Annotated in this window: 35 protein-coding genes and 2 tRNA genes (2 of these 37 only partly in view); 19 read left to right on the top strand and 18 right to left on the bottom strand. The window is 72.0% G+C overall.

The features are described from left to right. Positions 1-150, bottom strand: partial view of a ketoacyl-ACP synthase III family protein gene (locus GA0070564_RS22215; RefSeq protein ID WP_091612004.1) — the 5' portion only. Its footprint begins 870 nt before the window's first position; the window shows 150 of its 1,020 coding nt (coding positions 1-150); the start codon lies at positions 148-150; its stop codon lies beyond the left edge, outside the window. Positions 151-367: 217 nt separating this feature from the next. Further along, complete coding sequence (locus GA0070564_RS22210) at positions 368-1,387, bottom strand: ketoacyl-ACP synthase III family protein (RefSeq protein ID WP_091612001.1); 1,020 nt, start codon at positions 1,385-1,387, stop codon at positions 368-370. Positions 1,388-1,664: 277 nt separating this feature from the next. On the opposite strand from GA0070564_RS22210, the gene GA0070564_RS22205 reads away from it, so the two are divergent. Then, positions 1,665-2,723 carry a fatty acid desaturase family protein gene (locus tag GA0070564_RS22205; RefSeq protein ID WP_091611996.1) on the top strand — a complete coding sequence of 353 codons (1,059 nt, stop codon included), beginning with the start codon at positions 1,665-1,667 and terminating at the stop codon, positions 2,721-2,723. Between the two features lie 318 nt (positions 2,724-3,041). Here GA0070564_RS22205 and GA0070564_RS22200 read toward each other — a convergent pair whose 3' ends face one another. Together GA0070564_RS22200 and GA0070564_RS22195 are read right to left on the bottom strand one after the other, a co-directional pair. Further along, complete coding sequence (locus GA0070564_RS22200; RefSeq protein ID WP_218104982.1) at positions 3,042-4,607, bottom strand: acyl-CoA carboxylase subunit beta; 1,566 nt, start codon at positions 4,605-4,607, stop codon at positions 3,042-3,044. Between the two features lie 133 nt (positions 4,608-4,740). Then, complete coding sequence (locus tag GA0070564_RS22195) at positions 4,741-5,535, bottom strand: helix-turn-helix domain-containing protein (RefSeq protein WP_091611992.1); 795 nt, start codon at positions 5,533-5,535, stop codon at positions 4,741-4,743. 224 nt (positions 5,536-5,759) lie between these two features. On the opposite strand from GA0070564_RS22195, the gene GA0070564_RS22190 reads away from it, so the two are divergent. The 6 genes from GA0070564_RS22190 (at position 5,760) to GA0070564_RS22165 (ending at position 15,524) form a co-directional block, all read left to right on the top strand. After that, on the top strand, positions 5,760-6,206 hold the full coding sequence (locus GA0070564_RS22190) for an acyl carrier protein (RefSeq protein WP_245670152.1): 447 nt from the start codon (positions 5,760-5,762) through the stop codon (positions 6,204-6,206). Between the two features lie 32 nt (positions 6,207-6,238). Further along, entirely contained in the window at positions 6,239-11,608 is a 5,370-nt protein-coding gene (locus GA0070564_RS22185) for a type I polyketide synthase (RefSeq protein ID WP_091611989.1), read from the top strand. Between the two features lie 24 nt (positions 11,609-11,632). After that, a complete protein-coding gene (locus tag GA0070564_RS22180) occupies positions 11,633-13,198 on the top strand; it encodes a long-chain-fatty-acid--CoA ligase (protein WP_091611986.1) in 1,566 nt (521 codons plus the stop codon). Positions 13,199-13,249: 51 nt separating this feature from the next. Further along, positions 13,250-14,230 (top strand): LLM class flavin-dependent oxidoreductase, encoded by a 981-nt coding sequence (locus GA0070564_RS22175; protein WP_091611983.1) that lies wholly within the window; start codon positions 13,250-13,252, stop codon positions 14,228-14,230. Further along, entirely contained in the window at positions 14,227-15,018 is a 792-nt protein-coding gene (locus tag GA0070564_RS22170; RefSeq protein ID WP_091611980.1) for a thioesterase II family protein, read from the top strand. The genes GA0070564_RS22175 and GA0070564_RS22170 overlap by 4 nt, the downstream gene beginning before the upstream one ends. Before the next feature lie 89 nt (positions 15,019-15,107). Then, on the top strand, positions 15,108-15,524 hold the full coding sequence (locus GA0070564_RS22165; RefSeq protein ID WP_091611977.1) for a PaaI family thioesterase: 417 nt from the start codon (positions 15,108-15,110) through the stop codon (positions 15,522-15,524). Positions 15,525-16,161: 637 nt separating this feature from the next. Here the strand turns inward: GA0070564_RS22165 and GA0070564_RS22160 are convergent. The 11 genes from GA0070564_RS22160 to GA0070564_RS22110 all read right to left on the bottom strand — a co-directional run bounded on the left by GA0070564_RS22160 (position 16,162) and on the right by GA0070564_RS22110 (position 26,973). Further along, positions 16,162-17,661 (bottom strand): APC family permease, encoded by a 1,500-nt coding sequence (locus GA0070564_RS22160; protein ID WP_091611974.1) that lies wholly within the window; start codon positions 17,659-17,661, stop codon positions 16,162-16,164. Between the two features lie 42 nt (positions 17,662-17,703). After that, entirely contained in the window at positions 17,704-18,927 is a 1,224-nt protein-coding gene (locus tag GA0070564_RS22155; RefSeq protein WP_091611972.1) for a beta-ketoacyl-[acyl-carrier-protein] synthase family protein, read from the bottom strand. Beyond that, positions 18,927-19,157 carry an acyl carrier protein gene (locus GA0070564_RS22150; protein ID WP_088970572.1) on the bottom strand — a complete coding sequence of 77 codons (231 nt, stop codon included), beginning with the start codon at positions 19,155-19,157 and terminating at the stop codon, positions 18,927-18,929. Before GA0070564_RS22150 ends, GA0070564_RS22155 begins: the two co-directional genes overlap by 1 nt. Before the next feature lie 25 nt (positions 19,158-19,182). Next, the gene (locus GA0070564_RS22145) at positions 19,183-20,199 is read right to left on the bottom strand and encodes a beta-ketoacyl-ACP synthase III (RefSeq protein WP_091611969.1); all 1,017 of its coding nucleotides are present in this window, start codon (positions 20,197-20,199) and stop codon (positions 19,183-19,185) included. Next, positions 20,196-21,179 carry a ferritin family protein gene (locus GA0070564_RS22140; RefSeq protein ID WP_091611966.1) on the bottom strand — a complete coding sequence of 328 codons (984 nt, stop codon included), beginning with the start codon at positions 21,177-21,179 and terminating at the stop codon, positions 20,196-20,198. Before GA0070564_RS22140 ends, GA0070564_RS22145 begins: the two co-directional genes overlap by 4 nt. 14 nt (positions 21,180-21,193) lie before the next feature. Beyond that, positions 21,194-21,769 carry a flavin reductase family protein gene (locus GA0070564_RS22135; protein ID WP_091611962.1) on the bottom strand — a complete coding sequence of 192 codons (576 nt, stop codon included), beginning with the start codon at positions 21,767-21,769 and terminating at the stop codon, positions 21,194-21,196. An 84-nt stretch (positions 21,770-21,853) separates the two neighbouring features. Further along, entirely contained in the window at positions 21,854-22,348 is a 495-nt protein-coding gene (locus tag GA0070564_RS22130; RefSeq protein WP_091611959.1) for a hypothetical protein, read from the bottom strand. 31 nt (positions 22,349-22,379) lie between these two features. Continuing rightward, the gene (locus GA0070564_RS22125) at positions 22,380-22,868 is read right to left on the bottom strand and encodes a type II toxin-antitoxin system RatA family toxin (protein ID WP_091611955.1); all 489 of its coding nucleotides are present in this window, start codon (positions 22,866-22,868) and stop codon (positions 22,380-22,382) included. Positions 22,869-22,873: 5 nt separating this feature from the next. Continuing rightward, a complete protein-coding gene (locus tag GA0070564_RS22120) occupies positions 22,874-24,169 on the bottom strand; it encodes an aspartate aminotransferase family protein (protein ID WP_091611951.1) in 1,296 nt (431 codons plus the stop codon). 26 nt (positions 24,170-24,195) lie between these two features. Then, positions 24,196-25,332: an acyl-CoA dehydrogenase family protein gene (locus tag GA0070564_RS22115; RefSeq protein ID WP_091611948.1), complete on the bottom strand. Its 1,137-nt coding sequence runs from the start codon at positions 25,330-25,332 to the stop codon at positions 24,196-24,198. Positions 25,333-25,374: 42 nt separating this feature from the next. Next, positions 25,375-26,973 (bottom strand): aldehyde dehydrogenase family protein, encoded by a 1,599-nt coding sequence (locus GA0070564_RS22110; RefSeq protein ID WP_245670151.1) that lies wholly within the window; start codon positions 26,971-26,973, stop codon positions 25,375-25,377. Positions 26,974-27,449: 476 nt separating this feature from the next. Between GA0070564_RS22110 and GA0070564_RS22105 the strand changes: the two genes are divergently transcribed. The 11 genes from GA0070564_RS22105 (at position 27,450) to GA0070564_RS22055 (ending at position 52,978) form a co-directional block, all read left to right on the top strand. Continuing rightward, positions 27,450-28,091 carry an MmyB family transcriptional regulator gene (locus tag GA0070564_RS22105; RefSeq protein WP_141714837.1) on the top strand — a complete coding sequence of 214 codons (642 nt, stop codon included), beginning with the start codon at positions 27,450-27,452 and terminating at the stop codon, positions 28,089-28,091. Positions 28,092-28,141: 50 nt separating this feature from the next. Continuing rightward, positions 28,142-28,573: a hypothetical protein gene (locus GA0070564_RS22100; RefSeq protein WP_218104981.1), complete on the top strand. Its 432-nt coding sequence runs from the start codon at positions 28,142-28,144 to the stop codon at positions 28,571-28,573. Between the two features lie 175 nt (positions 28,574-28,748). After that, a tRNA-Gly gene (locus GA0070564_RS22095) sits at positions 28,749-28,821 on the top strand. Between the two features lie 13 nt (positions 28,822-28,834). Next, positions 28,835-28,906 (top strand) — tRNA-Val (locus tag GA0070564_RS22090). A 141-nt stretch (positions 28,907-29,047) separates the two neighbouring features. Then, the gene (locus GA0070564_RS22085; protein WP_141714836.1) at positions 29,048-30,043 is read left to right on the top strand and encodes a Rossmann-fold NAD(P)-binding domain-containing protein; all 996 of its coding nucleotides are present in this window, start codon (positions 29,048-29,050) and stop codon (positions 30,041-30,043) included. A gap of 221 nt (positions 30,044-30,264) precedes the next feature. After that, a complete protein-coding gene (locus tag GA0070564_RS22080) occupies positions 30,265-33,909 on the top strand; it encodes a LamG domain-containing protein (protein WP_091611930.1) in 3,645 nt (1,214 codons plus the stop codon). Positions 33,910-34,043: 134 nt separating this feature from the next. Further along, entirely contained in the window at positions 34,044-40,958 is a 6,915-nt protein-coding gene (locus GA0070564_RS22075; protein WP_141714835.1) for a polymorphic toxin-type HINT domain-containing protein, read from the top strand. A gap of 129 nt (positions 40,959-41,087) precedes the next feature. After that, the gene (locus GA0070564_RS22070) at positions 41,088-41,537 is read left to right on the top strand and encodes a hypothetical protein (protein ID WP_141714834.1); all 450 of its coding nucleotides are present in this window, start codon (positions 41,088-41,090) and stop codon (positions 41,535-41,537) included. 477 nt (positions 41,538-42,014) lie between these two features. Continuing rightward, a complete protein-coding gene (locus GA0070564_RS22065; RefSeq protein WP_141714833.1) occupies positions 42,015-45,638 on the top strand; it encodes a LamG domain-containing protein in 3,624 nt (1,207 codons plus the stop codon). A gap of 143 nt (positions 45,639-45,781) precedes the next feature. Continuing rightward, positions 45,782-52,672, top strand: a complete 6,891-nt coding sequence (locus GA0070564_RS22060) for a polymorphic toxin-type HINT domain-containing protein (protein ID WP_091611915.1) — start codon at positions 45,782-45,784, stop codon at positions 52,670-52,672. Positions 52,673-52,675: 3 nt separating this feature from the next. Further along, a complete protein-coding gene (locus GA0070564_RS22055) occupies positions 52,676-52,978 on the top strand; it encodes a MafI2 family immunity protein (RefSeq protein WP_245670150.1) in 303 nt (100 codons plus the stop codon). 105 nt (positions 52,979-53,083) lie between these two features. On the opposite strand, the gene GA0070564_RS22050 is transcribed toward GA0070564_RS22055, so the two are convergent. Continuing rightward, positions 53,084-54,058: an Acg family FMN-binding oxidoreductase gene (locus tag GA0070564_RS22050; RefSeq protein ID WP_091612768.1), complete on the bottom strand. Its 975-nt coding sequence runs from the start codon at positions 54,056-54,058 to the stop codon at positions 53,084-53,086. Between the two features lie 186 nt (positions 54,059-54,244). Between GA0070564_RS22050 and GA0070564_RS22045 the strand changes: the two genes are divergently transcribed. Next, positions 54,245-54,886: a response regulator gene (locus tag GA0070564_RS22045; RefSeq protein ID WP_091611911.1), complete on the top strand. Its 642-nt coding sequence runs from the start codon at positions 54,245-54,247 to the stop codon at positions 54,884-54,886. A gap of 39 nt (positions 54,887-54,925) precedes the next feature. Here GA0070564_RS22045 and GA0070564_RS22040 read toward each other — a convergent pair whose 3' ends face one another. After that, entirely contained in the window at positions 54,926-56,551 is a 1,626-nt protein-coding gene (locus GA0070564_RS22040) for a sensor histidine kinase (protein WP_245670171.1), read from the bottom strand. Positions 56,552-56,695: 144 nt separating this feature from the next. After that, positions 56,696-57,671, bottom strand: partial view of an Acg family FMN-binding oxidoreductase gene (locus GA0070564_RS22035; RefSeq protein WP_091611907.1) — the 3' portion only. Its footprint extends 35 nt past the window's final position; 976 of the gene's 1,011 nt are visible here — the last part of the coding sequence; its start codon lies off the right edge, out of view; it ends in the stop codon at positions 56,696-56,698.

Below are 57,671 nucleotides of genomic sequence, written 5' to 3'. Positions count from 1 at the left end.
CGCTGTCTCCTCGGCGACCGTCACCGTGTCGTACCCGAGGTCCCGGTGTGCCTCGTCCACCAGGCCGGCGTCGACGGCCGGCTGGACGGGGACGGCCGGCGGCAGGAAGACACCCGTGCCGGCGATGTGGATGGTCCGGTCGAATCGCACCTCGCACCTCTTCTCGTGTGCGCCCGTCGCGCCGCGACGGGTGGCGGGGGAGGCCGGTCCGGTGCCGCCGCGCGACGCCGCGCGGCGGGCCGGGACCGGCAGCTGCCACGGCAGCGTGGCACCCGGCCCTGACACCACGCTGACGGACCGTCCGCCCAGGTCAGCGGCGGGCCGGGGGCCGCCCGCGATGCGGACGACCCCCGGTGGAAGGGACGGCTCACCAGCGCGGCGGGTCGGTCACCTCGAGCAGGGTGGCGGTGAAGCTGAAGCCGACCCCGACGCCGACCATCAGCACCAGGTCGCCGGGGCCGACCAGCCGGCGCTCCAGCAGGTGGTTCAGGCCGGCGGCCTGGTCACCGGCGCCCAGGTGCCCGACCTCGCGGCCCAGCTCCCAGGTGCTCTTCTTCTCGCCGAAGCCGAGCAGGTCGTAGTTCTCGCCCTGGCCGCCGCCCCGGTGGATGAAGGGCTGTGCCACCCGGGCGACGTCCTCCACCCCGACGCCGGCGTCGGCGAGCACCTCGTCGCGCACCTGGAGGATCCGCGCCTCGATGCGTTCCCAGGAACCCTCCGCCTCCGGGGTGGCGGCGTGCTGCGCGGCGCGCAGCAGCACCGGCACCGGGGCGACCTGTCCCGGTGCGGTGCCGAACGGGGTGCTGCCCCGGCCCCACGGCTCCAGGCCGTTGTCGGCGGCGACCGCCGAGGCGAGGATCCGGGCGAAGCCGGTCCGGGTGGAGAGCGCGATCGCCGTTCCGGCGTCGCCGAACAGCGAGTAGAACTCCGAACCCCACCGGTCGAAGGCGGGCGCGGCGAACCGGTCGCCGGTGGTGACCAGGGCCGCGGTGGCCGCGCCGGTGGACAGGTAGGTGGCGGCCAGGTGCAGCGCGCCCATCCCGCCGTTGGAGCGCTGCTGCACGTCGAAGGCGAGGGCGCCGGTGCCAATCGACCGGTTGGCCACGTAGCTGGCCGAGGCCCACATGTCCAGGCCCTGGAACCAGAGGCTGGCGTGCAGGGCCAGGCCGTACTCGTCCTGCGGCAGGCCCGAGCGGCGGACGGCCACCCGGGCCGCCTCGACCGCCATGTCGACGGCGGAGGTGTCCTCCGCCACGGCGACCGACTCGTAGCCCAGATCGCGGTGGGCCTCGCCGATCAGGCCGGCCGCCACGGCCGGTCGCACAGGTACGACCGGCGGAAGGAAGGTTCCGGTCCCGGTCAGGTAGATGGTCCGCTCGAATCGCACGTCGCACCCTCTTTCGTCTGCGCGGGCCACGGTGGTGACCGGCGCCGGGGCAGTGTCGGAAGTCCCACCGTCCGCCTTCGCACGGTGGTGAAGTTGCGTCGGATGCATCGTGCGGTGCACGCAACATCTGCCCTGCCGGGAACCGGACAGCGGGCTGACCCGGCGCTGACACCGCGCTGACGGGCCCGCCGACCCGGCGGTCAGCCCGACGTCAGGACGGCATCAGGGGTGGTTGTCAGGGTTGACGCACAGGTGTGTCGTCGAAGGAGAGCGCAGCATGACAGCCCAGACACCGACGATCGTGATATCTCCGACCGGGACGTTCGAGGACCTCGCGGCCCGGGTGCGGCGGGCGGGTCTGATGGACGCCACCCACGGCTACTTCACATGGAAGATCGCCTCCAACCTGGCCCTGATGGCCGCGTGCTGGGTCGCGCTGTTCCTGCTCGGGGACTCCTGGTGGCAGCTGGTGGTCGCCGTCGGGCTGGGGCTGGCCTTCGTGCAGACCGGGTTCATCGCCCACGACACCGGCCACAAGCAGATCAGCAAGGCCAAGTCGCAGTCGGAGTTCCTCGGCATCCTGCACATGAACCTGCTGATGGGCACCGCCTACGGCTGGTGGGTCAACCACCACAACCGGCACCACAGCAACCCGAACAACCTCGACCGAGACCCGGACACCCTGCGCCGGCAGGTCATCTTCCACGTCACCGAGATGCCGGTGAAGGGGACGACGAGGTTCCGCCGGTTCGTCATCCGCTTCCAGTCGATCATGTTCTTCGTGCTGCTCGGCCAGGAGGCGTGGCGGCTGCACGCCTCCGGCTTCAAGGCTGCCCGGGCCGGGCAGCTCCGGTCGCCGCGACTGGAGCTCGGCCTGGTGCTGGTGCACGCGGTGCTCTTCACCGGGGCGGTCTTCCTGGCCATGTCGCCGCTGAAGGCGCTCGTGTTCATCCTGCTCAACCAGGCCATCTTCGGCTTCTACCTGGGCGCCGTCTTCGCCCCGAACCACAAGGGCATGGTGGTGCACCACAACGACGTCGAGCTGGACTGGCTGCACCGGCAGGTACTCACCTCACGCAACATCCGCTCCACCCGGTTCACCGACTTCATGTACGGCGGGCTGAACTACCAGATCGAGCACCACCTGTTCCCGAGCATGCCCCGGGGCAACCTGCGCAAGGTCCGGCCGATGGTGATCGAGTACTGCCGTGAGCACGACATCCCGTACTACGAGGTGCCGGTGTGGCGGTCGTACCTGGAGGTGGCCCGCTACCTGGGCAAGGTCAGCGATGACGCCCGCAGCGGCCCCACCGTGGTCGCCCCCGCCACGGCCTGACCCACCGTCCGCCGCCGCCGGCGCCGCCCACCACCGGGCGGCGCCGGCGGCGTCCGCGCGCCCGTCACCGTGCCGGCCAGGACGGCACCCGACCTCGGCCGTCCTTTCGAGCTGATGTCGCAGACGATTCACGGCAGCCCGCTTCCCGGGCTCCCCGCGGGAGCCGCCACCGGCCCCCGACGCCGAGTCGTTCACGACATCAGCTCGACAGGGGGCGCACCGACACCATCGGAGCCCGCCGGGGAGCGCGGAGCGGCCCGGACACGCCGCGGCGGCCGCCGACCCGGGGGAGGGCGCGGCGGCCGCCGGCGGCGACGGTCACTGTGGCAGGTTGTCGTGCCGGAACCCGAGGCGTACGGCGCCGGCCAGCGAGCGCAGCGAGGCGGCCACCGCGGACCGGGTCCGCTCCGGGGCGATGATCTCGTCGACGGAGAGCCGTTCGGCCGGGAGGTGCGGCGCCATCGCCTCGGCGCGGTAGCGCTCCACCAGCTCCGCCTGGCGGTGCGGGGCGTCCCGCAACTCCCGGCGGAAGATGACGTCCACCGCCGCGTCCGCGCCCATCACCGCCATCTCCGCGTCCGGCCAGCAGAAGACCGCGTCGGCGCCGAGCGAGCGGGAGTTCATCACGATGTACGCCCCGCCGAACGCCTTGCGCAGCACCACCGTCACCCGGGGCACGGTCGCCTCGGCGAAGGCGTACAGCAGCTTGGCGCCCTTGCGGATCACCCCGCCGGACTCCTGCTTGCTGCCGGGCAGGAAACCGGGGGTGTCGACCAGCACCACCAGCGGCAGCCCGAACGCGTCGCAGAGCCGGACGAACCGGGCGCCCTTCTCCGAGGAGGCGATGTCGAGCACCCCGGCCAGCGCCATCGGCTGGTTCGCCACCACGCCCACCGGCCGCCCCTCGATCCGGGCGAAGCCGGTGACCAGGTTGCGGGCGTAGCGGGGTTGCAGCTCCAGGAAGCTGCCGGCGTCGACGACACCGCGCACCACCCTGCGTACGTCGTAGCTGGCCCGCGGATTGTCCGGCAGGGCCGGCATCGCCTCGGCCGGCGCGGGCACCCCCATCGGCGCCGGCTCCCAGCACGAGCCCGGCAGGTACGACAGCACCTGGCTGGCCAGCTCCAGCGCCCCGGCGGCATCGTCGGCGACCAGGTGGGCCAGCCCCGAGTGCCGGGAGTGCACGTCGGCGCCGCCCAGGTCGGCGGCGGTCACGTCCTCCCGGGTGACGGCCTGCACCACCCGCGGCCCGGTGAGGAACATGTGCGCACCGGTACGCCGCATGATGACGATGTCGGTCAGCGCGGGGGAGTACGCGGCCCCGCCGGCGCACGGGCCGAGCACCACGCTGACCTGCGGCACCCGCCCGGAGAGCCGGACGTTGCCGTGGAAGATCCCGCCGTACCCGTCGAGGGCCGCCACCCCTTCCTGGATCCGCGCCCCACCGGAGTCGATGATTCCGACCACCGGGGTGCGGGCCCGCTCGGCCTGGCGCATCACCTGAAGGATCTTCGCGGCGTGCATCTCGCCGAGCGAGCCGCCCAGCGCGCCGGGATCCTGCGCGAAAAGTCCGATCGGCCGGCCGGCGATCCGGGCGTGGCCGGTGACCACCCCGTCGCCCGCCGGCCGCTTCCGCGCCATGTCGAAGGCCACCGTCCGGTGCCGGACCCGGCTGCCGAACTCCTCGAAGGACTCGGGATCGACAAGCGCCTCGATCCGGGACCGGGCGTCGGCGAGTGGCGGCGGGGCGGCCTCCGCCGCGGCCGGTGGGGCGCCGGCCATGGCGGCCGGGCCGGAAGGTCCGAGCCCGGCTTCCGTGGTGGGCCGGGCGACCAGTGGTCGCATCCGGTGCACCGGCAGGCCGGACGTGGTGTCAGCGATCATCGTGGCTCCCCTTAGGAACGAGAGGGGGCCGACCGGGGCGCGGGTGTCGCGAACGGATCGGTCACCCCGCCACGATCCTGTCGGCACCGGCTGACGCCGCTCTGACGGTCGCCTTACACGCCGACCGTGCTCCTCAGTGGACCGAACGCAGGAAGTCCACCGTCGCGGCGTCCGCCGGCAGGAACGACTCGATGGTCATCTCCGCCACGGTGACGTCCATCGGCGTGCCGAAGGTCGTCACCGTGCTGATGAAGGAGAGCTCCCGGTCGCCGTGGCGCAGCCGCAGCGGCACCGCGATCGCCCCGCCGCCGGCCGGCTCCGGCTCGGCGCGCTGCGGGCACGGGTAGTCGAGGACCTCCTCGTGCAGCGCGGTCAGCTCCTCGTCGCCGGTCATCGCCACCTGGCGGCGCAGCCGCTCCAGCAGGTGCTCGCGCCACTGGGCGAGGTTGACGATCCGGGGCGCCATGCCGTCCGGGTGCAGGCTGGCCCGCAGCACGTTCATCGGCGGGGCCAGCAGCCGGGGATCCACCCCCTCGGCCAGCACCGCGATGCTCGCGTTCGCGTCGACCACGTTCCAGCCCCGGTCCAGCACCACCGCCGGATAGGGCTCGTAGCCGACCAGCACCTGCCGGACCGCCTCCCGGACCACCGACAGGGCCGGCGACTCCAGCGAGTTCTCGGTGTAGACGGGGGCGTAGCCGGCCGCCATCAGCAACTGGTTGCGCTCCCGCAGCGGCACCGCCAACTGCTCGGCGAGCCGGATCACCATCTCCCGGCTCGGTGTGGAACGCCCGGTCTCCACGAAACTGAGATGCCGGGTGGAGATCTCGGCCTGCAACGCCAGCTCCAGCTGGCTGAGCCGACGCCGTTCCCGCCAGTGTCGCAGCAGCTGCCCCACCGGCCGCACCCGTTGGCTCGTTTGCGTCATCACTTCATCACCCCGCGCTGACGATACTGAGCTGTTCCAACGATGGGAACCCAGCTTCGTGACATCGGCGCGTCGTACCAGCCACAGCGGACGGCAGCGATCAGCGCCGTGTCAGCACAGCGTCAGGTCACCTCGCTTGAATCGCCAGGTGAGCGCGGCGTACCCGCCGTGCCGGAGCGCAGGTTCCGCGCGGATCGGGACCGTCTGCCCAGGAGGAGACCGCCGTGGTCGACACCGTACGCGCCGACGACACCGTCGCGCCGCCCGCCGACAGCACCCGCACGCCCGCCGTCGCGCGGATCGCCGCGCTCGCCCCGTCCGAGCGGCGCGACGCGCTGGAGGCGCTGGTCGCCCAGGAGGTCCGCACGGCGCTGCTGATGACCGACGACGAGGAGCTGCCGCACGACGTCAGCTACTTCGACCTGGGGATGACCTCGCTGCTCATCACCGAGGTCAAGTCCCGGCTGGAGCGGCTGCTCGGCCGCACCATCAACGCCAACGTGCTGTTCAACCAGCCCACCGTGGGCCGGCTGCTCGACCACCTCGCCGAGGACCTGCTGGCCGACGTGCTCGTCGCGCCACCGGCCGCGCCGACGCCGGCGCGCGCCGCGGCGCCGGCCGACGACCGGGCGCTGGTCGACGACGTCCTGCGTGACCTCTACCGGGCCTGACCGCCCACCCCAGCTGACCAGGAGGAACGGCAGTGCCTGAGAATCCGGCCCCCGGGCGTGACGAGCTGGCCTCCGCCTTGGAGACCGTCGACCGCCAGCAGGAGACCATCCGAGCGTTGCTGCGGGAGAAGTACGAGCCGATCGCCATCGTCGGAATCGGCCTGCGCTTCCCCGGCGGCAGCAACACGCCGGACGAGTTCACCGAGTTCCTCCGCGAGGGCCGCTCCGGCATCCGGCCGGTGCCCGAGGACCGGTGGGACACCGCCGGGCTCTCCACCGACGACCCGGACGCCAAGGGGCGGATCCGGATGGCCGGCGGTGGTTTCCTCGACCGGATCGACGAGTTCGACGCGCAGTTCTTCAACATCTCGCCCAAGGAGGCGCCGTACGTCGACCCGCAGCAGCGGATGCTGCTGGAGACGGCGTGGGAGGCGCTGGAGCACGCCAACATCGACCCCACCGTGCTGCGCCGCGGCAACGGCGGCGTGTACGTCGGCGCCAGCTCCATCGACTACGCGCTGGAGATGGAGGCGCTGCCGTACGAGCAGCTCTCCGGGCACCTGGCCGCCGGCATCACGCTCTTCCCGCTCTCCGGCCGGCTGTCGTACTTCCTCGGCTGGCACGGGCCCAGCATGACCGTGGACACCGCCTGCGCGTCGTCGCTGACCGCCCTGCACGTGGCGGTCGAGGGGCTGCGCCGGCAGGAGTGCGACATCGCCCTGGCCGGCGCGGTGAACGCCCTGCACCACCCGCGGGTGCCGGTCATCTTCACCCACGCCAACATGCTCGCGCCGGACGGGCAGTGCAAGACCTTCGACGACGGCGCCGACGGCTACGTACGCGCCGAGGGCTGCGGCGTGCTGGTGCTCAAGCGCTTCTCCGACGCCCGCCGCGACGGCGACCGGATCCTCGCCCTGGTCCGCGGCACGGCGGTCGGCCAGGACGGCGACAGCGCCGGGCTGACCGTCCCCAACGGCACCGCCCAGGAGATGGTGATGCGGGCGGCGATCACCGCCGCCGCGCTGCGCCCCGCCGACATCCAGTACGTCGAGGCGCACGGCACCGGCACTCCGCTGGGCGACCCGATCGAGCTGGGCGCGATCAGCGACGTCTTCGCCGACTCGCACACCCCGCAGCGGCCGGTGGTGGTCGGCTCGGTGAAGACCAACCTGGGTCACATGGAGCCGGTCGCCGGGATCGTCGGTGTGATCAAGACGGTGCTGCAACTGCGGGAGAGCACGATCTTCCCGCACCTGAACTTCCGTACCCCGTCCGGGCGGATCCCCTGGCAGAGCTCCCCGGTCACCATCCCCACCGAGTGCCGGCCCTGGGTCGGCGAGCCGAAGCGGGGGCTGGTCAACAGCTTCGGCTTCGCCGGCACCATCTCCGCCGCCGTGATCGAGGAGGCGCCCCCGGTCGCCGCGCCCGCGCCCCCGGCGGACGGCGCGGACGCGGGCCCGCAGGTGCTCACCCTCTCGGCGAAGACGAAGGCCGCGCTGCGCGGGCAGGTCGAGCGCCACCGCCGGTACGCCGACCGGCACCCCGACCTCTCCGTGGCCGACCTCTGCCACACCGCGAACACCGGCCGGGCACACCACGCGTTGCGGGTGGCCGGCGTGGTCCACGACCACGCCTCGCTCACCGCCCTGCTGGACAGGCAGGCCACCACCCTCGACGAGCAGGGCGCCCGCGCCGGGGACCTGCGCAAGTCGGTCTTCCTCTTCGCCGGCCAGGGCTCGCAGTACGTCGGCATGGGCGCCGCCCTCTACGACCGGTTCCCGGTGTTCCGCACCCACGTCGACGAGTGCGACGCCCTCTTCGCCCCGCACCTGGGCCGCTCGATCCGGGACATGATGCTCGGCGTCCACCCGGACGCCGACGAGATCAACCTGACCCTCTACACCCAACCCGCGCTCTTCACCCTCGAGTACGCCCTGGCCAGGCTCTGGCTCTCCCTCGGGGTGCGCCCCGGGGCGATGATCGGGCACAGCATCGGCGAGGTGGTGGCCGCCGCGGTCGCCGGCCTGTTCGACCTGCCGGACGCGGTGAAGCTGGTCGCCGTGCGGGCCCGGCTGATGCAGTCGGTCTCCGCCCCCGGCGGGATGGCCGCCGTGGCCGCTCCCGTCGACGAGGTGGCCCCGCTGCTCGCCGACCACCCCGACCTGTCGCTGGCCGCGGTCAACTCGCCGCAGCAGTGCGTGGTCTCCGGCGGCCGGGCGTCGCTGGACGCGGTGGTCGCCGAGCTCACCTCGCGTGGCCTGCGGGTCCGCGAGCTGGCGGTGTCGCACGCCTTCCACTCGCCGCTGATGACCGAGGTCTTCGACGAGTTCCGGGCCGCCCTGGCCGACATCGAGTTCCGCGAGCCGACCCTGACCCTGATCTCCAACCTGACCGGCGCGGTGGCCCGCCCCGCCGAGCTCGCCGACCCCGACTACTGGGTACGCCACATCGGCGAGGCGGTGAACTTCCAGGCCGGCATGGAGACCATCGGCCGCCGCGGCCGGCACGTGTTCATCGAGATCGGCCCGTCGGCCGCGCTGATCTCCCTGGCCCGGCAGTGCGTCGACCCCGACCAGCACCGCTGGCTGCGCAGCCTGCACCCGGAGGACACCGACGGGCGCACGCTGCTCACCGCCGTCGCCCAGGCGTACACCGCCGGGTTGTCGCTGAACTGGGCCGGCCTGCACGAGGGGCGGCCGGCCCGCCGGATCGACCTGCCCACGTACGCCTTCGACCGCAGGCGGTACTGGCTGCCGGTGGAGCAGAACCGGCACGGCCGTGGCGGCGGGCTCGGCGACGGGGTGGCGGCCCACCCGCTGCTCGGCGCCGAGGTCACCACCGACGCGCAACGGGCGACCGGTACCCGGGAGTTCCACGCCGTGCTCTCGGCCGCCCGGCCGGCGTTCCTCGGCGAGCACCTGGCCGGCGGGCGGGCCGTGGTGCCGCTGTCGGCGTTCCTGGAGACGCTGCTCGCCCTCGCCGACACGGTCCGCGGGCACACCCGGGGCGTGCTGCGCGACGTGCAGCTGCGCGAACCGGTCCGGCTGCCGGAGAACGGCACCCTTGAGCTGCGTACCCGGTGGAGCGCCGGCGCGGACGGCGCGGCCACGGTCGACGTGCTCACCGCGCCCGGCGGGGACGGCGACGAGCGGCTGGTGCTGACCGCCGTGCTGGCCGCCGCCGACGCGACCCGGCCGGCGATCGACCCCGCCGACCTGCCGGCCGGGGCGGCCGGACCGGAGTCGCCGACGGCGGCCGGTGACGAGCTGCACGCCCGGCTGGCCGAGGGCGGCCTGGAGCTGGGCGCGGCCTTCCGGCGGGTGGAGACGCTCGAGCGGCCGGCGTCGGACCTGCTGGCCGCCGAACTGACCGGGCTGCCCGGCGGCGCCGCCGAGCACGTCCCCCCGGCGCTGCTGGAGTCGGCGCTGCACGTGGCGAACGCGCTCGACGGCGACGAGCCGGCGGCCGTACCGGTGGGGGTTGGCCGGCTGTCGGTGCACCGCAAGCCGCGGGCGCAGCGGCTGCGGGTGCTGTGCCGGCCGGCCGGCGAGCCGGACGCCGACGGCGGCTGGAGCGCCGACCTGGTGCTCCTCGACGACGACGGGCCGGTCCTCGCCGCCGAGGGGGTGCGCTTCGCGCCGCTGGCCGACTGGCTCTCCGACGCCCGGCGGGACTTCTACCACGAGCTGACCTGGCAGCCCTCCGACGAGGGTCCGCAGCCGGCGGGCGCGGCCCGGCACGTGCTGGTGCTCGGCGCCGGCCCGGACCGGTTCACGCCGGTCGCCGACCGGCTCGACGCCGCCGGCGCCCGGCTCACCTTCGCCGCCTCCGCCGACGAGGTGGCGGCCGCGGTGCGCGGCCAGGACGTCACCGACGTGGCCTGGTTCTGGCGCACCGACGGCGCCGGTGGCCTCGACGCCGCCGGCCTGCGCGCCGAGTGCGCGGACAACTACCAGGACCTGCTGGCGCTGCTCGGCATCCTCGCCGCCGAGGGGTTCGGCCGCAACCAGCGGCTCTGGCTGGTCACCACCCGCGCCCAGGTGCTCCCCGGTGACGTGCCCGGCGACGGCGCCGAACTGGCCGCCGCGACCCTCTGGGGCTTCGGGCACGTGCTGCTCAACGAGCACCCGACCTACCGGGTCACCCTGGTCGACCTGCCGGAGACCGCCGACGCGGCGGGCAGCCTGGTCGACGAGTGGTACACCCCGGACGCGGGGAACTTCCAGGTCGCGTACCGCGCCGGCGGGCGGCACGTGCGGCGGCTGCTGCCCGCGCAGGTGCCGCCACCGGCCCGGGACCGGCTCGCCGAGCTGGTCGACGGCGAACACACCTACCTGGTCACCGGTGGTCTGGGCGCGCTCGGCCTGGTCACCGCCGAGAAGCTGGTCGACCTCGGGGCCCGGCACATCGCCCTGGTCGGCCGCCGGTCGGCGCCCTCGCCCGAGGTGGCCGAGCTCCACGACCGGCTGCGCGGGCGGGCCGAGGTGACCGTGCACCAGGGCGATCTGGCCGAGCCGGCCGACGTGGCCCGGATCGCCGCCGCGCTGCGCGCCGGCGACCACCCGGTCGGCGGCATCGTGCACGCCGCCGGCCTGCTCGACGACCGGCCGGTGGCCGGCCAGACCTGGGAGAGCATCGACGCCCTGTTCCGCTCCAAGGTGTACGGCAGCTGGCTGCTGCACGAGGCCGCGCGGGACTTCGAGCAGCTGCGGTTCTTCGTCGGCTACTCCTCGGCCGCCTCGGTGGTCGGCGGGGTCAGCCAGTCCAACTACGCGGCGGCCAACGCGTACCTCGACGGGCTGATGCGCTGGCGGGCCGCCCAGGGGCTGCCCGGCCTGGCCGTCAACTGGGGACCGTGGTCGGAGGTGGGCATGTCGGCCCGGCTCAGCGCCCCGCACGTACGGGCGCTGGAGAACGAGGGCATCCGGTTCTTCGGGCCGGCCCGGGCGCTGCGGGCGCTGACCGCGCTGCTCGCCGGCTCCGCCCCGCAGATCGCGGTCGGCGAGTGCGACTGGGAGAAGTTCGTGCCGGCCAAGCCGGTCGGCAACGCCCTCTACGAACGGCTGGTGGCGACCGAGGGACGGGCCGCCCCGACGCTGGACCTGGCGGCGCTGCTGGCGAAGCCGCGCCACGAGCGGGTCGCCGCCCTGGCCGACCTGGTCCGGACCCGGGTCGCCGCGGTGCTGCACCTCGACGACGTCGACGCCGTGCAGCCGCACCTGGAGTTCGTCCAGCTGGGCCTGGACTCGCTGATGGCGGTCGAGCTGAAGAACGGGCTGGAGTCGGCGGTGCGCGTCCCGCTGGCCGCGTCGGTCGCCTTCGACCACCCGTCGGTCGAGCAGCTCGCCGAGTTCCTGGACCGGCAGCTGGTGCCGGAGCCGGCCGTCGCCGCCGCCCCCTGACCCGTCCCCACGATCGGAGCCGTCATGACCCGTACGACGATCGACACGTTGACCGCGGCGTCCGCGGCCAACGCCGCCGCCCACCCGGACGACACCGCGGTGATCTGCGAGGACCGCAGCCTTACCTTCGGGCAGCTGCACGCGGCGAGCAACCGGACAGCGCACGCGCTGCTCACCGCCGGGTTGCGCCGGGGCGCCCGGGTGGCGTTCCTCGGCAAGGAGTCCGAGCACTACTACGACCTGGCCCTGGGCTGCGCCAAGGCGGGCCTGGTGCTGGTGCCGATCAACTGGCGGCTGACCGCCGTGGAGGTCGACCACATCGTCCGGGACTCCGGCGCGGAGCTGCTCTTCGCCGAGGGCGAGTACCTGCCGGTGGTGGAGCGGATCCGGGGCGAGCTGCCGGGGCTGCGCGGGGTGGTCCAGGTCGACTCGGCGACCGACCGGGGCGCCGGCCTGGCCGCGTGGAAGGCCGGGGCGTCCGCCGCTGACCTGGATCCGGGGACCGGGCGGGACGACCCGGTGGTGCAGCTCTACACCAGCGGCACCACCGGCCTGCCCAAGGGCGCGATGCTGGCCCACCGCAGCTTCTTCGCCTTCCCGGAGGCGGCCGGGGAGGGCATCCGGGACTGGATCGACTGGCGGCCCGGCGACGTCAGCCTGATCGCGCTGCCCGGGTTCCACATCGCCGGGTTCGCCTGGTTCATGCACGGCTTCGTGGCCGGGGTGCCGAACGTGGTGATGCGCGCCTTCGTCGCCCAGGACGCCGTACGCCTGATCGCCCGGCACCGGGTCAGCGTCACCTACATGGCCCCGGCCATGTTGCAGATGCTGCTCGCCGAGCCGGAGGTCACCAGGGAGACGTTCCGGTCGCTGCGCAAGGTCACCTACGGCGCGGCGCCCATCTCCGAGTCGCTGCTGGAGCAGTGCCTGGAGATGATGGACTGCGACTTCGCCCAGATCTACGCCAGCACCGAGACCGGCAGCGTGGCGGTCTGCCTGCGCCCGGTCGACCACGTCAAGGGCAGCCCGCGGATGCGGTCGGCGGGGCTGGCCTGCCCCGGGGTCGAGATCAAGATCGTCGACGGCGACGGCCACGTGCTGCCGCCGAGGGAGATCGGCCAGGTCTGCCTGCGGACCGGCGCCCGGATGCTGGGCTACTGGAACCTGCCCGAGGCGACGGCGAAGACGCTGGTCGGGGAGTGGCTGCACATGGGCGACGCCGGCTACCTCGACGAGGACGGCTACCTGTTCCTCTGCGACCGGATCAACGACACCATCATCGTCGCCGCGCAGAACATCTACCCGGCCGAGGTGGAGCGGGCGATCGGCGACCACCCGGCGGTGGCCGACGTCGCCGTGGTCGGCGTGCCGCACGAGAACTGGGGCGAGGCGGTGCACGCCTGCGTGCTGCTGCGCGAGGGCCACCAGGTGACCCCGCGGCAGCTGATGCTCTTTCTCAAGGGCCGGATCGCCGACTTCAAGATCCCGGTCGGTTACACCGTCGTGGACGACCTGCCCCGCAACCCGTCCGGGAAGATCCTGCGCCGCACGGTCCGCGAGCGCCTGCTGGCCGTACCCGCGGCCGCCTGACCGGGCACCCCGCCCGCCGCGCATCCCCGCCTCGAACAAGGACGGAACGAGATGACCAACGCACAGTCGCAGCCCCGCGTCGGGGTGCTGCTACCGACCCGGGAACTGGCGATGACCGGCGAGTTCAGCGCCGCGCCCCTGCTGGACTTCGCCCAGCAGGCCGAGGAGCTGGGCTTCGACTCGCTCTGGACGGGCGACTCGCTGTTCGCCCGGCCCCGACTGGACCCGCTGGTGGTGCTCGCCGCGGTGGCGGCGGCCACCTCCCGGGTGACCATCGGTACCGCGGCGATCACCGCCGTGCTCCGCCCACCGCTGATCGGCGCCAACATGATTGCCAGCCTGGACCAGGTGGCCCGGGGCCGGCTCACCCTCGGCGTCGGCGCCGGGTTCCCGGTGCCGCAGACCGAGGAGGAGTTCGAGCAGCTCGGCATCCCGTTCACCGGCCGGGCCGGGCGGCTCGACGACACGGTGGCGCTGTGGCGGGCCGCCTGGGCGAGCCGCACCGGCGGTGGGCCGGACTTCACCGGCCGGCACGCCGTCGGGCGGGGACTGGACCGACTGCCCCCGCCGGCCACCCCGCAGGGCCCGCCGGTCTGGCTGGCCAGCAGCGACACGCCCCGGGTGCTGGCCCGGGTCGCGGAACGCTACGACGGCTGGATGCCGTTCCTGCCCACCCCGCAGGCGTACGCGGCGGGCTGGCAGCGGATCGGTGAGCTGGCCGCCGAGCGGGGGCGCCCGGAGGGGTCGATCACCGGCGCCTTCTACGCCACGATCAACGTGAACCCGGACCGGCTGCGGGCCGAGGAGGAGCTGGAGGAGTACGTCCAGCACTACTACGGCCGCCCGCTGGGCTTCATGGCGCAGATCCAGGCGTACGGCAACGGCACGGCCGAGGAGTGCGCCGAGTGGCTCGCCGGCTACGTCCGGGCGGGCGCCCGGCACCTGGTGATCCGGATCGGTTCGCTGCAACCGGCCACCCAGCTCAAGGAGATCGCCGAGGTGCTGGTGCCGGCGCTGCGGGGGCTCGCGTGACCGCCCCGACGAACGCCACCGGCGTCACCGGTGCGGGCGGGCGCTGGTTCGAGCCGACGGAGATCGACCCGGACACCACGCTGCGGCTGTTCCTGTTCCCGCACGCCGGCAGCGGCGTCTCCATCTACCGGGACTGGGGTGGGCTGCTGCCGCCGTCGATCGCGTACCAGTGCGTCCAGCTGCCGGGCCGGCAGCAGCGTCGCGGGGAGCCGGCGTTCACCGAGATGGAGCCGCTGCTCGACGCGCTGCGCGAGACGATCGCCGCCGAGCTGGACGAGCGCCCGTACGCCTTCTTCGGGCACTGCATGGGCGCCCAGCTGGCGTACCGGCTGGCGGCCATGCTGGTGGCCGACGGCGAGCGGCCGCCGGTGCTGGTGGCCGCCTCCGGGTGGGCGCCGGAGGGGTTCCGCACGCCGACCATGGAGCACGCCCGGCTGCCGGAGGAGGATCTGCGGCAGTGGATCGTCGACCTGGGCTCGCTGCCGGCCGACGTCATGCACGACGAGGAGCTGCTGGCCATGGTCATCCCGACGCTCCGGGCGGACCTGGCGGTCTGCGCCACCGCCGTGGACCGGGAGGAGAGGGTGCCCTGCCCGGTGGTCTCCTACGGCGGTCGCTCGGATCCGCTGATGTTCCCCGGGGCGATGGCGTCCTGGCAGGATCGCACCGTGAACTACCTCGGCAACAGCGAGTTCCCCGGTGGACACTTCTACATCGAGGAACATGCGTTGACCGTGACGTCCGACCTGGTCCGGCACCTGCAACGGCTGGTGGCCGCGGCGCGGTGACGGACCCGACGCCGGGCACGGCGGCGGCCGCGGGCAGCGGCCGCCGCCGTCGTGCGCCGGCCCACCACCTTCACCCGAGGGAGTACGACATGACCACTTCACCGGTACGCCGCCTCGACCCGCAGGAGCTGCTGCGGCTGACCCCGTTCGCCGCGACCGTGGGCATCGAGTTCGACCGGCTCGACCCGGAGGAGGTGACCGCCCGGCTGCCCTGGGCGCCGGAGCGCTGCACCGCCGGCGGGGTCCTGCACGGCGGGGCGCTGGTGACCCTGGGTGACGCCGCGGCCGGGGTGTGCGCGTTCCTCAACCTGCCCGCCGGGTCGACCGGCACCACCACCATCGAGTTGAAGACGAACTTCCTGCACGCCGTGCGCGCCGGGGTGGTGACCGCGACGGCCCGCCTGCTGCACCTGGGCCGGACGGTGTCCGTCATCCAGACCGACCTGTTCGACGACACCGCCACCCGGGTCGCCCAGGTCACCCAGACCCAGGCCATCCTGCGCTGACCCGCACCGCCCCGGCCTTCCGCGGCCGACCTGCCCGGTGGACCGTGCGGTCGGTCGTGGACCGCGCGGCCGCCGACCGCTGGGCAGACGACCTCCGGCAAGCTGATCGCCGAGCCGCCCACCGCTGGCCCGCCGCGGTCCTCGGATCGGTCGGGCCGCAAAGTGGACAGCTCCGCGAGCGTGATACCTCAGAGGAATAATGATGACTCCGAGGTATCACGCTCGAACCGGTCATTACTCTCTGACGCTGGCTACTCTCCGTCACCCGGTGCCGCTCGTCGGCCCACCCCCTCAATGTGGGCGTCGACTGCCCGGCACCGGACGCCCGGACATGCCACACGCTGTTGCATCGCCGGGGACGGGGGAGGCCTGGCTGGACCCCGGGCGGTGGGAGCCGCTGCGCATGGGTGGTCCGGCCGGTCGACGTGCCGCCGCCGCCACCCTCGGCAGCACCGGGACCAGGCGGAAGGCGGGGTCGCGCACCTCGTCCTGGACAGGGCAGAGCTCCCGAGCGCGGCTGGGCCCGGCGTGACGTCACCGTCGCGCCGGGCCTCTCCCGTTCCGGCATGACCTCGCCGTCGCGCCGGGCCTCTCCGGTGTCGGGCAGCCGACCGCGGCCAGCCGGCCGGGTGGGCCGTCAGCCGACCGCGGCGACCCCGGCCTCCGGTCGGGTGGGCGCCCCGGCGGTGGTGTCGTCCCCGGGCACGTCGGTCTCGACGGCGCCCAGGGCGGCGTACCGGGCCGGGCGGTTGGCGCGCATCCACAGCGCGTACCCGATGCCGGCCACCGCGAGCATCGGCAGCAGCCAGGGCAGCGCGTTGATCACCGGCGACGTCGACCCGGTGAGCACCGAGAAGTTCGTCACCACCAACTCGACCGCGGCGATCAGCCCGAGGGCGCCCAGCCCGGGCGCCACCAGGGTCCGCCACCAGTGCCGGTCGGCTCGGCCCCGGAAGAACGCGATCACGGCCAGCGCCGCCCCGGCCTGGAGCACGATGATGCCCAGGGTGCCCAGCCCGACCATGCTGGTCGCCAGGTTCGTGTACGGGTGCAGCCCGGCCAGCGAGAAGACCGCCAGCACCACGGTGGTGAGCACGGTCTGGCTGACGCTGGCCCGGTGCGGGGAGAGGTGCCGGGCGTGCACCGCGCCCAGCCCGGTCGGCAGCACCCCCTCGCGGCCGAAGACGTAGGCGTACCGGTTGGCGGCGTTGTGCAGCGCCAGCATCGCGGCCAGCAGGCTGGTGACCAGCAGGATCTGCATCACCGCGGTCAGCGCCGGGTCCACGTTGGCGTCGCTGACCGTGAAGAAGAGGTTGCCCAGCTGGTCACCGGCCACCTCGCTCACCCGCTCGGGCCCGATCGCGCCGACCGCCGCCCAGCTGGTGAAGGCGTAGAAGACGGCGATCAGGCCGACCGAGGCGTACGTGGCCAGCGGGATGCTGCGCGCCGGGTTCCGGGTCTCCTCGCCGTAGAGGGCGGCGGACTCGAAGCCGATGAACGAGATGAAGGCGAACATCATCGCCACCCCGACGCCGCCGCTGAGCACCACCGACGGGTCGAACGAGGCCGCCGGCAGTGCCGCCCCGCCGTGGTGGGCCAGGATGCCGACGTCGAGTACGGCCAGCACCCCGATCTCGGCCACCATCAGCAGCGACAGCACCCGCGCGCTGAGGTCGATCTGCCGGTAGCCGAGCACCCCGACCACGAGTACGGCGAAGGCGGCGCACGCCTGCCAGGGCACGGCCACGCCGAGCGCCTCCAGCACCAGCTGGGCGAAGTAGCCGAACGCGCCGGCCAGCCCGATCGCCACCGCGTTGTACGACACGATCGCGATCGCCCCGCCGGCCACCGCCACGGGCTTGCCGAGCCCCTGGACCAGGTAGGTGTAGAAGCCACCGGCGTGCACGATCCGCCGGCTCATCGCCGCGTACCCGACGGAGAAGCAGAACAGGGTGATGCCGGCGAAGACGAACATGGCCGGTACGCCGGCGCCGTTGCCGATCGCGAACGCGAGCGGCACGGTGCCGACCATGGCGGCCAGCGGCGCGGCCGCCGCCACCACCAGAAACACGATCTTCGAGGTGCTCAGGGTCGGTCGGAGGTTCCGTCCGTCGACCGCGGTGTGGGGGTTGGGCATGACCGTCACCAATCACTGAAAGGGGGTGTGGTGTGACGTGGCTCAGGCGGCGCGGAACGCCAGGACGGCGTTCTGGCCGCCGAAGCCGAAGGAGTTGCTCAGCGCGAGGTCGATCCGGCGATGGGTGGGCTTGGCCGCCACGTCCAGGTCGATCTCCGGGTCGAGGGTGGTCAGGTTGGCCGTCGGCGGGACCAGGCCCCGCTCGACGGCGAGCACGGTGAACACGGCCTCCACCGCGCCGGCCGCGCCGAGGCAGTGACCGGTGACGCCCTTGGTCGAGGTGACCAGCGCCCCGGTGTCGCCGAGGACCCGCCGCAGCACCCGGGCCTCGGTGACGTCGTTGAGCGGCGTGGAGGTGCCGTGGGCGTTGACGTGGTCCACCGCCTCCGGCTCGGCGCCGGCGTCGGCGAGCGCCCCTCGGATCGCCAGTTCGAAACCGCGCCCCTGGGGGTCGGGGGCGGTGACGTGGTGGGCGTCGGCGGAGGCGCCGTAGCCGGCGACCAGCGCCCGCACCCGGGCGCCCCGGGCCCGGGCGTCGGCGACCCGCTCCAGCACCAGCACGCCGGCGCCCTCACCGGCGACGAAGCCGTCCCGGTCGACGTCGAACGGGCGGGACGCCCGCGCCGGGTCGTCGAGCCGGCCGGAGAGGGCGCCCATCTGCGCGAAGCCGGCCATCATCAGCGGGGTGACCATCGCCTCGCTGCCGCCGGTGACCACGACGTCGCAGCGGTCCAGGGCGAGCAGGTCGCGGGCCACCCCGACGGCGCTGGTGCCCGAGGCGCAGGCGGTGGCCACCACCAGGCTGGGGCCCCGGGCGCCCAGCTCGATGGCGACCGTGCCGGCGACCATGTTGGCGAGCTGCATCGGCAGCAGCAGCGGGGACACCCGGCCCGGGGACTCGGCCAGCAGCACCCGCATCTGCTCCTCCACGGTGGCCGTGCCACCGGCGGTGTTGCCGAGCACCACGCCGACCCGTGCGCCGTCCCAGGCGCCCGGGTCGAGCCCGGCGTCGGTCACCGCCTCCCGGGCCGCGACCAGCGCGAACTGGACGAACCGGTCCAGCCGCCGGGCGCGGCGCGCGGTGAGCAGCGCGGCCGGGTCGAAGCCCGGCACCCGGCAGGAGATGGTCACCGGGTTGCCGGCCAGGACCGGGTCCGCTGCGGCGGTCGGCGCCCCCGCGCAGACCCGCTCCCAGCCGGCGTCGACGCCGACGCCCGCGGGGCAGACCAGGCCCAGCCCGGTGACGGCGACGGCGGGGATCGGCATCAGATCCTCGCCGTCCGGCTCTCGACCAGGCGGACGATCTCGTCCAGGCGCTGCGCCTCGGCCAGCTCCACGTCGGAGACCTGCGCCCCGAGCTCCTTCTCGATGACCAGGGAGAGCTCGACGGTGTCCAGCGAGTCCAGCTCCAGGCCCTTGAGCGTGGAGTCCGGGGCGATCTCGCCCGGGTCGATCTGGAACTTGCTGGCGACGATGTCCTTCAGCTGCTCGTACACGGTGGGTCCTCTCTTCGGGGTTGGGTCAGGAAGGGATGGGAACGGCCCCGACCTCGGGCCAGACCAGGGTGGTGGCGCCCCAGGTGGCGCCGCTGCCGAAGGCGGCCAGCAGCACCCGGTGCCCGGGACGGAGCCGGCCGTCGGCGGCGGCCTGGGCCAGCAGCAGCGGGATCGAGGCGGCGGCGGTGTTCCCGACGTGCTCGATGTTCGAGACCAGCTGGTCGCCGGTGAGGCCGAGCCGCTCCGCGACGGCCGCGGCGATCCGGGCGTTGGCCTGGTGCGGCACGAAGCGGTCCACGTCGGACAGTCGCCAGCCGGCGCGGTCCAGGGCGGTCGACGCGGACGCGGTCATCCGGGTGACCGCGTGCCGGTACATGTCGCCGCCCTGCATCCGGAAGTAGTGGTCCTCCGGCGCGGCGGTGCCACCGGCGGACCGCTGCCGGGAGCCGCCCGCCGGGATCATGCCCAGCTCCACCAGGCTGCCGTCGCTGCCCAGGTCCACCGGGCCGATCGCGCCGGGCTCGCCGGGCCCGCCGGCCCGCAGCACCACCGCGCCGGCGCCGTCGCCGAAGATGGCCGCGGTGGTGCGGTCCTTCGGGTCGATGATCGTCGAGTACGCCTCCGCGCCGATCAGCAGCACCCGCCGGAAGTCTCCGGTGGCGACCAGCCCGGCCGCGCTGGCCAGGCCGTAGACGAACCCGCTGCACACCGCGGCCACGTCGTACGCGGCCACCCCGGTCAGGCCGAGCCGGGTGGCCACCTCCGGCGCGGTGGCCGGCACCAGCCGGTCCGGGGTGGCGGTGGCCAGCACCACCGCGTCCACGTCGGTCACGCCCGCCGAGGCCAGCGCCCGGGCGCCCGCCTCGGTGGCCAGGTCGGCGGTGGCCGTCCCCGGGTCGACCCGGCGGCGGGTCCGGATGCCGGTGCGCTGCCGGATCCACTCGTCGCTGGTGTCCAGGTACGCCGACAGCTCGTCGTTGGTGACCACCCGGGGCGGCAGCGCGGCGCCGACGCCGCAGATCACCGCCCGCAGGGTGGTCACTGTGCCGGCCCCATCAGGATCGGCAGCGCGTCGGCCAGGCCCATGTACTCCAGGCGGCTGACCGCCATCTCCTCGGTCCACCGGTCGGCGGTGTCGTACCGCTCGTCGGGGGTGGTGTCGAGCAGCCGCCGGCCGGGCCACACCTCGTAGTCGCCGATCAGGTCGGCGTGCTGGTGCATGCCCTCCTGGAACAGCTCCTCGCGCTGCATGACGTACTTCTTGTCGGGCAGCTCGTCCCAGAGCCGGCGCCCGTCCCGCATGATCTCCAGCAGCCGCGGCCGGTACTCGGGGTGCCGGAGCAGGTGCTCCCGGATCAGCGAGCTGCCCACCGTCAGGTGCCGGATCTCGTCGATCGCCGCGCCCCGGGCGATCTCGCTGGCCGCCGGGTCGAGCCGGTCCCACTTGCGCTCGCTCAGCTCCGCCGCCGGCGCCAGCACCCCCTCGATCACGATGGTGAAGATCGCCACCCCGCCGATGAAGTCGCCCTCGTCGCGCACCACCCGCAGCGAGTACGCCTCGATCGGGTCGAGCACGTCGCGCCGGTAGTCGGTGGAGACCTCGGCGAGGGTGGCGGCGAGCCGGTCGGCGGGGACCCCCAGCTCGAGGAGGTGGTGGCGGAACACCTGGGCGTGCCGGGCCTCGTCGATCAGCTGGGTGGCGTAGAACTCCATCTCGGCGATGCCCGGCGCGTTGGCCACGTAGTGGGCGAGCAGCCGGGTGGCGCGGTCCTCGGCGAGCGAGCGCTGGCCCAGTTCCAGGATCAGCGCGTCGCGCAGCGGGCCCGGCTGCCGCATCGCCTCCGGGGTGGGGCAGCCCTCGACGTGGCCGGTGGCCGCGCGCCCGGCCAGGGTGCCCTGGGCGACGGCGGAGAACCAGTACGCCAGGTCGCACTGTTCGGCGGTGAGGGTGAGGCTCTTCGCCCCGTCCAGCAGTCCCGGGGCGGTGTCCCAGCCGGCCTCGGCGGGCGTCACGATCGTCATCGGTGGTTGTCCTCTCAGGATGGCAGGGGAGCGGTCGGTGCGCCGGCCATGGCGGTGGCCGGTACGGCGGGGTGGCCGGAGCCGCGGGGCAGGCCGCGCAGGACGCCGTCGTGCAGGCGGCCGGAGAAGTGCAGCAGCGGGCTCCCCTCCCCGGCCGCGCCGGCGGTCACCTCGGCCAGCAGGATCCGGTGGTCGCCGGCGGTGACGCAGTCGACCAGCGCGCAGCTGAAGCTGGCCAGCGACCCGTCGATGAGCGGCCCGCCGCCGGCCGGGTCGGGCCGCCACCGGACGCAGTCGAACTGGGCCGCCCCGGCCGGCCGGTCGGGGTCGGCGAACCAGCCGGCGACCAGCGCCTGTGCCGAGCCGAGCACGTTGACCGAGAAACGCCGGGCGGCCAGCGCCAGGTCGGTGAAGCTGGACCGCCGGTGCAGGCAGGCGGCGACCAGCAGCGGTTCCCGGGAGACGGCGGTCAGTGAGCTGACGGTGGTGCCGTGCACCGCCTGGCCGTGCCGGACGGTGAGGACCGCGACGCCGGAGGCGATCTGGCGTACGGCGCGCCGGTGCGAAGGGGCGGGATCGTCGGTGGACATGTCACTCCTCGTCGGCTCGCGGAACCCGGTGCCGGCGGTCGCGGTCGGAGCTGGGGCGACCGCCGGCGGACCGGCCGTGCGGCGTCAGTGCGCCTCGGCGGGTACGGGGGCGTGCGTGGTGGCCTTCTTCGCCCGGGCCGGGTAGCCCAGCGAGCTGAGCAGCTTGTCGTACGCGGGGTGCGGGTGCGGCTCGAACGGCAGGTTGAACGGCTTGAGGAAGTTGCCGAACAGGCCCCGGTCGGCGAAGAGGTGGAACGGGATGACGATCAGCGCCCACTCGGGGCCGACGAACAGCAGCCACAGGCCGACCACCACGCTTTGCGTGATCAGGCTGTGCATGGTGTTGTAGAGCACGTAGTAGATCTTGGGGATGTTCCCGTCCGTGCTGCGCCGGAAGGCGATCGCCCCGGGGATGTAGCCGATCAGGTCGATGTAGAGGAAGAGCGCCACGGCCGGCAGCCAGCGGATCTCCTGCCAGTGCCAGACGCCCAGGGTGGTGGCGACGGCGAAGCCGACCAGGTACTCGCCCCGGTGCAGCGCGAAGGTCTTCGGTGTCTCGAACGGGTTGGCGGCGTCCATGTCGGGTCCTCAGGGGTCGTGGGGTGGTGGCTCAGCGGACCCCGCCGGGCACCGGCGGGGTGGTGAGGTCCAGCGGGGTGTCGAGGCGTACGTCGTCGAAGAGGCCGACCAGGACCCAGGCGATGGTCTCCTTGATCACCCGTTCGGCGATCGGGTCGAGGATTCCGGCGAGGCTGGGGATGCCGAAGTCGAAGTCGGCCTGGAAGCGCAGCGCGGTGTCGTCGCCGTCGGCGCGCAGCACCCACTCGCCGTGCAGCTCGTCGAAGTCGCCGGCGGTCTGGGTGAAGGTGATCCGCAGCTGGTCGGGGTGGAAGGTCTCCTCCTCGGTCCAGCGCAGCAGGCCGCTGCGGAAGTGCAGCTCCCAGTCGGAGCGTCCGGTCGGTTCCGGCAGGGTCCGGTGCACCACCGTGGACTGCACGTGCGGGGCGAGGTCCGGGTAGCGGTCGAACCGGACCACCTGGGTGAAGACCTGGTCGGCGGGGGTTGCGGGGATGACGGCTTCGAGCAGCACGCGACGCATGGCTCTCACCACCCTTCCGGCATCTGGGCGCTCTTGCGCACGAGGTCGCGCGTGGCGCGGTCGAAGGCTTCGAGGAGGAACTCGACCTCGCGGTCGTTGAGGATCGCCGGGGGCGTGAACCGGACGACCCCGCTGGCGGTCATCGAGTGGTTGGCCACCACCCCGTTGTTGAACAGTTCGATCAGCAGTTCACCGGCGAGTCCGGCCTCGACCAGTTCGACGCCGATCAGCAGGCCCTGCCCGCGTACGTCGGCGACCAGGTCGCCGCAGTTGGCCCGGGCGATCCGGTCGATCTCGGGGAGCAGCCGCTCGCCGAGGGTCCGGGCCCGCTCGACCAGGTCCTCCTCCTTCATGGCGCGGATCGCGCCCTGCACCGCGGCCATCAGCAGCGGTTGGCCGGAGAAGGTGGCGGTGTGCAGGTACGGGTCCTTGTCGAACGGGGCGAAGACCGCCCGGCTGGCCACCGCCGCCGAGACGGGCACCACCCCGCCGCCGAGCGCCTTGCCGGTGAGCAGCACGTCCGGGGTGATCCCGGCCAGGTCGGCCCCCCACCAGGCGCCGAGCCGGCCCATGCCGGTCTGCACCTCGTCGAGGATCAGGAAGCCGTCGTGCCGGCGGCAGAGCGCCTCCACCTGGCGCAGGTAGCCCTCGGGCGGCAGCACCACGCCGCCCTCGCCCTGCACCGGTTCGACGATCACGCAGACCTCGCCGGGGTGCGCGGCGAGTTCCTGCTCCAGCGCCTCGGCGTCGCCGAACGGCACGTGGGTGGTGTCGGCCAGCAGCGGCCGGAACGGCTTCTGGTAGACCTCCTTGGCGGTCACCGACAGGGCGCCCAGGGACTTGCCGTGGTAGCCCTGCCGCATGGAGACCAGCCGGCGCCTGCCGTGCGCCCGGGCCAGCTTGATGCCGGTCTCCACCGCCTCGGCGCCGCCGAGGGCGAAGTGCACCCGGTCCATGCCGGCCGGGGTGACGTCGGCCAGCGCGGCGGCGGCCCGGCCGACGGTGGGCTCCAGCAGGACCCGGGTGGCGACCGGGTGGCTGTCGAGCTGGCGGCGGACGGCCTCCACCACCAGTGGGTGCCGGGCGCCCATGATGAAGACGCCGTAGCCCCCGCAGTTGAGGAACTCCTCGTCGTCGCTGGTCCAGACCCAGGCCCCCTCGGAGGCCACCTCCATGTGGCTGCCGAACAGCTCGGCGACGGTGGCCCGCCCCTTGCTCAGGTGGGCGCGGTACAGGTCCAGCACCTCCGCCTTGTCGTCCTCGACGGCGACCGGCGGTCGTTCCCGCTCCAGTACGGTCACGGATCCTCCTCTGACGTGTGCCGGGTTCAGGACAGTTGCAGCGGGCCGCCGGCGAAGTACTCGACGAGCGACTCCGCGGTGCTGCTGCGCGACGGCGGGTGGAAGGCCAGCGGCCGGACGGCCGAGGCGAGGTAGGCGACCTCCGGGGCGGAGATGAAGGCCATCCCGCCGAGCAGCTCCTGGGCGGAGGCGGCGACCCGGGTGATGATGTCCTGCACCGCGAAGCGGGCCACCAGGACGGCGGCGACGGTGTCCTCGCCGGCGTCGCCGGCCTCCAGCGCCCGGGCCACCCCCTCGATCAGCCCGACCGCCGACTCGACGTCCACGCCGAGCGCCGCGCGGTCGGTGATGCTGCCCCGGCCGGCGGCGAGGACCCGCTCCACCAGCGCGCTCGCGGCGCCCAGGTAGACCGAGGAGATCAGCATCTCGAACCAGACGAAACCGGCGATCTGGAGGTCGTCGAGGCGGTGCGGGTCGTCCGGGGTGGTCCGGACGACCAGCTCCTCGGGGACGAAGACGTCGGTGAGGCGTACCTCGTCGCTCTCCGCGCCGGCCAGCACCGGGGTGGACCAGAACGGGTGCACGGTGATCCCCGGCTGCTTCGCCGGCATCAGCAGCATGGCCAGGGTCGGCTCGCCGTCGATCGGCAGCGAGACGCTGGCGGTGAGCACGTCCATCGAGTGGGCCAGGCTGCACGGCTTCTTGCCGCCGTTGATCAGGTAGCCGCCCTCGGTGGGCTTCGCGGTGACGCTGGGGGTGAGGATGTTCTGGTTGGTCCGGCCCTCGGCCCAGCCGGAGGCGGCGAGCAGCCCCTCGGGGGCGATCCGGCCCAGCAGGTCCAGCTGCGCCGGGGTGAGCCGGTCGGCGGTCTCGGCGAGGGCGAACAGGGTCGCGGCGGTGAAGTGGTGCATGGTGACCGCGGCGCCCAGCGACGGCGACCAGGAGGCGATCGCCCGCATCACCCGGACCGCGTCGAGCGGGCCGGCGCCCTGGCCGCCGTACACGGCGGGGACGAGCAGGGCCGGGCCGCCGTAGGTACGGAACAGCTCCAGCAGTGGTGAGCCGGGCTGTTCCCGGTCCGTGAACGGAACCTCGGCGATGGCCTTGCCGAGCCCCGGGTGGTACTTCTCTGTCGTCTCGCGGGCGACGTCGAGCGAACGCATGGCGAACCTCCAGGCGGATGGGTGTCGGGGGAGGGGAGGTGGTCAGTGGCCGAACGCGGCCCGCCGCGGGCTGATCCCGGACGTGATGCTGACCCCCTGCACGTGGGTGGTCTTGAGGATCGGGTAGTTGGCCTCGCCGAAGGCGCCGCTGGTCAGCCCGGTGCCGCCGTGCGTCGGCACGTACGGCAGGAAGCCGATGTGCGAGTCGTTGACCTTCAGCAGGCCGCCGTTGTGCACCCGCCGGACGAACTCGTCGATCACCTGCTCGGAGCCGGACCAGAGCGAGTTGCGCAGGCCGTACTCGTTGGCGTTGACGAAGGCGAGCACCAGGTCGAGCAGCTCGTCGTCGGGCGCCGCGGGCGGCACCACGAACGGCAGCAGCGGGAAGAACGTCTCGTGGCGTACGACGTCCAGGTCGCGGGCGCCGGCCAGCCCCTCCACCCGGACCACCGTGGGTTCGAGGAAGACGCCGGCCTCCGACGGCGTGCCGTCCAGCTCGACCCGACGGCCGCCGCAGGCGATGGTGGCGCCCTGGTCGACGGCCCGGGCCAGCAGCTCGAAGAACTTCTCGCTGCGCCGCACCGGGGCCAGCAGCACCCCCTCGTCCTCCGGGTAGCCGGGCCGGATCTGCGCGGCCCGCTCGACGACCAGGGCGAGCAGTTCGTCGGCGATGGCCGGGTGGGCCACCACGTAGTTGGGGACCATGCAGATCTGGCCGGAGCCGACGAAGCTCTCGGTGATCGCCTCGGCGGCCAGGGCCAGGTCGGCGTCGTGCCAGACCACCAGGCCGTCGTTGCCGGCGAGCTCCAGGATCGGCTTCTTGCCCCGCTCCACGCACTCGCGCTGGATCCGCATCCCCTCCTCGGTGCCGCCGAAGTAGAAGATGTCGTCGACCAGCGGGTGGGTCAGCCAGCGGTCGATCACCTCGACCGGCTTGCCGCAGATCACGTTGACCGTGCCGGGCGGGGCGTCGAGCTCGCGCAGCACCGGCGCGACCAGCTCACGGACCAGGAACATGGTGCTCAGCGGCACGCTGCGCGGGGCCCGGATCACCACCGCGTTGCCGGCCATCAGCGACAGCACGGCCAGCGCGGCGCTCGGCGCCGGGGCGTTCTGCGGCGGGTTGACGCAGACCACCCCGTCGGGCAGTTGGCGGACGATCAGCCGCCGCTCGCCGTGGGTGAACTCGGCGTGCATCTGCTGCTCGTACCAGGCCAGGTTCTCCTCGCTGAGCACCTGGAGCAGGCAGCTCAGCTCCCACTTCGCCACGGTGCGCGGGTGCGCCTCGGCGACCAGCAGGTCGACGAACTCGTCCCAACGGGCCAGCAGCCGCTCGCGGAACCGGCGGCCCAGTTCGAGGCGTCGGGGCAGCGGCGTGGCGGCCCAGGCCGGGGCGGCGGTCGCCGCGGCCTCCACCGCCGCGTCGATGTCCGCGGCGCCCGCGACGGCGCACCGGCCGACGACGTACGGGTGGTGCACGGCGTCGGAGTCGGGGTCGCGTTCCAGGCTCCGCTTGAGGCTGACGCTGGTGAAGACGTCCTCCAGCATCGACCGCGAGCTGACCGTGTAGACCCAGCCCACCCCGTCGACGTCCTTGTCCCCGATGTACGAGCGGTAGCTGCGCTGGCGGGCGTCCGACACGGGCGTTCCCGGCGGGACCTCCTCCGCGGAATGCGGCAGTTTCGTCGAGACCGGCATTGAGATCAGTTCCCTCCGACGTGTCGCCGCGATCGCGGCAATCAATTTCTGCCCAGCCGGCCGTCGCGCCTTCCGCCGTTCCGCACGGATCGCGGCGGCGGCGCCGGCGGTTGTGCCACACCGTCCGGATGGTTGCCGAACCGATGTTCACCGACCTTGCTGATGCGCCACTGACGGCGGACTGATGCAGTCCCGATGACCGGACCAGGTCGCGCCCGCGCGTTCCGCGTACCGGCCTGAGCTGCGGCGATGTCCGGCTGTCGGCTCGGCGACGGTGAATCGGGGCGATCGACGGGTCCCGGGGCGCGCTCGGTGCGCGACGGGGATCCTTGACGTAGGAGGTAATTGCCTGGCCGCCGGCTGTCTCACTACCGTCCATTGGCATGCGGCACGCAGATTGCGACGGAATTATGATTGCGTTGCTCCGGCAGGGGTGGCAGCGCCGTCATTCCGCGCAGGCTCGTGCCGACAATTTCCCGACACCCGACCCGCCGGCGCCGGCGGTCCCGCCGCCCGCCGCCCCGCCCGAGGCGCTCTCGTCGTCCGTGCTGACCCTGCTCTACGGCCACGAACCGTTCCTGGCCTGGGTGATGGGGCCGGACTGGGAACTGCTGGCCAGCAACCACATGCTGGACGCCCTGGTCGGGCCGGTCGACCCGGAGCTGCTGGCGCCGCCGGTGAACGTGCTGCGACTGATCCTGCACCCGCGGGGCATGGCGCCGAGGCTGGACAACCTGGACGAGGTGCACACCCACCTGCTGCGCCGGCTGCGCCGCCAGGTCGAGCTGATCGGCGGCGAGCCGCTGCGCCGGCTGGAGCGGGAGGTACGCGGCTACCGGACGGTGCCGGAGCCCGCCCCGCTCGCCACCAACCCGATCGCCGTGCCGGTCCGGCTCCGGGTCGGCTCCACCGTGCTCAACCTGATCAGCACCGCGGTCTTCTTCGGCACCCCGTGGGAGGGGACGCCCAGCGGAGTGACCGCCGAGTGTGTGTTCCCGGCCGACGAGGCCACCCGGCGCTACCTGTTCGCCGATCCCACCGAACGGCCGCCGCCCGACTGACCCCGACACCTCGCCGAGGAATGTCGATCCATAGCGAAAGGGAAGATCCCATGTCCTCCATGCAGGCCTCCAACCCCGTCTCGACCCCCACCCGAGCGGCGAACGACCGGCTGCTGCGCCTGGTGTTGAAGCTCGACGCCGTGGTCACCGCCGTCAACGGCGTCGCGTACCTGGCCCTGGCCGGGGTGCTGAACGACCTGTTCGGCTACCCGACCGGCGTGCAGTACGAGGTGGGCGCTTTCCTGCTGGTGTACGGCATCGCGGTCTGGGTGACCGCGACCCGGCCGGTGGTCAGCCGGGGCGCGACCAAGCTCTGGATCGCCGTGAACGTGCTGTGGGTGGTGCTCAGCCTGGTCGTCGTCGCCACCGGCGCGATCGAGGCCACCACCCTGGGCAAGGTGTGGATGGTGCTCCAGGCCGTGGTCGTGGGCGCCTTCGCCGCTCTTCAGGCGTACGCGCTGGGCAAGGCCGACCGCGCCTGAGGCGCCGACCGGCGAACACGGTCGAAGGCTGGTCACCGGTGCTCCGGTGACCAGCCTTCACCCCGCCGGTGACCAGCGCGATCACCCTCGTCTCCGGGGCGGCGGAGGGGGTCGGCGTGCGGCGATCTTGGCATCGGGTAGAGTTTCCCCCGTCGCCGACGAACACCGGCGGCACGCGGACGTAGCGCAGCTGGTAGCGCATCACCTTGCCAAGGTGAGGGTCGCGGGTTCGAATCCCGTCGTCCGCTCGCAGCACCTCACGGGCGATTGGCGCAGTGGGAGCGCGCTTCCTTGACACGGAAGAGGTCACTGGTTCAAACCCAGTATCGCCCACCGGAAGAAATTCGATCGATGGCGAAAGCCCGGCTCGTCGAGCCGTGCTTTCCGCTTTCCGGCCGCCGACGCTTCTGCCCTCGGCAGAGATCACCGCCGGGCGCTTCCCGTCGACCGGTCGCCCCGGGCAGGCTGGACGCCGTGAGACTTCTGGTGCTGGGCGGGACCGGTTTCGTCGGCGGGGCCACGGTCGCCGAGGCGGTCCGCCGCGGCTGGGACGTGACGGTGTTCAACCGGGGCCGGCACGGGTCGACACCCGAGGGCGTCCGACGGCTGCGCGGTGACCGCCTCGCCCCCGGCGGCCTCGACGCGCTGGCCGGCGGCGCCTGGGACCTGGCCGTGGACACCTGGGACGGCGCGCCCCGGGCGGTGCGCGACGCGGCGAGGTCGCTGGCCGGCTCCGTCGGCCACTACGGCTACGTCTCCAGCGGCTCGGTGTACGTCCCGCCGGCGCCACCCGGCGTGGGCGAGGAGGCGCCGGTGGTCGGGTCGTCCGCCGACGCCGACGACGGCGACTACCCGGCGAACAAGGCCGGTGGGGAGCGGGCCGCCGTCGAGGTGTTCGGCGACCGGGCGCTGCTGGCCCGGGCCGGGCTGATCCTCGGGCCGGGGGAGGACATCGGCCGGCTGCCGTGGTGGCTGAACCGGATCGCCCAAGGCGGCCCGGTGCTGGCACCCGGCCCGGTGGACCTGCCGCTGCAGTACGTCGACGTCCGCGACCTGGCGGCGTTCCTGCTCGATCAGGGCGCGGCCGGGCTCGGCGGGCCGGTGAACCTGGTCAGCCGGACCGGTCATGCCAGCATGGGTGAGCTGCTGGCCGCCTGCGTGGCGGCCACCGGTTCCGCCGCCGAGCTGCGGTGGGTCTCACCGGATCGGCTCCTCGCAGCCGGCGTGCAACCGTGGAACGACCTGCCGATCTGGATTCCCCCGGGCCACGAGTACCGCTGGATGCAGCAGCGGGACGTCAGCCGGGCGTACGCGGCCGGGCTGAGCTGCCGCCCGGTCGGCGAGACCGTCGCCGACACCTGGCGGTGGCTGCGCCGGGTTGGCTCGGTGCCCCCGCGCGCCGGCCGCCCCGCCCGCGCCCCGGTCGGCCTGGACGCCGACCGCGAGGCCGCCCTTCTCAAGGCGCGCTGAACCGGTCACGCAGAGTCCGCCCGCCGGGCGCGATGCGTAGATCGCCCGTTGCGTCCTGACGGCAAGTGACGGACGTAGACAGGCATCGACGTGAGCCTTAGAGTTCGCGCGACTGGTTCACATCCTTCACGGGGGTTGAGATGGTGCCTGGCCGCTCGATGCTGCCTGCCTTCTTTCTGAGACGTTCCCGGATCACCGCCGCCGGCGCTGCGGCCGTGGTCATGAGTTCCCTGCTGGTGGCGCCGTCGCCCGTCGAGGCGGCGGCGCCGTTGTCTGCCCCGGCGGCTCCCGCGGGTCCGTCGGTCGCTCCGGACGCCGGCTCGGCCGCCGCCCGGGCGAAGCGGTCCGGCGTCCGGGTCGAGGTCGCCTCGGCCCGCACCGAACTCACGCAGGTCTTCGCCAATCCGTCGGGTGGGTTCACCTCCGAGTCGGCCGTCGTGCCGCAACGGGTGCGCCGTGCCGACGGAGCCTGGGCGGATGTCGATCTGAACCTGCGTCCGGGGGCCGACGGGTCGCTGCGCCCGGGGGTGTCCGTGGCCGACGTGCGGTTCTCGGCGGGGGGCAACGGCCCGGCGGTGACTCTCCTGCGGCAGGGGAAGTCACTGACCCTGTCCTGGCCGGGTGGTCTGCCGAAGCCGACGGTCAGCGCGGATTCCGCCACCTACGCGGAGGTGCTGCCCGGCACGGACCTGGTGCTGCGGGCCACCCGGACGGGCTTCACGCACGTGTTCGCGGTCAAGACGCCGCAGGCGGCGGCGAACCCGGCGTTGCGGACGCTGCGATTCGACCTGGGCGGCGACGCCCGGGTGGTGCGCGGGGCCGACGGTCGACTGTCGGCGGTGGCCGGCAGCGACGTCCTCGCCGCCGCGGAACCGGCGGTGATGTGGGACTCCGCCAGCACCCCGTCCGCCACCTCGGCCCGATCGCTGGCCGCGAGCGGCGCGGATCAGGGCGGCGGGTCGCCGAGCCGGTCCTCGGCGGTGGCGCCGGGTGACGTCGCCCGGACCGCCGCCGTCGGCGTCGAGGTCGCCGGCGGCGACCTGGTGCTGCGTCCGGACGCCAAGCTGCTCGCCGGGGCCACCGCGTTCCCGGTGTTCATCGATCCGGCCTGGTCGACGGGGAAGACCCGCTGGGCTTACGCGACGAACGACAACAGCAACAACTCCGACCTCTCGGTGGCGCGGGTCGGCCGGGACCCGGACAGCGGGAAGATCTACCGGTCCTACTTCGACTTCCCGGTCGGCGCGCTCAAGAGCAAGCACATCCAGTCGGCCTACGTGCAGATGAAGCTCGACCACTCCTGGTCCTGCACGGACACGCCCACCTACCTGTTCCACACCGCCGGCATCGCCTCGACGCCGCGGACGAAGTGGGCGCCGGGGCTGATCGGCCTGAAGTCGTCGGCCAACTCCCACGCCAACGAGGGCTCGGGCTGCTCCGACTCGCCGCAGCCCGACATGACGGTGAACTTCACCGGCTCCTCGGTCACCAGCGTCATCCAGAGCCACGCCACCAACGGCTGGTCCAACATCACCCTCGGCTTCTGCGCGTGCAGCGCCACCAACGGTTCGGGTGAGTCCACCACCGACCGGTGGAAGAAGTTCTTCCCGAACAACGCCAAGCTCGTCGTCGACTTCGACAACATCCCCGGCGCGCCGACCAACCTTCAGGCCGGCGGAGTGGCCTGTGTGAGCGGGCAGCGCATCGCCATCGGCAGCCCGACGCCGACCCTGTCGGCGATCTTCCGGGACGCCGACACCACCCAGGCGCTGCGGACCGCGTACGAGTGGTTGCAGATCCCCAGCACCGGCACCTACAACGACGCCACCCCGCGCAAGACGGCCCCGGCGGGCGCGTCGGTGCCGGCGAACGGGCGGTCCACCACCGCCGGGCTCTCCGGGGTGGTCGACGGCGTGTCGTACGCCTTCCGGGCCCGGGCCACCGACCCGGCGCCGTACAGCAAGACGGGCGCCTGGTCGGCGTGGTGTGAGTTCACCGTCGACCGCAAGGTCCCGCCGGTGACCGTCGAGTTGTCCTCGGCCAACCCGAGGCCGCTGCCCGGCACGGTGGCCTCCTTCGGCTTCAAGACCACGGACCTGACGGTGACCAAGTTCCACTACGGCTGGACGTCGCCGACCATCGAAGTGCCCGCCAGTCGCGCCTGCGTCGGGGTCGTGGGCGGCGGATCCGTCTGCTACCAGGTCGGCGGCGCCTCGGTCGTCGTGCCCAAGTACGGCATGAACACCCTGCACGTCGACGCGATCGACGGGGCCGGCAACGAGGGCCACGGATCGGTCGAGTTCACGGCCGACCGCCCGTCACCCGCGGTGGCCCGCTGGGGCCTGGAGAGCTTCCCCGGTGTGACGCAGGCGCAGGCGCTCGCCGACAGCCAGCCGGCGCTGGCCGGCGACACCCCGCTCACCCCGTCCGGCACGGCCTGGGCGAGCGACGTCCGGCTGGTCGGCGGTCAGACCGTGGACTTCAACGGCGCGACCTCGTACGCCTCCACCGGTGCGCCGGTGATCGACCGGAGCAAGTCGTTCAGCATGGCGGCCTGGGTGAAGCTCGGCAAGCAGGGCGACGCCCTGCCCACCGACAACCGGGTGATCGTGTCGCAGGAGGGCGACACCACCTCCAGCTTCACCCTCGGCTACCTGGCCGACGGCGGGCGGAAGAAGTTCGCGATCTGGGCGCACACGGTGGACGCCAACCCCACCACCGCGTACGCGACGGCGGTGGCCCCGACGTCGCCGACGATGGGGGTCTGGACCCACGTCGCGGGCGCCTACGACGCGGCCGCCGGCACCTTCGTCCTCTACGTCAACGGCGTCCAGGTCGCCTCGACGGCGCTGGGTCTCGACGGCAGCCTGAAGCCGTGGCCGACGGCCCGCCGGATCTCGGTGGGGCGTGAGTGGCACTACTCGGCCGCGACCACGAAGTACTGGCAGGGTCAGCTCGCCGACGTGCAGATCTTCGACCGCGCGGTCGTGCCGCAGGACTTCACCGGCCAGCTCAAGGAGGACCCCACCTCCGGCGGCTTCGACGAGCCGGGCATGCTCAGCTCGGTCCAGGTCGGCGACTGGAACTTCACCGGCGCGACCCCGTGCTGGCAGGAGTCGACCGATCCGACGCTGTGCAACGCGCCGGAGGCGGGGCAGTTCGGCCGCCGGCTGGCGCTGACCCTGGGCACCGATGTCGGCAGCGACGGGCGCGACTTCCTCTCCTTCGACTCGCACGCGCTCGCCGACCCGAGCCAGGCGACCATCGAGTACGGCCGTTCGCTCAGGGACGTGGGCGGCGGCAACTGGCAGGAGACCCCGGTGCTGCGCACCGAGGACTCGTTCTCGGTGTCGGTGTGGATGCGGCCCGAGTCGCTGGGCTCCACCCAGACGGCGGTCGCCCAGGCCGGGGCGAAGCAGTCGGCGTTCTACCTCGGCCTGCGGACGAAGAACATCAGCGGGACGCTGGAGAACCGTTGGTGCTTCAGCCTCTTCGGCGTTGACAGCACCCCGCTCAACGGCAACGCCGCGGACGCGCAGTCCGGCCTGCTCAACAGCGACGACCTGAACCACTGGACGCACCTGGTCGGGGTCTACGACCGGGGCCGCCGGGAGTCCCGCCTCTACGTCAACGGGGACCTGGTGGCGAAGCTTCCGTTCCCCACCGCCTTCACCGGCGCGTTCGGCGCCACCGGTCCGCTCTTCGTGGGCGCCGCCCGCTACACCTCGACGACCACCCCGCAGGTGGTGGATCTGGTGCAGGGTGACGTCGGCAACCTGGGTCTCTTCCAGGGCGCGCTGACCGACGTCGAGGTCAAGAAGATCAACGAGAAGTACGCCGGCGACGTCGTCACGCCGATCGAGTAATCGGCTCTGCGGTGGTGCGCCGACTCGACCGAGTCGGCGCACCACCGCCCCCCGACCTGATCCGTCAGCTCCTTCGAAGACTGGAGATCTGGGTGACACGCACAGGTTCAATGTCTGTTATATCCAATTTTGTGGTGAAACGCCGCCTCAGTGGCGGCCTGGCATTCGTGTTGAGCGGGGCGCTGGTGGCGGGGGCGCTGACGGCGCCGGCGCAGGCGGCCGTCAAGCCGAAACCCCACCTGAGCGCCCAGCAGGAGAAGCTGGACGCCGACGGCGCGCCGGCGAAGGGTCGGGCCCGGCCCGACCGCCCGGTGCGCAGCGCCGACCTCGCCGCCCCGGTCTGGCCCGCCCCCGGTAAGGCGTCGGTGGAGCTGCCGGCGACGTCACCCGGCGCCCGTGCGGCGACCGCGCCGACGACGCGGGCCGGCAACCTGCCGGTCACGGTCGGCCGGGCGACCGGCGCGGCCGGTGCCGGCACCCGGTCGGTCTCGGTGGAACTCCTGGACCGCGCCGCGGTGCCCGAGCAGTGGCGCGACGGCCTGCTGCTGCGGGTGGGGGGACAGGCCACGACGACCGCGTCGGCCCGGACCGCCGGACCGGCCACGGCGCAGGTCTCGGTGGACTACCGGGCCTTCAAGAACGCGTACGGCGCCAACTGGTCCTCCCGCCTGAAGCTGTGGCGGGTGCCGGAGTGCGCGTTGAGCACACCGGAGCGGGCCGGGTGTTCGGCCACGCCGCTGACGTCGCGCAACGAGGGCGGCTCGGTGAGCGCCGAGGTGCCGCTGCCGGCATCCGTTTCCGGGGCGCGGACCACCGCCGCGGCGTCCACCCTGGTGGCGTTGGCGGCCGGTGCCTCCGGCACGCAGGGCGACCTGGCCGCCACCCCGCTCTCGGTCAGCTCGACCTGGTCGGCGGGCACCTCGACGGGCGGCTTCTCCTGGTCGTACCCGATGCGGGTGCCGCCGTCGATCGGCGGCCCGGCGCCCAGCCTGGGCCTGGCCTACTCCTCCGACACCGTCGACGGGCAGTCGGACGCGTCGAACAGCCAGCCGTCCTGGATCGGCGAGGGCTTCGACTTCTGGCCCGGCTACATCGAGCGCGGCTACGTCGGCTGCTCGGACGACATGACCGGCGGCAACAACAGCACCAACCGCACCGGTGACCAGTGCTGGCGCTCGGAGAACGCCACCATGTCGCTCAACGGCCGCGGCACCGAGCTGGTCTACGAGGCCGGCAAGGGGTGGCACGGCCGCACCGAGGACGGCTCCAAGATCGAGAAGCTCACCGGCGCCACCAACGGCGACAACAACGGTGAGTACTGGAAGGTCACCACGACCGACGGCACCCAGTACTTCTTCGGCATGCACAACCTGCCCGGTCAGAGCGCCGTGACCGACTCGGCGTGGACCGTGCCGGTGGCCGGTAACCAGTCCGGCGAGCCCTGCTACAACACCAGCTTCGCCTCGTCCTTCTGCGACCAGGCGTGGCGCTGGAACCTCGACTACGTGGTCGACCCGCGCGGCAACACCATGTCCTACTGGTACACCCCCGAGGGCAACTACTACGCGCGCAACGCCACCTCCACCAGCAAGGCCAACTACGACCGGGGCGGCACGCTCAAGCGCATCGACTACGGCACCTGGGACCGGGGCGCCACCGACCGTTCGGTCAACCCGACCGCGCAGGTGCTCTTCACCGTCGCCGACCGCTGCGACGCGAGCTGCTCGATCCACGACGCGGCGCACTGGAAGGACGTCCCCTGGGACCAGGAGTGCACCTCCGCCGCGGCGAACTGCGGGGAGAACTACGCGCCCACGTTCTGGTCGACCAAGCGGCTGTCGAAGATCACCACCCAGGTGTGGGACACCACCAAGGCCACCCCGGCCTGGCAGCCCGTCGAGTCGTGGACGCTGAACCACAGCTGGCCCGCGGTCGGTGACGGCAGCGACCACGCCGGCATGTGGCTGACCTCGATCGTCCGGGCCGGCCTGGTCGGCGGCACCGACACCATGCCGCCGGTCACCTTCGAGCCGGTCTCGCTGCCCAACCGGGTGTTGACCAAGAACAACACCACGAACAACCGCATGCGGATGGGCAACATCGTCACCGAGACCGGCAGCAAGATCCAGGTGACCTACAGCCTGCCGGACTGCACCTCGGGCAACCTGCCCGCCACCACCTACGGCAACACCCGGCGCTGCTACCCGGTGATCACCCCGGACCCGTACGACTACGACGGGCCGGAGATCACCGAGTGGTGGCACAAGTACGTGGTCACCCAGGTCTCCGAGTCCGACCTGATGGTCGTCGTCGGCGGCACCGACCACGGCCAGCCGGTGCAGAACACCTTCTACAGCTACCTCGGCGGGGCCGCCTGGCACTACGCCGACGACAACGGCATGATCAAGCCGCGCCGCAAGACGTGGAACCAGTTCCGCGGCTACGCCCAGGTGGAGACCCGCAAGGGCGACGCGCCGGCCCAGACGCTGAGCCGCACCACGTTCCTGCGGGGCATGCACGGCGACAAGGCCTCCACCACCGGTGGAACGCGCAACGTGACGGTCGGCGCGTCACTGGGCAGCGAGACCGTGTACGACGAGGACCAGTTCGCCGGCATGGTCCGCGAGCAGGTCGTCTACGACGGCGACACCTCCCGGCCGGTCTCCAAGACGGTCAACGTGCCGTGGCGCTCGTCCGCCCTGGCCACCCGCACCATCAACGGCGACACGGTGACCTCCCGCTGGACCAACACCCGGGTCAGCTACACCGGCACCGCGCTCGGCGTCAACGGCGCCGGTGGCTGGCGGGTAACCAGCACCGAGTCCACCTTCGACGACACCTACGGCACCACCGTCTCCGCGCAGGACAACGGTGACCTGGCCAAGACCGGTGACGAGAAGTGCTACACCTACTCGTTCAACCGGAACACCGGCAAGAACCTCACCCAGCTGGTCAAGCGGACCACGGCCGTCGCGCTGAAGTGCGGTGTAGCGCCGACCAGCACCGCGGACGTGCTCGCCGACGAGCAGAAGTTCTACGACGGCGCGACCAGCCCGGACACCGCACCCAGCTACGGCGCCGTGACCCGGGTCGACAAGCTCAAGGACTGGTCGGCCGCCGCCGGCACCGTCTGGCAGACCGTGAGCAAGGCGACCTTCGACACCTTCGGCCGCCCGGCCACCGCCACCGACGACCGGAACAACACGGCCACCACCACCTACACGCCGGCCTCCGGCGGACCGGTGACCCGGGTGACCACCAGCTCGCCGGATCCCAACGGCGGCACCACGCCGTGGACCACCAGCATCGACCAGCTGCCGTACTGGGGCTCGCCGAGCCGGACCACCGACTACAACGGCCGGGTCTCGGACATGGAGTACGACCCGTCCGGGCGGCTGGCCCGCGGCTGGGAGATCGGCTGGGCCAAGGTCGACCACCCCACCAGCCCGTCGGTGCAGCACAGCTACGTCTTCGCCGCCAACCGGGACGCCTACCCGTACGTCAAGAGCAGCAAGCTGAACGCGGGCGGCGGCTACCTCACCTCGTACCAGATCTTCGACGCCTTCCTCCGCCCCCGGCAGAGCCAGGCGGCCGCGGTCGGCGGTGGTCGGGTCGTCACCGACACCCTCTACGACAAGGCCGGCCGCGCGGTCACCAGCTACCAGCCGCACGTCGAGCCGGGCACGGCGGCGGGCGGGCTCTGGTGGGAGCCGGAGTGGTCCGTCCCGGCGCTGACCAGGACGGTCTACGACAACGCGTCCCGGGCCACCGACCAGATCTTCTTCGGCACCGACGGGGTGACCAACCTGGTCGAGAAGTGGCGGACCACCACCCAGTACCTCGGTGACTCCACCAGGGTGACCCCGCCGGCCGGCGGCACCGTCACCACGGCGAAGACCGACGCCCAGGGCCGCACGGTCGAGCTGCTCCAGCGGGTCGACCCCACCCAGGTCAAGCCCGACCTGTCCACGAAGTACAGCTACAACAGGAAGGACCAGCTGGAGCGGGTCACCGACTCGCTGGGCAACGAGTGGGTCAACGCCTACGACGTCAAGGGCCGGCAGATCACCGCCAAGGACCCGGACAAGGGCACGACGACCACCGAGTACAACGACTACGACGAGCCGTCGAAGACCACCGACGCCAACGGCAAGGTGTTGCTCAACGAGTACGACTCGATCGGCCGGCGCACCGGCCTCTACGAGGGATCCATCGCGGCGGCCAACAAGCGGGCCGAGTGGACCTACGACAAGCTGTACACCGGCCAGACCGTGCGCGGGCAGCTCACCCAGAGCACCCGCTACGAGGCGACGAGCGGCACGACGTACGCCTACACCAACCGGGTCACCGGGTTCAACACCCGCTACCAGCCCACCGGCACCCAGTACGTCATCCCCACCGTCGAGGGCAACGGCCTGTCCGGGACCTTCGGCTACGGCATGGGCTACTCGCCGTACACCGGGGACCCGACCAGCCTCACCTACCCGGCCGGCGGCGGCCTGACCACCGAGACGGTCACCACCGGGTACGACGCCACCACCGGCCTGCCCACCTCGCTGAACACCAACCTGATCAACGTCGGGTCCTACGTCATCGGCCAGCAGTACACCGCCTACGGTGAGCCGAGCCTGACCACCCGCAAGACCAACGGCGGGGTGTACGTCGAGGACGCCACGTACTACGACCTGACCTCCCGTCGGGTCGACCGGTACAAGGTGCAGCCGGAGACGGCCGCCGGCACGGTGCAGGACACCACGTACCAGTACCAGGACATCGGCAACATCACCTCGATCAAGGACGCCCCGCAGGTCGGCGCCGCCGACGCCCAGTGCTTCGGCTACGACGGGCTGCGCCGGCTGACCCGGGCCTGGACGCCGAAGGCGGGCGTCGACTGCGCCACCGCGCCGTCGGTGGCCAACCTCGGCGGTCCGGCGCCCTACTGGTACGACTGGTCCGTCGACGACGTCGGCAACCGGCGTACCGAGACCGCCCACACCACCCTCGGTGACACGGTCCGCACCTACACCTCGCCCACCAGCGGCAAGGACGTGGTCCGCCCGCACGCCGTCACGTCGGTCGCCACCCAGGCGCCCGGTCAGTCGGCCGTCACCACGAAGTACGGCTACGACAACGCCGGCAACATGGCCTGCCGCCCGGCGAGCGCCGCCGCCAACGACTGCGCCACCGGCAGCAACTCGCAGGTGCTGAGCTGGAACAGCGAGGGCAGGCTCGCCTCGGTGACCGCAGCCGGCCAGTCGCTGGAGACAAACATCTACGACGCCGGCGGCACCCGCCTGATCCGGCGCGACGCCACCGGCACCACCCTCTACCTGCCCGGGCAGGAGATCCGGCGGGCCACCAACACCGTGCTCACCGGCACCCGCTACTACAGCTTCGCCGGTGCCACGGTCGCCACCCGCAATTCCACCGGCCTGACCTGGCTCTACTCCGACCACCAGGGCACCCAGCAGGTCGGGATCGACGCCGCCGGCCAGCAGGTCACCGTCCGGCGGCAGACCCCGTACGGGGATCCGCGTGGCACCCAGCCGCAGTGGAGCAACTCGAAGGGCTTCGTCGGCGGCGACAAGGATCCGACCGGCCTGACCCACATCGGAGCCCGCGAGTACGACCCCGGCCTCGGCCGGTTCGTCTCGGTGGACCCGATCCAGGATCTGGCCGATCCGCAGCAGTGGAACGCCTACGCCTACAGCAACAACAGCCCGATCAGCTTCGCCGACCCGACCGGTCTGAAGGCGTGCTCCGACGACGCCTGCGGTCCGGGCGCGGACTACGAGGACCTCTACGGCAACTACGTCGAGGTCAAGGGCGACAACGACGGCTGCGGTGGAAGCTGCGGCGACAAGGAGTGGGCGGAGGCTCGGGCCGCCCATGATGCCGGCAACGGCAACGGCGGCGGCAGCAACGCGGGCAAGGGCGGCGGCGGCAAGGGCGGCGGCGGAAAGACCGGGCCCAGCGACGAGGACATCAAGCGCGCCAAGGAGGTCAAGAAGCAGAACGCCATCTCGATCATCATCAAGGCGGGCGGGCAGCTTCTCCTCGACTTCTTCGGCATCAACGACATCCTCGACTGCATCCACGGCGACCTCGGCGCCTGCGCGTGGACCCTGGTCGGAATGCTGCCCTGGGGCAAGGCGCTCCAGATGGCGAAGAAGATCAAACCGATCGCCAACACCCTCGCCAAGGGCGCCCGCGCCCTGATGAAGTGGTCCGACGACGTCAAGTGGGCCGACGACGTCCTCCAGCAGGCCGAGTCCTGCCTGATCAAGCACAGCTTCGCCGCCGGCACCAAGGTTCTGATGGCCAATGGCGACAAGGAGCCGATCGAGAAACTGAAGGTCGGCGACGAGGTCCTCGCCACGGACCCCGAGACCGGCGCCACCGAGCCCCGGCCGGTGACGAAGACGCATACCAACAACGACGTCGATCTGACCGACCTGACTGTCCTCGTCGAGGGCGGCGGGGAGTCGGTTCTCAAGACCACCCAGCACCACCCCTTCTGGAGCGCCGATCGGCAGGAATGGGTGGACGCGGCCGATCTGCGGGTCGGCGAACGGCTTCGCGCGCTTGACGGCAGCGAGGTGGCGGTCAAGTCCGTCCGGTCGTACTCCGGCGCGGAGGTCATGCACGACCTCACCGTCGCTGACATGCACACGTATAACGTCGTCTCGGGCCGGGCCACCGTACTCGTACACAACTGCGGCGGCACGATTCCCAATCACCTCGACACGTGTGAGTGCGCGACTGGCGGACCGATGCGGGTGAAGCTTGATCCGCCGAAGCGCGTACCTGAAATCGGAACCGCTCGTACCCGAGCCGGCGACGAGACGGCAGCCGACGCAGGTAAGGCTGACAAGCGATCGAAGGATGCCGTCAAGGCGATCGACGGCGTCGGGAAGATGTCTACCTCTTCCGTTCCAAACCCGCCTCAGCTGGCCAGTTCCGCCGACCCCAATGCCAGCCTCGGAGGCGCGCTGGTTGCGTGCGCAATTTGCGTCAGAGTGATATGGAGAAAAATAAGTGGTAAATAGGAGCTGATTTCTGGTCAATTGCCGCCCGCCCCGAGTGGATCTTTATGGGCTGCTCGGGCGGGCGGCAAGGGCGGGATCGTGGGCCTGTAGCATGTGCTGGTCGAGTGGAGTCGGGCAAGGAGCGGCGAATTGTCTCAAGAACCGATGACGGCGGTAGGTAAGGCCCTGCGCGCCGTGGCACGACGGGATAATGCTGACTTCGAGTACTGGCGCAAGCAGATGCATCGCGATGAGCAGGAAAAGATGCAGCTTTATCCGTTGCTCTACGAGGTATTTCGCGGGGCGGCGGAGCTCCGATTCGCCATTGAGGGGAACGCTGGCCAGATCAGACCATTTGTCGAGCGGGCTCGGCCGTTGCTGTGGCCCGCCCAGGGCTTCCCGGTCGGGAAGGCGGAAGCGCTGATCAGGTCCGCGTTGGGGGAGTCGGGTCTCGTGTCCGGGTTTTCCACCGAGGAGGTGGTGACCATCAGGATGCAGACCCTGACATACCTTGTCGAGGACTTGGACCTGAGCGACCACGACCTTGATACCCTGATCGCCCAGGCTGAGCAATGGGTGGCGACGAACCGCGACGCCTGAGCGGCCCCATTGATCCCGTCGGTGGCAACGTTTTGGCCACATCCCCCGCTGCCTGAATCCCCGTCGGTGTGTCCCGCTTGTGTCGGCTGGGATTGCGGACAGTGGTTACGGCTGCCGATATTTTCCCCGCCTTCAGTCCTGCGGCCTGAAGGCGGCATCATGGAAGCTTCCGACGGCTACTACCGATGACGGTCGCCCGGGCGGGGCGCAGTGCCGGCTACCCCACTCCGCAATTGGCGCAAACTGTCCCTCGTCTTTCGGTGCTCCGCACCTCGTCAAGAGCGACGGCAGAGATCATTTTGCCGGCTTCGAATCCGTGAGTGATCAATGTAGACAGTCATATCGTTCAAGTCCTAGAGTTCGAGCGACTGGTTCACATCCTGCACGGGGGTTGAGATGGCGACTGGCCGCTCGATGCTGCCTTCCTTCCTACTGAGACGTTCCCGGGTCACCGCGGCCGGTGCTGCCGCAGTGATCATGGGTTCCCTGTTGACGGCGCCGCCGCCCGCCGAGGCGGCGGCGCCGGTGTCCGCGCCGGGCAATCCGACGATCGCGCCGGACCCCGACTCGGCCGCCGCCCAGGCCCGACGGTCCGGCCTGCGGGTCGAGGTGGCCTCGGCCCGCACCGAGCTGACCCAGGTCTTCGCCAACCCGTCGGGTGGCTTCACCGCCGAGTCGGCGGTGCTGCCCCAGCGGGTCCGCCGCGCCGACGGGTCGTGGGCCGACGTCGACCTCTCCCTGCGACCCATCGATGGAACGCTGCGGCCCGCCGCCTCGGTGGCCGACGTCCGATTCTCCGCCGGCGGCAGGGGCGCGGCGGTCACGCTGGTGCGCGACGGCCGCTCGTTGACGTTGTCCTGGCCGGCCGACCTGCCGAAGCCGACCGTGTCGGGTGACTCGGCGACCTACCCGGAGGTGCTGCCCGGCACCGACCTGGTGCTGCGGGCGACGCGGACCGGATTCACCCACGTGCTCGCGGTGAAGAGCGCGCAGGCGGCCGCCAACCCGGCGCTGCGGACGCTGCGGTTCGACCTGGGCGGCGATGCCCGCGTGGTGCCTGGTCGCGACGGGCGGCTGTCGGCGGTGGCCGGCGGGGAGGTGCTGGCCAAGGCCGAACCGGCGGTGATGTGGGACTCGAACACCACGCCGACCGCGGCGGCTCGGACCGCGCTCGCTGCGGAGGGCGGGGCCCGGCCGGGTCCCTCCACCGCGGCCGCGCCCGGTGACGTGGCGAAGACCGCCGCCGTGGGTGTCGAGGTCGCGGGCCGGCAGCTCGTGCTGCGCCCGGACACCGGACTGCTGGCGAAGGCCGCCGCCTATCCGGTCTACATCGACCCCGCGTGGTCGACCGGCAAGTCGCGGTGGGCGTACGCCACGAACAACAACTCGAACAACACCGACACGTCGGTGGCGCGGGTCGGCAAGGACCCGGAGAGCGGCAAGATCTACCGGTCGTACTTCGACTTCCCGTTGTCGTCGATGCGGGGCAAGCACATCGAGTCGGCGTACGTGCAGATGAAGCTGGACCACTCCTGGTCCTGCGGGAACACGCCCACCTACATGTACCACTCGGGCGGCATCGCCAGCACGCCGCGTACGGCCTGGGCGCCGATGCTGAACAGTCTGAAGTCGACGGCGCAGTCGCACGCCAACGAGGGCTACGGCTGCTCCGACTCGCCGCAGCCGGACATGACGGTGAACTTCACCGGCTCGGCGGTCACCAGCATCGTCCAGACCCACGCCACCAACAACTGGACCAACATCACCCTCGGCTTCTGCGCCTGCAGCGCCACCGACGGCAGCGGCGAGTCCACCACCGACCGGTGGAAGAAGTGGTTCCCGGCCAACGCCAAGCTGGTCGTGGACTACGACTCCATCCCGGGTGCGCCCAACAACCTCCAGATCGCCGGCGTGGCCTGCCCGACCGGGCAGCGGATCACCGTCGGCACCCTGAACCCGAGGCTGTCGGCGATCTTCCCGGACGCCGACACCACCCAGGCCCTGCGGACCGGGTACGAGTGGCTGCAGATCCCGGCGACCGGCGGCTACAACGACTCCACGCCACGTAAGACGACCCCCACCGGCGCCTCCGTACCCGCCAACGGTCGCTCGACGACGGGTTCCCTCGCCGGCCTGGTCGAGGGCGGCTCCTATGCCTTCCGCGCCCGGGCCACCGACCCGTCACCGTACGACCGGACCAGCGCCTGGTCGGCCTGGTGCGAGTTCACGGTCGACACCAGGGTGCCACCGGTGACCGTGACGCTCTCCGGGCCGGCGAGCCTGCTGCCCGGCACCGGGGCGCCCTTCCAGATCAGTACGCCGGACACCACCGTGACGAAGTTCCGCTACGGCTGGACCTCCCCCACCACGGAGGTCACCGCGAGCCGTTACTGCGCGACATCGACCAATGGGCCGGTCTGCAGCATGCGGGCCGAGTTGACGCTGGTGGTGCCGAAGTACGGCCTGAACACGCTGCAGGTCTCGGCGACGGACGGCGCCGGAAACGTGGGCCGTGGGTCGGTCGAGTTCACGGCGGCCCGTCCGTCGCCCGCGGTCGCCCGCTGGGGACTGGAGTCCTATCCGGGCGTCTCGCAGGCGAAGGCGGTGGAGGACGGCCAGCCGGCCCTGGCCGGTGACACGCCACTGACCGCGACCAACGTCGGCTGGCCCGCCGACGGCCGACTCGTCGGTGGGCGGACGGCCACGTTCGGCGGGACCGCGTCACCCGGGTACCTGTCGACGGCGGCTCCGGTGGTGGACACCTCGAAGTCCTACAGTGTGGCGACCTGGGTGCGGCTGACCGGCCTGCCCACGCAGAACATGGCGATCGCCACCCAGAGCGGATCGTGCGCCTACGGCTTCTTCTTCGGCACCGTCCAGGTGGCGGGCGTGCCCAGGTGGACCGTCACCACGCGGGGCAACGACTGCGGCACCGCCCCGTACACCCAGCTCCTCGCGCCGACCGCGATCACCGCGGCCGACGTCGACCGCTGGCAGCAGCTGGCCTTCTCGTACGACGCGACGGCTCGCACCCTGAGCCTGTTCGTCAACGGCAAGGTGGTCGCGTCCACGCCCTGGACGACCGCGTGGAACGCGCCGGGCAACTTCCAGATCGGCCGGAACTACACGATGAGCACCGGCGTGTCCGACAACTACCTCCGGGGAGCCCTCGCGGACGTGCAGGTCTTCGACCGGGTGCTGGTCGGGCAGGACTTCACCGGGCAGCGCAAGGAGGATCCGAACTCCGGTGGTGTCGACGAGCCGGGCATCCTCGAGCCGATCCGGGTGGGCGACTGGAACTTCGACTACGCGACCGGCTGCTACCTGGACCCGACCGCCCCGGGCGCGGACCCGACCCAGTGCACCGCCCCCGAGTCGGGACAGTTCGGCCGGAGGTTCGCGCTGACGCTGGGCACCGAGGCGGGCAGCGACGCGCGCAGCTTCCTGCGCTTCGACGGGCACCACCCGGACGACGTCAACCAGCTCACCACCGAGTACGGGCGTTCGCAGCAGGACACCGGCTCCGGTGTCTGGCAGGACACCCAGGTGTTGCGGACCGACGACTCGTTCTCCGTGGCCGTGTGGGTGCGGCCGGAGTCGTTGGGCATGCAGACCGCCGTCGCCCAGATCGGCAACCAGAACTCCGCCTTCTATCTGAGTCAGCGGACGAAGACGGTCGACGGGGTCACCGGCAACTGGTGGGCGTTCAGCGTCTTCGGGGTGGACACCACGCCGCAGAACGACAACTCGGCATTGGCGATGATGATGTCCCGGCAGCTGAACGACCAGGACGACGTGTCCACCTGGACCCACCTGGTCGGTGTCTACGACCTCGGCCGTCGCCAGATCCGCCTCTACGTCAACGGTCAGCTCGAGAGCACCGTGCCGTTCCCGAGCACCTTCACCGGGGCCTTCAACGCCACCGGCCCGGTCTGGGTGGGCGCCGCCCGGCACACTCCGCCCGGATCTTCTCCCCAGATCGCCGACCGGTGGGACGGCGACATCTCGAATCTCGGCCTCTACCAGGGCGCGTTGACCGATGTCGACGTCAAGCAGGTGTTCGAGAGCCAGTCCCTGACCGACGTCACCCCCACCGACTGACGGCTCCGTACCGCGCCGGCCCGCCTCCGGGTGGGCCGGCGCGGCCCCGTCGACCAGTTCCTCAGCTCCTTGCTGAACGATCGCCCCTGGAGGCATGGGTGAGATGCACCCTGACCACAAGTCCCCTGACACCACGTACGACGATGAACCCGACCAGACTGCGGACCGTCCTGGCCGCGACGGTGAGCCTGTCCCTGGCCGCGTCGGTCCTGTCCGTCCCCACCCGCGCGGCAGCCGAGCCGAAGCCCCATCTGGCCGTCCAGCAGGAGAAGATCGACGCCGACGGGGCGCCGGCGAAGGGTAGGGCCTGGCCGGTCAGGGCGGTGCCCAGCGCGCAGCTGGCGGCTCCGGTGTGGCCGAAGGCGGGTAGGGCGGCAGTGTCGTTGCCGGCGGCCCCGGCCGGGCAGCGGCAGTCCGCTCCGTCGGCGGTGCGCGCCGGCACCCTGCCGGTGTCGGTGAGCCGGGGCGCGGGGGCCGCCGGCGACCGCACCGACGCCGTCTCGGTGGAGGTGTTGGACCGGGCAGCCGTGCCGACCCGCTGGCGCAACGGCTTGCTGGTGCGGTTGGCCGGTAGTGGCGCCGCGACCACGAAGACCGCTGCGCCGGCCGCGGCGGGCTCGACCACCGTCTCGGTCGACTACCGGGACTTCAAGAACGCGTACGGCGGCAGCTGGTCCTCCCGGTTGAGGCTGTGGCGGCTCCCGGAATGCGCGCTGGTCACTCCGGACCGCGCGGAGTGTGCGGCCGCGCCGCTGGACTCCCGGAACCAGGGCGGCGCGGTGAGCGCCGAGGTGCCGTTGCCCGCACCGGGGGCCGGGGACCGGACCGCCGTTGGCGCGTCCACCCTGGTGGCCCTGGCCGCTGGTGCCTCCGGCAGCGAGGGTGACTTCTCGGCCTCGCCGTTGGGCGCATCGGCGACCTGGTCGGGCGGTGGCTCGACGGGTGACTTCTCGTGGTCGTACCCGCTGCAGGCGCCGCCGCCGATCGGTGGGCCGTCGCCGTCGCTCGCGCTGTCGTACTCCAGCAGCGCGGTGGACGGCAAGTCCGACGCCTCGAACAACCAGCCGTCGTGGGTCGGTGAGGGCTTCGACTACTGGTCGGGCTACATCGAGCGCAGCTACGTCGGCTGCGCGGACGACATGACCGGCGGCACCAACACCCGCAAGACCGGTGACCAGTGCTGGCGGTCCGACAACGCGACCATGATGCTCAACGGCCGGGGCACCGAGCTGGTCTACGAGGCCGGCAAGGGGTGGCACGGCCGCAGTGAGGACGGCTCCAAGATCGAGAAGCTCGCCGGCGCCGGCAACGGCGACAACGACGGTGAGTACTGGAAGGTCACCACGACCGACGGCATGCAGTACTTCTTCGGCCGGCACAGCCTGCCCGGCCAGAGCGGCACGACCGACTCGACCTGGACGGTGCCGGTCTCCGGTAACCAGTCCGGCGAGCCCTGCTACAACACCAGCTTCGCCTCGTCCTTCTGCGACCAGGCGTGGCGCTGGAACCTCGACTACGTGGTCGACCCGCGCGGCAACACCATGTCGTACTGGTACACCCCGGAGGGCAACTACTACGGCCGGAACCTCACCTCCACCAGCAAGGCCCGGTACGACCGGGGCGGCACCCTGAAGCGGATCGACTACGGCACCTGGGACCGCGGTACGACCGACCGGTCGGTGACGCCGACCGCCCAGGTGTTGTTCACCGTGGCCGACCGCTGCGAGGCGAACTGCTCGATTCACGACGCGGCGCACTGGAAGGACGTGCCCTGGGACCAGGAGTGCATCGGCACCGCCGCGTCCTGCACCAACTACTCGCCCACCTTCTGGTCCACCAAGCGGCTGTCGAAGATCACCACCCAGGTCTGGGACACCACCAAGGCCACCCCGGCGTGGCAGGCGGTGGACTCCTGGACCCTCACCCACACCTACCCGGCGGTGGGCGACGGCAGCGACTACGCGGGCATGTGGCTCAGCTCCATCGTGCGCGCCGGCCACGTCGGCAGCACGCTCACCATGCCGCCGGTGACGTTCACCCCGGTGGCGCTGCGCAACCGGGTGTTGACGAGGAACAACACCACCAACAACCGGATGCGGATGGGCAACATCGTCACCGAGACGGGGGCGAAGATCCAGGTGACGTACAGCCTGCCGGACTGCCCGTCGGGGATCTCGCCGGCGGCGAACACCCGGCGGTGTTATCCGGTGATCGGTCCGGACCCGTACGACCCGGACGGTCCAGACATCACCGAGTGGTGGCACAAGTACGTGGTGACGCAGGTGTCGGAGTCGGACCTGATGGTGGTGGTGAACGGGACCGACCGTGGGCAGCCGGTGAAGAACACCTTCTACACCTACGTGGGCGCGCCGGCCTGGCACTACGCCGACGACAACGGCCTGGTCAAGCCCAAGCGCAAGACCTGGAACCAGTTCCGCGGTTACGCGACGGTGGAGACCCGGGTCGGTGACGCGCCGAGCCAGACGTTGACCCGCACGACGTACCTGCGGGGCATGCACGGCGACCGGGTCGCGACCTCGGGCGGCACCCGCACGGTGACCGTGCCGGCGTCGCTGGGCAGCGAGACGGTGTACGACGAGGACCAGTTCGCCGGGATGGTCCGCGAGCAGGTCACCTACAACGGGGTCGACACCAGGCCGGTCGCCAAGACGGTGAACGTGCCGTGGATGTCACCGGCCCTCGCCACCCGCAACATCAACGGGGACATCGTCACCGCTCGTTACACCGACACGAAGGCCACCTACTCCGGCACCGCCCTCGGTGTGAACGGCGCGTCCGGCTGGCGGGTGACCCGGACCCAGTCGACCTTCGACAACGCCTACGGCACCGTCACCCAGGTCCAGGACGACGGGGACACCGCCAAGACCGGCGACGAACAGTGCGCCACCTACAGCTACAACCGCAACACCGCGCTGAACCTGCTGACGGTGGTGAAGCAGACGACGGTGACCGCACTGGCCTGTGGCAGCGCGCCGCAGACCACCGATGACGTGATCTCCGACGAGCGGACCTACTACGACGGCGCCACCAGCGTCGACACCGCTCCCACCGCTGGCGCGGCCACCCAGGTGGAGCGGCTGAAGAGCTGGACCAAGGCGGGCGGGACCACCTGGCAGGTGGTCACGAAGGGCACCTACGACATGTTCGGGCGGCCCCGCAGCGCCACCGACGTGCGGGGCAACGTCACGACCACCACCTACACCCCGGCCTCCGGCGGCCCGCTGCAGAAGGTGACGACGACCTCGCCGGACCCGAACGGCGGCACGGCGTGGTCCTCCACCGTCGAGTCGGAGCCGTACCGCGGCGGACCGACCAGGACGACCGACCGCAACGGCCGGGTCAGTGAGCAGGAGTACGACCCGCTCGGCCGGCTCGCCCGGGTCTGGCAGGCCGGCTGGGCGAAGTCCACCCACCCGACGAGCCCGTCGATCGAGTACGGCTACGTCTTCGCCCCGAACCGGGACGCCTACCCGTACACCACCACGCGGACCCTGCACGCCGGCGGCGGCTACCTGGTGTCGTACAGCATCCAGGATGCCCTGTTCCGTCCCCGGCAGACCCAGACCGTGGCCGTCGGTGGTGGTCGGGTCGTCACCGACACCCTCTACGACAAGGCCGGGAGGGCGGTGACCAGCTACTCCCCGCACGTGGAGCCCGGTGCCGCCGCGGGTGGCCTGTGGTGGGAGCCGGAGTGGTCGGTACCCTCGCTCACCCGGACTGTCTACGACGACGCGGGGCGGGCCACGGCCTCGATCTACTTCGGCACCGACGGGGTGACCAACCTCGTCGAGAAGTGGCGCACCAACACCGAGTACTTCGGTGACTCGGTGAAGGTGACGCCGCCCGCGAAGGACGTGCCGACCACCACGGTCACGGACGCGCACGGTCGTACCGTGCAGGTGCGGCAGCACGTCAGCCCGGAGCACTCGACGAGCTACGTCTACGACCGCAGGGGCCAGCTCGTCACGGTCCGGGACACGGCCGGCGACGAGTGGACCTACACGTACGACGTCCGTGGCCGGCAGCTGACGTCGGTCGACCCGGACAAGGGCAAGCTCACCAACGTCTACAACGACTTCTCCGAGCTGACCCAGACCATCGACGCCAACGGCAAGGTGCTGGTCTACGACTACGACAAGATCGGCCGCAAGATCGGCCTGTACGACACCAGCAAGTCCGCGGCCACCAAGCGGGCCGAGTGGAAGTACGACAAGCTCTTCACCGGCCAGCCACTGCTCGGGGTGTTGGGCCAGGCGACCCGGTACGACCCGCCCGGCTCGACGAACGCCTACACCGTGCAGCCGACCGGCTTCACCCCCCGCTACCAGCCCACCGGCATGCAGTACGTGATCCCGGCGGCCGAGGGGACCGGGCTCGCCGGCACCTGGTCGTACGGATTCGGCTACTCGCCCTACGAGGGCAGCCCCACCTCGGTGACCCTTCCGGCCGTGGGAAACCTGACCACGGAGACACTGACCACCAACTACGACTCCGTGACCGGCCTGCCGACGTCGCTGGACACCAACCTGATCAACGTCGGCCGGTACGTGATCGGTCAGCAGTACTCGGCCTACGGCGAGCCGACCATCAACACCCGCAAGACCAACGGGGGCGTCTACGTCGAGCAGGCGTTCGACTACGACCTCACCACTCACCGGGTGAACCGCAGCCGGGTGCAGCCGGAGACCGCGACCGGAACGGTCAAGGACGTCAACTACGGCTACGACGACGCCGGGAACATCACCTCCATCGCCGACACCCCGGCCGTCGGGCAGGCCGACACGCAGTGCTTCCGGTACGACGATCTGCGCCGGCTGACCTCGGCGTGGACCCCGAAGTCCGGGGTCGCCTGTGGCACCGATCCCAGCACGGCCAACCTGGGCGGTCCCGCCCCGTACTGGCAGGACTGGACGATCGACGCCCTGGGCAACCGGACCAAGGAGACGTCGCACGCGTCGACCGGCGACACCACCCGCACCTACGCGCTGCCGACGCCCGGCCAGGGAGTGGCCCGGCCGCACGCGGCCACGTCGGTGACGGTGGCGGAACCCGGGAAGAGCCCGGTCACCAACCGGTACGACTATGACAAGGCAGGCAACACGGTCTGCCGGCCCGCGGGGGCCCCGGCGAACGCCTGCCCGCCCGACGCCAGCTCCCAGCTGCTCAGCTGGGACTCCGAGGGCCGGCTGACGTCGGTTTCCGGATCCTCCGGCGGGAGCAACATCTACGACGCCGACGGCTCCCGGCTCATTCACCGGGACGCCACCGGCAGCACGTTGTATCTGCCGGGGCAGGAGGTCCGCACGGCGAGCGGCCTCACCTCGGCGACCCGTTACTACCAGTTCGCCGGCAGCACTGTGGCCTCGCGCAGCGGTGGACTGACCTGGCTCTTCAACGACCACCAGGGCACCCAGAACGTCGCTGTCGACGCGCTCACGCAGGCGGTAACGGTACGGCGGCAGACCCCGTACGGTGTCCCGCGCGGTCAGCAGCCGACCTGGACAAACCTGAAGGGCTTCGTCGGCGGTGACAAGGACACCACCGGACTGACCCACATCGGTGCCCGCGAGTACGACCCGGGCCTGGGCCGGTTCGTGTCGGTGGATCCGGTGCAGGACCTGACCGATCCGCAGCAGTGGAACGCCTACGCCTATGGCAACAACAGCCCGATCACCTTCTCCGATCCGGACGGGCTCAAGGCCTGCTCCGACGACGCCTGTGGGCCGGGCGCCGACTACGAGGACATGTACGGCAAGTACGTCGACGTCTCCGGCCACAACGACGGCTGCAACGGGTGCAGCAAGACCGAGGACCCGTACGCCGAGAAGAAGCCGCCGACGATCAACGACAAGCTCGGCAGTCACGTCCCGCTGTCCAAGACCCACAAGACGATCGTCAAGGCGAAGTCCTACAAGGGCACCGAGCAGTTCACCTGGAAGGAGATGCTCGACTGGGCGGCCCAGGACCAGACCAACTGGGTATTCCTCTGTTCTGAGGTGATGGGCGGCGACCCGCTCGTCTGTGATGTCCAGAATCCGCTGCTGCCACAGCTGTCGAAGCTCGAGGACCTGGTCCAGATGGCCGTCATCCTGGGTGGTGTGACCTGTGCGCTGATCGGCCCCGCCTGCCTGGCCGAGGCCGCGCTAGCCGAGGGTGAGTTCGCCGCCACGGGTGCCGTGCTCACATCGGGCGGTGCCGGCGCCAACCTGCTCCGCGGCATGATCGGTCGGGAGGCGGTGGGTGCCGAGAAGGTGGTGAACAGCTTCTGCAGCTTCGGCGGTGACACCCGGGTCCTGATGGCCGACGGCACCACCAAGCCGATCAGCGAGCTGAAGGTGGGCGACGAGGTCGAGGCCACCGACCCCGAGACGGGGGAGCAGGGTGATCGGCGGGTCACCAACCTCTGGATCCATGAGGACGACCTCGGTGTCCTGAGGGTCGACGGCGAGATTCTGGAGACGACCGACGGGCACCCCTTCTGGAACGTCACCGATCACAAGTGGGAAGCGGCGGGTGACCTTCGGCCTGGTGACCGGCTGGTCACGTCCAGGGGGGACACCGTCCTGGTCGACAGGCCGTTGTCGGCACCTTCACACCGCGGGCTCGCCTACAACCTCACGGTGGACGGGATCCACACCTACTATGTGATTGCCGGCACGACGTCAGTACTCGTACACAACACGGGTTCGCTTCCGTGCGTCTCTAATCGCATCAGTTGGCAGAAGCAGGGCCGACATGTTCTCGGAGACCCGTTGCACGACAATACTGGCAAGGGTTATCTCAATAGCCATTCGGACGCGCAGCGCGTGCTTGACGCGTACCACAGCGGCGAGGCCACGGTGCTGGGGCAAATGGAGAATGGAAACATCGTCGTGCGTTACGGAAATGTGACTGGTTACAACAACAACCCAGCTGCAGGGTTCGTCGATCAGCCGACGAACGTCTTCATGATCAAGGGAACGAAGAGCCCTAGCGTGGTTCCGATCAATCCGAACTGGACTCCGAGAGGCTGACAGGTGAAACCCGATCTGGTACGGGAGAACAGGCTGGTGCTCGATGTCGTCCAGGCTGCGCTCGGGTTGATTTCGAGAGAAATGCGAGCCATCTCGGTTGAACTGAGGCTGGATCGAGTGATCCTTCATGTCGCCGTCCATGAGCGGAATGCGCAGGTCGAGGAGGATGTGGAGGACCTCGTATTCGAGCTGGCGGCTCTCCAGGACGGTCAAATAGAAATAGAGTCCTCGGTCTTCGTGGGAGAACCCAATTCCGGTTGGCCAGGAAGCTCTGGTCGGCGTGTCTATGTGGCGAAGGAAGAGTGAGGATCGACACGAGGGGCAACCTGTAGTGGCAGTACGGCTGGCCGGCGAACTGTTCGCCGGCCAGCCGCCGCACAGACCATCGGCCCGCCTCCGACGGACCGCGGCTCACCCATGCGAAACCGGCAGGTCCAGCACGTCCTCGACACCGCGCCGCGGCGTCGGCCGCCCCGGCTGGCCGTACCCGATCCGCATCACCATCTGCGGCGTCCCGAACCGTCCCAGCGACAGCCGCAGCGCCTCCCGGGCCCCCGGCACCTCGATCGGCTGGGACATCATCGACACCCCCAGCCCGGCGTCCGTCGCCGTCAACAGCACCCGCTGCAACGCCTGCCCGGCCACGATCTGGTCGGTCGCCGTGTTCCCCGCCGAGCCGAGCACCGCCACCAGCGGCTCCGGCTCGAAGTCCCGCCCCGGCGCGCGGTTGCGACCGCCGAAGCCCCGGGCCGGCAGCAGGTCCTGCGGCTCGCTCTGCGGGCCGCCCGCGGCGACCGGCACCCCGTCCGGTGCCGGCTCGGTCCGCACCCACTCGGCCAGCTCCGTCCGGTAGCCGGGGTCGCGTTCCAGCACCCGGTTGGCGCTGCGGGCGATCTCGGCGAAGGCGTTGACCGCGCTCACCCCGATCAGCAGCTCCAGCCAGCCCTGCTCCGCCCGGGCCGCCTCGCCGAGCCGCCAGCGGGCGTCGGCGGGGACCGGGTCGGGCCAGAACGGCGCCCGGTTGCTGAACCGGCGCGGGATCGCCGCGTGCAGGCTCTGCTCGGCCGGCGTCGGCCGACGCGGCAGGTCCGGCACCAGCCGGGCGATCACGTCCGGCTCCGTCGGGTACGGCCGCAGCCGCACCGAGGCCGGGGCGCCGGCCACCGCGAGGGCCAGCCGCAGGTTGAACAGCGCCGCCCCGCAGGCGATCCGGGTGCCCCAGCCGCTCGGGTCGGTCGCCGGCAGCCGTCGGGTCGGATCGACGGATAGCTCGATCCCCCCGTCGTGCAGCCGGAACCGCCACGGCTGGCTGTTGTGCAGCGACGGCGCGCGGACGGCGTCGGTCACGACGGCCCGCAGCTGCGCGACGGTGAAGCCGGTGTCCATCATCATGCTCCTTCCGTGCCAGGTCGTGCCGCCCCCCGGTAGGTCCATCCCCACGGTGCGTCAGCCGACGCGCCCCCGGGCAGGGCCGGACGTCCCGACCGGCCGGGCAACCCTTCCCGCCCCGGCGCGCCCTGGACGGGACCTTCGGCCCGTGCACCGGGCGGCCCGACCGGGTAGAAACGAGGGATGATCCGGGTGTTCCTGCTCGACGACCACGAGGTCGTCCGCCGTGGCCTTGCCGACCTGCTCACCAGCAGCGGCGACATCGAGGTGGTCGGCGAGTCCGGCTCCGCGCAGGAGGCCGCCCGCCGGATCCCCGCGCTCCGCCCGGACGTGGCGATCCTCGACGCCCGGCTGCCCGACGGAAACGGCATCGACGTCTGCCGGGACATCCGCGCCGTGGACTCCTCGATCAAGGGCCTCATCCTCACCTCGTACGAGGACGACGAGGCGCTCTTCGCGGCGATCATGGCCGGCGCCGCCGGGTACGTGCTCAAGCAGATCCGCGGCACCGACCTGGTCGACGCGGTCCACCGGGTGGCGGCCGGGCAGTCCCTGCTCGACCCGGCGATCACCACCCGGGTGCTGGAACGCATCCGCAGCGGCGTCGAGCAGCCGCGCGAGCTCAAGACCCTCACCGAGCAGGAACGGCGGATCCTGGAGTACGTCGCCGAGGGGCTGACCAACCGGGAGATCGCCGGAAAGATGTTCCTCGCCGAGAAGACGGTGAAGAACTACGTCTCCAGCGTGCTGGCCAAGCTCGGCCTGGAACGGCGTACCCAGGCCGCGGTGCTGGCCACCCGGCTGCTCGGCAAGACGTCCCACTGAGCCTCGCCCGCCACCGGGCGGGCCGGCCAGGCGGGCGGCTCAGTCCCGCAGCGGGACGCTCCACCGCACCCGGGTGCCGTGCGGGTGCACCCGGTCCAACTGGAACTCGCCACCGAGGCGTTCGGCCCGCTCCCGCAGGTTGACCAGGCCACTGCGGGCCGCCGCCGGGTCGCAACCCACCCCGTCGTCGGTGACCTGGACGGTCACCCAGCCGGCGTCGACGCGTACCGCCACCTCCACCCGGTCGGCGTTGGCGTGGCGGGCCGCGTTGGACAGCGCCTCGCGCAGCACGGCGGTCAGCTCCGGGCGGAGCACGTCCGGGACGGCGCTGTCGATCGGGCCGAGCAGCTCCAGCTCCGGCCGGTGCCCCAGCGTCTCGGTGGCCGCCTCGATCGCCTCCCGGATCTCGGTACGCAGCGCCGCGCTCATCGGCGTACGCAGCTCGAAGATGGTGCGGCGGATGTCCCGGATGGTGGCGTCCAGGTCGTCGACCGCCGCGTTGATCCGCTTGGCCACCTCGGGGCGGGCGTTCATCGCCCCGCTCTGCAGCTGGAGGCCGGTGGCGAAGAGCCGCTGGATCACCACGTCGTGCAGGTCCCGGGCGATCCGCTCGCGGTCCTCCAGGACCACCAGCAGCTCCCGCTCCTCCTGCCCGCGGGCCCGCTCCATGGCCAGCGCCGCCTGGCCGGCGAAGCTGCCCAGCAGCGCCACGTCGCCGTCGGTGGCGCGGCCGGCGTCCGGCCGGTGCGCGATAACCAGCACGCCGTGCAGGGTGTCGGCCGCGGCGAGCGGGGAGACCACCGCCGGCCCGGCGACCACCGGCACCGGCCACGGCGCGGCGTGCGCCAGATCCTCGACCAGGTCGTGCCGGCGCTCGGTGACCGCGACGGTGAAGCTCGTCTCGCCCGCCGGCAGCACCGCGCCGACCAGCTCGCGGGCCCGCGCGTCGGCGCCGTCGACCACCTCCACGGTGAACTGCCCGGCCTCCTCGTCGTAGAGCAGCACCAGGGCCAGCTCCGCCTCGGCGACCTCCCGGGCCCGGCGGGCCACCAACGTCAACGCGTCGGTACGCCGCACCTCGCCGAGCAGCACCGAGGTGATCTCGGCGGTGGCCGCCAGCCAGCGTTCCCGGCGGTGGGCCTCCGCGTAGAGGCGGGCGTTCTCGATCGCCACACCGGCCGCGGCGGCCAGCGCCACCACGATCTCCTCGTCGTCCTCGCTGAACTCCGGGGCGCCCTGCTTCTCGGCCAGGTAGAGGTTGCCGAAGACCTGGTCGCGGATGCGGACCGGCACGCCGAGGAAGCTGTGCATCGGCGGGTGGTGCGGCGGGAAGCCGTACGACTTCGGGTGGTGGGTGATGTCCGGCATGCGTAGCGGCCGGGGCTCGTCGATGAGCAGGCCGAGCACGCCCCGCCCGTGCGGCAGGTCGCCGATCCGCGCGTGCAGCTCCGGCTCGATGCCGTGCACGATGAAGTCGTGCAGCAGCCGGTCGGGGCCGATCACCCCGAGGGCGCCGTAGCGGGCGCCGACCAGCTCGCACGCCGATCCGACGATCCGTTGCAGGGTGCTGCGCAGGTCGAGGTCGGAACCGATCACCACCACCGCGTCGAGCAGGGCGCGCAGCCGCTCCCGGCTGGTGACCACCTCGCCGACCCGGTCCAGCATCTCCTGGAGCAGCTCGTCGAGGCGGACCCGTGACAGCGGGCTGAGCCCCAGTGAGGGTGTCACCGGGGAGTCCTGACGCGGTCGCGGTGCGCTGCTGGTCACGCCGCCGATGCTAGCCCTGCGGCCCGGCCGGCATAAGCCCCGCTACCCTTGCCGGCCGTCCACCGCCGAGGTGTCCACCACCTGCTCGGTAGGGAGCCGCGGGGTGTGCGCGGGGCCGGCGGTCGCCGGGTCGGCGATCCCCAGGCGGAGCACCAGGAACGGGTGACCCATCCCGGCCAGCACGCCGCGCAGGGTCTGCCGGGTGCCCTCGACCTCCACCACCCCGCTCAGCGGCACCATCGACACCCCGAGCCGGGTGGCGGTCAACCACGCGGCGGAGAGCGCCTCACCGGCCCGCAGCCAGCTGTCCGGCTCGTCCTCGTCGCCGTAGAGCAGCGCGTACACGGCCGCCCGGTCGTGGCCGGGACCGATCGGCAGGCTGCCGGCGCGGCCGAAGTCCCGGCCCGGCACGGTGGTCTGCGGCGCCTGCTCGGGCAGGACCTCCGGCGGCAGGCCGGTGCCGGTGCCGGCGCGGCTGGTCCAGTACGCCAGCTCCTCGCGCAGCTGCGGATCCTCGGCCTCCACCGTGCCGGCGTGGGAGGCCGCGGCGGCCAGCTCCATCACCTGGTCGGAGTCGAGGATCTGCAACCGGGCGCCCTCGGCGGTGGCGGCCCGGGTGATCTCACCGATCGCGGCGGTCGGCACCTGCTCGTCGCTGACCGGCCGGCGGTCGGTGTGCCGGACCTGCATGCACTGCACCAGGTGCATGGCCTGCGGGTCGGCGCCCGGGTGCCGCATGCTGGTCAGCCGGGCCAACAGCTCCGGGTCGCCCGCGTCGGGCAGTCGCTCCACCACCGGCACCCAGCCCTCGGCGGCCAGCGCCAGCCGGGCGTGGTGCAGGGCGGCCCCGCAGCTCAGCGCCAGCAGCCGCCCCTCGGGGTCGCTGGCGCTCAGCTGCCGGGCCCGGGCCATCCGCAGCTCCAGGGCGTCGGGCAGCACCCGCCAGCTCCAGGGTTGGGTGTTGTGCACCGACGGGGCGTGCCCGGCCATCGCGGCGGCCTCCGCGAGCGCGGTGGTC

The organism is Micromonospora mirobrigensis, assembly GCF_900091555.1.
Classification (GTDB): domain Bacteria; phylum Actinomycetota; class Actinomycetes; order Mycobacteriales; family Micromonosporaceae; genus Micromonospora; species Micromonospora mirobrigensis.
The sequence above is the reverse complement of the archived record's forward strand: the minus strand, read 5'-3'. Positions and strand labels throughout refer to the sequence as shown.

Bases quoted from the DNA above. Each gene is read 5' to 3' on its own strand.
- GA0070564_RS22205 (WP_091611996.1), top strand. From the start codon at position 1,665: ATGACAGCCCAGACACCGACGATCGTGATATCTCCGACCGGGACGTTC.
- GA0070564_RS22200 (WP_218104982.1), bottom strand. From the start codon at position 4,607: ATGATCGCTGACACCACGTCCGGCCTGCCGGTGCACCGGATGCGACCA.
- GA0070564_RS22195 (WP_091611992.1), bottom strand. From the start codon at position 5,535: ATGACGCAAACGAGCCAACGGGTGCGGCCGGTGGGGCAGCTGCTGCGA.
- GA0070564_RS22180 (WP_091611986.1), top strand. From the start codon at position 11,633: ATGACCCGTACGACGATCGACACGTTGACCGCGGCGTCCGCGGCCAAC.
- GA0070564_RS22175 (WP_091611983.1), top strand. From the start codon at position 13,250: ATGACCAACGCACAGTCGCAGCCCCGCGTCGGGGTGCTGCTACCGACC.
- GA0070564_RS22165 (WP_091611977.1), top strand. From the start codon at position 15,108: ATGACCACTTCACCGGTACGCCGCCTCGACCCGCAGGAGCTGCTGCGG.
- GA0070564_RS22160 (WP_091611974.1), bottom strand. From the start codon at position 17,661: ATGCCCAACCCCCACACCGCGGTCGACGGACGGAACCTCCGACCGACC.
- GA0070564_RS22155 (WP_091611972.1), bottom strand. From the start codon at position 18,927: ATGCCGATCCCCGCCGTCGCCGTCACCGGGCTGGGCCTGGTCTGCCCC.
- GA0070564_RS22140 (WP_091611966.1), bottom strand. From the start codon at position 21,179: ATGACGATCGTGACGCCCGCCGAGGCCGGCTGGGACACCGCCCCGGGA.
- GA0070564_RS22135 (WP_091611962.1), bottom strand. From the start codon at position 21,769: ATGTCCACCGACGATCCCGCCCCTTCGCACCGGCGCGCCGTACGCCAG.
- GA0070564_RS22130 (WP_091611959.1), bottom strand. From the start codon at position 22,348: ATGGACGCCGCCAACCCGTTCGAGACACCGAAGACCTTCGCGCTGCAC.
- GA0070564_RS22125 (WP_091611955.1), bottom strand. From the start codon at position 22,868: ATGCGTCGCGTGCTGCTCGAAGCCGTCATCCCCGCAACCCCCGCCGAC.
- GA0070564_RS22115 (WP_091611948.1), bottom strand. From the start codon at position 25,332: ATGCGTTCGCTCGACGTCGCCCGCGAGACGACAGAGAAGTACCACCCG.
- GA0070564_RS22100 (WP_218104981.1), top strand. From the start codon at position 28,142: ATGTCCTCCATGCAGGCCTCCAACCCCGTCTCGACCCCCACCCGAGCG.
- GA0070564_RS22080 (WP_091611930.1), top strand. From the start codon at position 30,265: ATGAGTTCCCTGCTGGTGGCGCCGTCGCCCGTCGAGGCGGCGGCGCCG.
- GA0070564_RS22065 (WP_141714833.1), top strand. From the start codon at position 42,015: ATGGGTTCCCTGTTGACGGCGCCGCCGCCCGCCGAGGCGGCGGCGCCG.
- GA0070564_RS22060 (WP_091611915.1), top strand. From the start codon at position 45,782: ATGAACCCGACCAGACTGCGGACCGTCCTGGCCGCGACGGTGAGCCTG.
- GA0070564_RS22050 (WP_091612768.1), bottom strand. From the start codon at position 54,058: ATGGACACCGGCTTCACCGTCGCGCAGCTGCGGGCCGTCGTGACCGAC.
- GA0070564_RS22045 (WP_091611911.1), top strand. From the start codon at position 54,245: ATGATCCGGGTGTTCCTGCTCGACGACCACGAGGTCGTCCGCCGTGGC.
- GA0070564_RS22040 (WP_245670171.1), bottom strand. From the start codon at position 56,551: ATGCTGGACCGGGTCGGCGAGGTGGTCACCAGCCGGGAGCGGCTGCGC.